This window comes from Ruegeria sp. AL11, assembly GCF_056540865.1.
The window spans coordinates 1-55,602 of record NZ_JBQFXO010000002.1 but is presented as its reverse complement, the minus strand read 5'-3'; the positions used below and the strand labels follow the sequence as shown (position 1 = coordinate 55,602).

Here is a 55,602-nt window from a genome sequence, read left to right as displayed (position 1 = left end):
GGTTGGGCTCGGCTCGGCGGAAACATCATTTGCAAAGGTTTCGGCGGTGGGAGGAAGTCGCGCAAGACAGAAACAAGTCCGCCAGATCGAACATCGTCGCCGACATCCAGCTCAGACTTCAAGACGACCCCATGGCCTGCGATCGCCCAATCGCGGATGAGTGAACCATCATTGACTATTCGATTTCCCTTTACTGATACGCGCTGGGCATTTGGTCCTGACCCAAACTCCCAAACGTTGTCGATCATGTCGCCAAACCTCATGATCAAGCAGTTGTGGTTCAATAGATCTTCTGGTTTTTCAGGCGTTCCGAATGAGGCCAGATAACTTGGGGACGCACACACGAAACGTCGGTAGCTTCCTAGATTTCGCAACCTGAGCGAGCTGTCTGTGATGTTGCCGAAGCGAACGGCGAGGTCGAAACCCTGGCCGACGAGGTCAACATAGCCGTCCGAGAGGGATAGTTCGATTGAGACGGCAGGGTTCTCTTCGGTGAATTCGGCGACAACCTCGGAAACAATGCTCCGTCCTAAGTCAATCGGCGCGCTTATGCGAATTGGACCAGACAGAGTTTCGGCGCCGTGCCGAACAAGCGTATCCAGGTCCGCAACCTCACTGAGTAAGCTTCTTGCTCCGTCAGCGAGTGTCCGGCCTTCTTCGGTCAGGCTAATGGAACGGGTGGTGCGGTTGAACAAAACAACACCGTAGTGCGCCTCCAGAGCCGCGAGCCGCTCGGACACTGTCGTGCTCGACATCCCTGTCTCGCGCGCCGCGGCCACCAGACTGCCTTTCTCGGCTATGGTGAGAAACAAGCGAAGATTGTCTAATAGCATTAAACGGAAATTCCGGATTATATGTTCGAACCTGACATGTTTATCCCGAAAGTTCTGCGGCGTAAATCTAGCGCATCACTCAAGAACACAAGGAATCTATTCCAATGGCCAAGCTGACAATCGTCGCCAACATCAAAGCCAACCCCGACAAGATCGACCTCGTAAAGGTTGAGCTGATCAAGCTCATCGACATAACCCGTGCTGAAGAGGGTTGCATTAACTACGACCTACACCAGGACAACGACAACCCAGCTCATTTCGTGTTCTACGAAAACTGGGAAAGCCGAGAGCTTTGGCAAACCCACATGGGTGCTCAGCACCTTGCGGCTTATCTGGAAGCAACAGAGGGCGCCGTTGCAGAATTCACGTTGAATGAAATGACAGTCATCGGTTGATACAGAACCGGACAAAGGAGCACGCTATGAAAGCCGTGGGATACCGTGAGACAGGGTCGATTGGTCGGACGGACGCCTTAGTCGACTTCGAGGCCGACAAACCGACGCCGAAGGGGCGCGACTTGTTGGTGAAGGTGCAGGCCGTGTCAGTGAACCCGGTTGATACGAAGATTCGGCAAAAACGTGCTCCTGCGGGTCCAGCACCTGATATTCTGGGTTGGGACGCAGTAGGCGTCGTCGAAGCCGTTGGTGAAGCGGTTGAGACTTTCAGTCCGGGCGATACAGTTTGGTATGCCGGCGCGATCAACCGACCGGGAACCAATGCCGAGTTTCATCTGGTGGATGAACGTATTGTCGGAGCCGCGCCAAAATCCATACCGGCGAAAGCGGCTGCGGCGATGCCGCTCACGACGCTTACTGCCTTTGAGATGCTGTTCGACCGCTTGCGAGTCCAAGATGCCGTTTCCGGCGGGACCAATACGTTGCTGGTGATTGGTGGTGCAGGTGGTGTCGGTTCGATTACCATTCAATTGGCGCGGGCTCTCACTGACTTGAAGGTGATTGCCACTGCGTCCCGACCCGAGACACAAGATTGGGTTCGAGAGCTTGGCGCACACTATGTCATCAACCATGCGGAACCTTTTGGCTCACAACTCGAGGCTCTCGGTATCGACAGCGTGGATTTCATCTATTCGACAAACCATTCCCAGCTTTATGCCTCTCAAGGCGGAGAGGTGATGACCCCACAAGGTCGCTTTGGGTTGATCGACGATCCTGAGACCTTCGACATCGCGCCGTTCAAACCCAAATCGATCTCATTGCATTGGGAGTTCATGTACACTCGGTCGCTTTTCGGGACTGGAGATATGAGTCGTCAAAGCGAAATCCTGAATCAGGTCGCCGGGTTGATAGATGATGGAAAGATCAGATCCACAGCGACTGATACACTCGGTAGGATCAATGCTACAAACTTAATGAAAGCCCATGCTATCCTCGAAAGCGGCAAGGCCAAAGGGAAGCTTGTGCTTGAGGGTTTTTAGATGAGAATTGAGCGGCTGGATCATGTGAATATCGTGACGAACAGGTTGCCTGAGATGGTTACTTGGTATGAAGAGGTCCTGGGTTTGAAACTCGGGGCCCGCCCTGATTTTCCGTTTGCCGGAGCTTGGTTGTATGCGGGTGATCACGCGGTGGTTCACCTTGTGGGGCACGAAGGAACGCCAAGTGTCGGCTCCGAAGTGAAGCTCAAGCTCGAGCATTTTGCACTCTCAGCCACGGGGTTGAGCGCGTTCGAAGAAAAATTGAATTCGAGTCAGATCAAGTACCGCAAAACTGACGTCCCCGGCGCCCGAATGGTCCAAATCCACGTGGCCGATCCTGATGGAAATCATATTCATATTGATTTCGAAGAAACCGAGTAAGTGAAAACCCTCGGAATAGTCGGGCCGCAAAATCAAGCTCGTAACTCTTTGCCGATCAATGATCGAGATCCTTGCCGGGTTGCTTCCAAGAATTACGTGGGTCAACATTTTTGGGCGGTAATAACGTCGATTTGGAGATCAGCATGCGGGACCTAGAAACAAACAAGAAAAACGTCATCGCCTTTTATGAAATGATGTTCAACGCGTGTCGACCTGCCGAGGCCATAGCGACCTTTGTTGGGGAAACCTATACGCAGCACAACCCGCATGTTGGCGACGGCAAGCAAGCCTTTGTCGAGTACTTCGAGCGCATGGCCGCCGAATACCCGGGAAAGCGTGTGGACATCAAACGTGCGTTTGCTGAAGGCGATCACGTTGTTCTGCATTGCCATCAAATCTGGCCCGATGACCTCGAGTACGCCGGGATCGATATTTTTCGCCTGGATGCTGATGGCAAGGTTGTCGAACACTGGGACGTTCTTCAGGAAGTTCCAGCAAAAAGCGAGAATGACAATGGCATGTTCTGACTTCGCCGTTCTGGTTACGGAGCATTGAACTTCGAAAGCTCCTATCAGCTAAACCACGATAGTCGAAGGGTATAAGTCTGATCCAGGAAACCCGCCGAGGCGTATCTATCAAGAACCGTTTAGTTAGGAGATAAATATGTTCTCGAAGAGTATTCTTGCGGCGACCCTTGGATTAATTTCAGCTACTTCGCTTCAAGCTGGTGTACAAATTCGCTTTATAGAAAGCGCACCCAAGGACCGTTTTGTTCTGACAAATGTCGGAGCTTGCGAAGTAGAAGCCTCGACCCTCAAAATTGACTTGTCGCAATCTGCCGGACGTCTGATTTTCGACGTTACCGAAAAGGGTGCTGGAGTGGAGGTATTCCAACCTCTCGAATTCGTTGAGGGTTCGGATGCTCTGCGGCAAATTCCAGCGGTCGTGGACGGGCAAGATACAATAGAACTTGAGATCGCCTCCCTCGCAGCCGGTGACACACTAGCCTTTACCATCGATGTCGATGACACAATCGGGCAACGCGAAATCACCGTAACGGGGTCGGAGATCGAAGGCGCCACGGTTTCGTATACTGATGCGGATAAGACCAGTACGGCGACCTTCTCTTCCGAGGCATTTGTCAATGTGACCACCAAGGACTGCTGAAAGCTATCCCAAAATGTCGAATTGGTTGATCCGCATAGTATTCCTTGCGCTCATGGTGGGAGGCGGCATCCTTATTGGGACACTGACTGCACCCGGCGATTGGTATGCGCAGCTTTCTAAACCGGCTTTCAATCCACCTAATTGGATTTTTGGGCCAGTTTGGACAGTGCTATATGTTTTGATCGCTATGGTTGGTTGGCGTCAGTTCGAAGCGGACCGAAGCTCGACCGCCATGAAGCTGTGGTGGGCGCAGATGGGTCTGAACTTTTTGTGGTCCCCAGCCTTTTTCGTACTGCAACTGCCGTGGATTGCCCTTGTGGTCATTGTCGCGTTGTTGGCTGTCATCGTCATGTTCATCGTTCAGGTCAGGAATTCGGATCGGGTTTCTACGCTGGCCTTCCTGCCGTACTTTGCATGGGTCGCATTTGCCACGGCGCTGAACCTTTCCATTGCGATACTGAACTGAGAAGGAACGAAATGCTTGCCAACTTCATTGGGCTTGTTTCAGGTCTTGTTATCATTGGATGCACAATGGCTCAGGCTGATGAAAAACTGACTGAAGACTTTTCCAAGTCTCCGGACACGCGTTGGGACTACGTTGCCGACACCGTCATGGGAGGAGTTTCCTCAGGACAAGTGCAGTTTCGTTCGGAAGGTGATGTTGCATTCGCGCGGCTGACCGGAACGGTCAGTACGGAAAACAACGGCGGCTTCATCCAGTTCCGGCGCAAGTTGTCTGATCGGCCAGATGAGGGTGTATCAGGCGTCAGATTATTGGTACGGGGGAACGGTGAGCAATATTTCGTTCACCTCAGAACACGCGGCACGGTGCTTCCGTGGCAATACTATCAGGCCGCGTTCGCAACTTCTAAAGACTGGGCCGAAGTCTATTTGCCTCTGTCAGGTTTCAAGGCTTCTGGCACCATATTACGCGCTATTCCCGTTGCTGATGAAATCACTTCAATTGGAGTTGTAGCCTTCGGGCGCGATCACGAGGCCCGCGTAGATGTCAGTGAGATTGGTTTCTACTGAAGGCCTCTCAAGAAAGGGCTGTGATATTCAGATAGGCCTACTTGACACCGGTTGAGATCGAGTTGTGCCGATGCCTGAACGCGGATGCGCTGTTTCTTCATTTTAGATGCTGAACCTGTCTTTTCTGAGCGAACATTCAGAGCGTGCTGCGTTCCGAAGAGACGACTCCACAGACAGTCTTCAGTTAAAAAAACTTAATCAAAGCAAAATACATTCAGCAAAAGACAACTCCCAAATGAAGCTCATCTAAAGGAGTGAGTATCATGAAGAGGATTGCAGCTTTGGGCCTTGTTGCCCTGACCCTATCATTTGTTGGCACCGGTGCGTTTGCGGACTGCTATTTTGGGAACGATGCGGTAACCGGGATGGAGACGATCATCTGCGAGACAGACGGTGGCTTTTCCAGTTGGGGCACATTGATCGCCGAAGCTTAAGCGTTTCGGGGTTCGACACCAAATTGTCTGTGAATTTGGTTAAATCAGATCGAATTCTGAAATTGGTAGCACCAAAGCCAAGTAGCACTTGGCACCGAGAGTGGTGACGCGACAGACTCGTCTATAGTTATTGCGTGGTAGGGGACCTCCGCTCCCGCTGCGATGCAAGAAACTACTCCAGTTCTTCGACTTGGTTTGCGTCGATGGATATTTCAAACTCACGCAACCTTGCGCCGATTCTTGGTGTTCTGCATCTTTTTGACCAGGCAATGTGGTGGACACTGTTGGAAGGAGACCAATCGTTCTTTGTATTGACCCGTCACGACACCGCCCCACCTTTCTAACTCAGTTAGGAGCATCCTGAGTGTTTGTGAGGACCACCGCCTTGTTGTTTTTTGCTGTGTCGACCCCGGCCACGGCATTGCAGCTTCGCGAAACAGGGCGGTATGAGCTCAATCAACCCGCAAGTCTTGACTACGATCCGACGTTTTGTGGGTTGTGGATTGCGAACGAGGGGCCCGAGGCCATTCTCGTTACATTGCAAGGTGATGAGTTGCGCCGCATATCCAGCGATCTCTTCCGTATCAAAGCAATTGCTATCGAAGGGGATCACTTGTTGTTGGGCGATGGTCTCGGCAGTCTTCAACGTGTCACCAAAGATGGAGAGCCACTCGGAGCGCCTTTCACTCTGGAAGGCGGATTCGCAGACACCGAGGGGATCGCGATCAACGCCAAGGGGCAGATCGTGACCGTAGAAGATGACCCGGAAAGGTTGTCCTGGTTCACTTCAGAGGGTGCGTTGGCGGCGAGGTTGGATACAATGAAGCTCTCTCCCCCCTTAAGCGAGGCGCAGGGCATCGCGATTGATCCACGCACCGGTCACATGTTGATTGTTGATGACTGGGAAGGGTCAAACAGCCTGTATGAGTTCACGGCAGATGGCCAATTGCTCGCCCAGCAAAGCCTTTTGGAATTCGGAACTGACCCGGAAGGCATCGCCATTAGGCCGGGATCTAACCAACTGTTTGTAGCATTCGACGGCGGCGCGACGATTGTGACATTTGACTACACGCCCACCTTGCTTGAAGGATCACCGCCGCTTCCCCCGGGCGGAGATTGTATGATGTTCTGAGAATTTGGCTTTGTATTCTGGCTAAAACCGGTTTTTGCCTAGTCCCGTTCGCTGTCCAAAGCTTCGCGTATGAGCGTTAGATTCGGCAGCGAATTTTGAAACGGACCTGACCCGAGTTCGGACAAAACTGGAGCCAGGGATTCCGACATCCGCTTCGTACAAGCTTTCAGAAACTCCGCACCTTGCGGCGTGGACCGGGCTATTTTCGAACGCTTGTCATTGGGGTTGGTTTCAAGGGTAATCAGAGTGTGATTTTCAAGACTGGAGAGCATGTGTGTCATCGACGTCTTGGGTACTTGAAACGCGTTCGATAGCTGTAGTGGCGTTTCCCCTTCGGGGCGCCGGACCAGGTGGCCCAATATGCCAAATTGGGTAGCGGTCATTCTGCCAGGTAAGAACGCTTCAAGCTTGGTCGAGATCAGCTGGTTGATGATCCCGACCTCGGTGAAGAACCGGTAGACTTCGTTGGTCTCATCTTCAGGCTTCATTCAGAATTCGTGTCTCCAGAGGCCAGCGGGGTGTGGCAATTGGCTCGGGTCCATACCCCAAACGCAGCAACATTTGCACCGTGTGGCCCGGTGACGCAAGAAGCTCATGCGCAAGAGCGTATTCATCAGCCATCTCAGGATATTCCTGAAGGGCTTGACTGATTGGATGAACGCCTAAGCCCATTTCAGTTGTTTTCAGGTAGAAACGCATCAATTGACGTCCGGCTTCGAGTTGATCGCTTCGCGTATTTGTAGCTGTCGTGAGGACTGCGTATTGCGGCGTCGCGTCTAGCATAGCGAAGTAGCCTCGCATGTGAGACTGAGTGCCTGGGTGGTCAACATTCATAAGGGTCTCATTGTCTAAAAGGCCGGTAAGTCGCAGCGTTTCCAGCATGGGATCGCGCAATTCAATCCCGTCCGGATTGGCGTTGATTTCTGCTTTCCCGATCCGCATGAGGTCTACGGATTCTTTCAGGGTCTGCGGTGTTCGCATTTCGATTTCGAAAGCGCGTTTCGTGAGGTCTCGAACACTCGCCACCAGATCTTCATCGGTAATCAAGGTTGCATAGTTGCCAAGCGTAGACACTTGGTCGGCTGAGAGGCGCTGTTCAGTGTACGGTTCTTTGTTGGAATGTCGGTTGAGGATTTGATCTGAGAGTGGATCGGGCGCTCCGCCGGGAACAAACACTGCTTCTGCGATAGGTCCGTCATCTCCATTTGGCAGTAGTTTGACCTTGGTGTCAAATCCCTGTGCTCCTGCCGCCAGGATCATAGTCTCAACAAATGCGCCGAGGCCAATAAAGAGCTGGCGGTGGTAAGGATCGGTTTCCGGAAGCTCGCGATCAGGATCACGGTGGATGCGCACCGTGTCTTGCCCAACCAACTCGACCAGCCAAGGTTGCAAGTTGTGCGGATTGGGGGCGAGAATTGCGTAGGACAACGCGGCTTTGCGTGGGTCGTCATAAGGTATTGGCGTCCACGGAGCCAACGCGTCATGCGGCGTGCGTGTCGCGAGGAACCCAACCGCGCCCGTTGCCGCCAGAATTGTGCCTCCGCCCAGAACCTTAAGAAAACGTCTTCGATTTGGCATCTTGAGTCTCCAATAGTACGATATCGAACCAAATAATACGAAATCGTACTAACTCAACCCCAAGCGATGCAGTGATTGGTTAAGTGATTTGAAAAAAGGAAAGCAGAACAGTCGGACGCAACCACGGACTGCCGCTATCGACAAGTACTCGGAGCGCCTTTTATGTCGCCAAAAAAGCAGTTATTTTAGTTGATTAACGACCGGATACGAGAAGTTCAGAGGCTGTTGAGTCGATGCTTTTCGAGTATCCCGCAAAGCATAGCCTGTGCTTGCAGCCTGTGTTCTCGATGACGTTCACGGGCAACATCCGGTCGACCTTCACTAATCGCTTGAAAAACAACCCGGTGATCTTCGTTGGATTTGACGGGCAGGGGCCTGATGAACAACGTCGTTGCTCGTGCGCGGCGCACCTGGTCGCTCATCATGGCGACAATCGCTTCGACCCGTTTGTTGCCGCCCAACCGAACGAGCTCCTGATGAAACAACTCGTCAGCCTCGGCCCAGGCTTCAAGGTCTTCGGTTTCGATGGCTTGATCCATCTTTGCAATTGATCCAGCAAGGACCGACAGTTCATCTTCTGAATGACCCGCTTCGGCAGCGCGCTGTGCCGCGAGACTCTCGAGTTCTGTCAGTATGTCGTAAATTTCACGCATATCATCTGATGAAACAGGCAGTATACGCACGCCCTTTCGGGGCCGCATTTCTAGCAACCCCTTACTTTCCAACATCAGCGCAGCTTCCCGTATCGGGGTGCGGGACATGCCAAGGGTCTCGGCGAGTTCTGATTCCAGATGGTCAGTTCCGGCTGCAAGTTCGCCGGACAGGATCATCTGTCGCAAATCCCTAACTGCGCGTTGGGTGTTGGAAAGAGTTTTTGCGTCCTGATCCTTCACGGCGTCTCCAGGTTGATTTTTCGTCCCTCCGCAGTCGAGAGATAGATGCTCTCTTCGATGCGGATCACGTCCAAATAGTCTCGGGCCGTGTTTTCCAGCGGCGTGCCCTTTACAAGGCCTGAAACGACGTGACTTTGCAAGGCGTGTACGCAGTCTCCTCCAAACCCATCATGATCGCTCGGAGGTAAAATCTGCTGTCGCTCCTGTTTTCCAAAAGCGCGGAGGTCAACTGAACCGTCGCCGTTGAGAACCAGTGATCCTTCGGTTCCTTCGATGAGAGCCTCACCCATGGTTTGACGCAGGTTTTCTGCACTGTGGTCAAGGCACCTGTTGCCATCGAACAGGGCTTTCAAACCGTTGGGGTGATCAAACAGGATGAAACCTGCATCCTCGCCTGCGATAACTGGGTTAACTTGGCGCAAGTCCGCATAAACTGCGCTGGGCGCATCGAACAAAAATCGGAATGTGTCTACCCAGTGAACCGCTGTTTCATGAACGAGGAAACGCGGCATGTCCTGAAAATACGGTTGCCGGTCAAGGTAGGCTCGTGGTCCCTGTCCGTCGCCGGGCCGAAGCCGGAAAGTCGCTTGAAGAGGTGTGCCAATTCGACCCTCGGTCATCGCCACCTTGATCGCACGATACCAGGGCTGAAATCGAAAATTCTCGTGCACGACGATAGTTGCGCCTACCGCTTCAGCCTCGGAGACGATCTTCTCCGCTTCATCCAGAGACATGCAGAATGGCTTTTGACAGATCAGCCACTTGATACCAGAGTTCAGTACCGTTCGGATGGCTTCGGCCTGCGCTACAGGTGGAAGGATGATGTCCACGAGATCTGGTTTTTCCGCCTCCAGCATTTGTGACAGATCATCGTAAGCGGCAAGTCCTGTTTCTTTAGCCTTGTTGATATCACGGTTGCAGGACGCAATCGGAACCGCTCCGGGCATTCGGGACCAGCTTTCGTAGTGGAACCTGCTGAAATATCCCGCGCCCACACAAGCGACCCTGATGGTTTGTCGAGTATTCATGCCCGTATTGCTTCTAATACCGATGCGGCTGCATCCTGCGTTCCGGCGGTGCCACCTAGGTCACGCGTCAGGTTCTGTCCGTTCGCAGTCACTTTTTCCACGGCTTCACGCAATCGTTCGCCGTCGTTGGACAGGCCTGGGTGATCATGGGTCAGCCCCAACCATTCAAGCATCATTGCTGCGGACAGGATCATTGCAAAAGGGTTGGCGACACCCTGTCCCGCAATGTCCGGAGCGGAACCATGACAGGGTTGGAATACAGCGTGATTCAATCCGATATCTGCTGAGGGAGCCAACCCAAGACCACCCATGAGACCGGCACCAAGGTCGGAGAGGATGTCTCCGAACATGTTCTCAGTGACCAAAACATCAAATTCCCAAGGTTTTTGAACCATCCACAGAGCGGTGGCATCAACATAAGCATGGTCTGCCTGTAATTCGGGATGGAGGGCGGCTTCTGCATCAAAAATTGATCTAAAGAACGCAAAGGCGCGAAATACATTGGCCTTGTCGACACATGTAACTCGCCCTCGGCCGCGCCCGGTTCTTTTGCGGTTCTGGGCCAGATCAAACGCGAAACGGAACAGTTTTTCGGACACCTCACGAGTGATCAGCAGAGTTTCACGCGCTTCGTCTTCGGAAACTTCGCCAGCGCCTTGGGTGAAGAACAGCCCTTCTGTGCTTTCGCGTATCAACACAAAGTCGATCTCTTTTCCCGGAGGCAGCGCCAAGGGAGTCCTTTGTCCGCTGCTTACCTTCACTGGCCGTACGCCAGCGAAAAGTCCCAGTTGCTTTCGCAAATCAATCTGCGGTGAAATCTCGGTTCCGTCCGGGTATCGAACATCCGGCAAACCCATTGCCGACAGCAGAATCGCGTCAGCATTTCGTGCAGTCTCGAGTGATCCTGCCGGAAACGATTCTCTCGTTTTGGCGTAGTGGCCTGCGCCAGCCGGAGCGTCTGTAAACACCAGTTCATAGGTGGGATTGCTGAGCGAGAGCTGGCGCAGGATTTCAAGCGTGGGGCCCATAATTTCTGGGCCAATCCCGTCCCCGTGGAACACTGCAATATCGTAAGTCTTTTTCATTTTGCCCCGCTTCCTTCCTGTTTCGCATTCATAGCGCGATCGCAGCTTTCACTACAGTCCGTTGACAACGCATTCTTTAATGTATACGCAAATAAATGCAATAATAAACGCGAAGTTGTTTGGGAGGACTTGGAAATGAAACTAATGCTAGGGCGGTTGGCGGCCGCAGCTGTGATGGCGACCAGTATTGCAGGCGCAGCTGCTGCGCAGGATTACCCCTATCGTGATATCACCACAGCTGTGGTCTGGGGGGCCGGTGGCGGTACGGACACGATCAACCGTATGATCATGGCCGAGATGGAAAAACACCTTCCGGTCTCGATCAATGTGATCAATCAAACAGGTGGTGTCGCAGGCTCCAACGGTATGGTCTACGTTATGAACCAACCAGATGATGGCTACACACTGGTTGGTCTGTCTGAATCGAATGTCACCGCTGCTGTGCAGGGTGGTTGGGATAAGAAATTTGACTTTTGGTATCCATTCATTGTTGGCGGATCACCTGATCTGATCTCGGTTCCGGCGGACAGCCCTTACAATACTCTGGAAGAACTGGTCGACGCCGCGAAAGCTGCTCCGGGCACTATTCCAGCCGCGGCTTCGGGCGCAGGTTCGATCCACCACTTGAACCTTCTGGCCATCGAAAAAGGGTCCGGTGCAGAATTCAAGTTTGTTCCATACAAAGGCTCCGCGCCCGGGCAGGAGGCAGCGATAGCGGGTGAAGTTGCGTTGGTTGTGACCTCACTGGCTGAACAGGCTCCGTTGATCGAAGGCGGTCAACTTAAACCGCTTGCTATGTTGACGCCTGAGGACGCGCAGATCGCAGGGTCAACCGTGCCGTCTGCCTTTGGCATCTATGACGGTCTCGACCAGTATTTGCCGCTCAAACAGGCGATCGGGTTTGCGGTTCACAGCTCGGCCGGGGATGACGTTAAGGCTGCCTTAGGCGATGCGTTCGAGCAGGCTATTGCGTCTGACACTGTCGCCGAATGGGCTGCGGCAAACAACTACGACGTCGGTGGTCAGCACGGTGAAGAGGCTCAAGAGCTGTTTGCGAACCTCGAAGCTACTTTTGCCTATACCTTGCAGGACCTTGGTGCTGCCACGGTCGATCCGGCCTCGCTGGGTATCGAGAAGCCCTAATCCGATCAATTTTGAAAGGGCGCGCTTGATCGCGCCCTTTCCCTCAGGAGGCAGGCAATGGACAAACCTGACGAAACACTGGTCATGCGGACGCGCGACTTTTGGGCAGCAATTGTTCTTATAACAGTGTCCGTCTTTTTTCTTTGGAAGACGTCGGACATCCCCCTTTGGGGCGAAAACCGCGCAGGCGTAAGTGGGTCGGATTGGTACAACTCGGCTGCAATTGTACCGCTGTTCATCTTCGGAGGGTTGCTTTCGTTGTCCTTCGTTTTACTGGCTATTTCGATCCGCTCTGGTGGGGCCGAAAACGCGCTCAGTGCGTTGGGGATCGGGTGGGACAAGTCGGAAGCCTATCGAGCTTCAACAATAGGCTTGATCCTTCTTGCATATGTCGTCGGGCTCGTTCCCAGAGTGGACTTCATTCTGTGTTCTGGGTTGCTGATTACAGCTTTGACTTACGGCTACTACGGCGGCCATGCTAGGCGTGCTTTGGTTGCCTGTATCGCGGTTGTCTTTGCAGGATTATTTGCGTTTGCTGTTTTTCCCGCGCAGGCGGACTGGAACGCACACGGTGATGATTGGTTTACGCTGGCCCTATGGGTCTCGCTAACATTTGTAGTGTTGACCAAAGCGGCTTCCGAACGTGTTTTGCGGTACGTTCCTTTGGTGGCAATACTTGCCCCGCTCATCCTTGTTTGCGCGATGGCCTTTGTTTTCCGGCAGAACGTGCCCGCGCGTGGCGGGCTGATCTTCAAGCAAATCGAATACCACTACTACGTGACGCTTCGTCCGCTTTGGAAAGATTGACCGGATGGACTTTATCCTTTCGCAACTGGCTGGATTTGGGGCCGCCTTCGTGGGCCTGGCAGTGGACCCGCTGACCTATCTGTATTTGATCGCATCCGTATTCCTGGGCATCACGTTCGGTGCATTGCCCGGCCTAACGGCAACCCTGGCGGTGACGATCCTGACAGGTTTCTTCGGCAACAAAATCCCGCTCGACTATTCGCTCATCGCTTTGCTCGGGGCCTATGTTGGTGCGATTTACGGCGGCTCTTACCCGTCTATTTTGCTGAACATTCCGGGCACAGCAGCCAGCGCGGCGACAGCCATGGATGGCTACCCTCTGGCCAAAGCAGGTCGAGGGGGCGAAGCACTCGGGCTGACTACGACAGCCAGTTTTATTGGCACAGTTATCGGGACCATCACGCTTTTGATTTTTGTCTGGGCGCTGCTTTTGGTTTCAAAGAACATCGCAAGCCCGGAGAAAGCACTACTGGCCCTGTTCGGCATTCTGCTTTCTGGCACTTTGATGAGCGAAGACCTGGTGATTAAGGGATGGATCGCCGGTCTGATCGGGCTTGCGATGTCCATGGTGGGGCTCGACCCTCTGTTGTCTGAACCTCGCTATACCTTCGGCTGGTCTTACCTGATGAGCGGGTTTCAGGTCGTGCCAGTTTTGATGGGGGCTTTTGCCATTCCCCAAATCATCGACGGTTTGAGGCATGTTGAGGCCGGGAAGGTTCTGGCCCTGAAAGGTCGCATCCTTCCGAACCTTCGGTCTATACGACGCTACCTGCCCACCATTGGCCGGTCAGGAGTTATCGGGACAGGGGTCGGAGCACTTCCCGGAGTAGGCGAAGATGTAGCCGGTTGGGTCAGCTATGGTGTCGGCAAGACCGTATCCGCCGAGGGCGAAAAGTATGGAAAAGGGTCTTTGGAAGGTCTGCTGTGTTCAGAAACTGCAAACAACGCCTGTATTGGCGGCGCGCTGATCCCGCTTTTGGTGTTGGGTATCCCCGGTTCACCACCCGCCGCCGCTTTGATGGGGGCCTTCAAGATTAACAATGTGATCCCCGGGCCGACGATTGATCCCGAGATCATTCTGCGCGTGGTTGCGATATTGGTGCTCGCGTCGCTGACTATGTTTCTTATGGGGCTTTTCACGGCTCGCGTCTTTATCAAGATACTCGCCATCCCGCAGACCATCTTCTTGCCAGTCGTGATGGTTCTGACAACGATTGGGTCTTTCAGCGTCGGCGGTGGCATCAATGATCTCTACCTGATGCTTGGTGTCGGTGCCGTTGCCTACTTCATGAACCTTATGAAGTACCCAATAGCGCCGTTGGTTATCGGCGTTATTCTGGGCAGTCTGTTTGACGAAACCTTCCGCCGGTCGCTGTTCTTGTCGGACGGGGATCTTTCGGTCTTCTTTTCACGTCCCGGTGCGGCCATTCTGCTGGTGCTCAACACTGGTCTGATCCTCAGCCAACTGCCCGTCACAAAGCGCGCTTTCTCACGTCTGAAAGGACTTTCTGTCTGATGTTTGCGGTTACTGTCACCTTCACTCTCAAGCCCGGTACGAGAGACACCTTTTTGCCGTTGATGGTCGAAAACGCTTCAACCTCTTTGCGTGAAGAACCCGGATGCCATCAGTTTGACGTTTGCCTCGGCGACGATCCCGAGACAATTTTTCTCTATGAACTTTATGATGACAGCGTGGCGTTCTCTGCCCACCTAGAAAGCGTGCATTTTCAGTCCTTCGATACGGCAGTGGCTGATATGATCGCCACCAAAGTAGTTCACCAGTATCCCGAGGTCATCCGATGAACGATTGGGAAATCCACGCCTTGAAATACGCGGATCGAAATGCCCGGACGCGCGCTGATAGTTTCATCATCGATGATAATCACGACGCGCCTCATGCGATGGATTATTTCGTTTGGGTGCTCAAACGCGGCGACAAAGTCATTCTGGTCGATACTGGCTACGATTCCGATGAGGCTGCCGCGCGTGGTCGTCCCATCGCGATGGACCCTCGTGAGGCTCTGCGGCCCCTAGACATTATGCCGGAAGCGGTGACCGAGGTCATCGTGACCCATCTGCACTACGACCACGCGGGGGGTCTGCATATGTTCCCTAACGCGAAATTGCACTTGCAGTCGGCGGAAATGGCCTTCGCCACAGGTCCCTGCATGTGCCATGACCACCTGCGTGCGCCTTTCACGGCTGGCCATGTCTGCGAGGTGGTAAAGCGTCTCTATTCAGGCAAGGTCGTGTTCTACGATGGAGAAGCTGAGATTGCAGATGGGGTCACGGTGCACTGCATCGGTGGACACTCGCGCGGATTGCAATGCGTTCGCGTAAGAACGGGAGCTGGGTGGATGGTACTCGCCTCTGATGCCTCGCATTACTACGAGAATTTCATGGCACGCAAAGCCTTTCCCATCGTCGTCGACCTGCAAGACATGATGGATGGTTTTGGGACGCTAGAGAGATTGGCCTCGCATCCTCGACTTATCGTGCCCGGCCATGATCCACTTGTGCGTAAGATTTTCCCCGTCGGAGCAGCACCGCATATCCACAGGCTGGATCCCGGGCCAACCAGGGACATCAAATTATGAAGATCGGCGTCATAGCTGACGATTTTACAGGTGCGAGCGACATTGCGAACACTTTGGCGAAGGGCGTTGAGCCGGAAGGTGGATTGCGAACGGCGCAGTTCCCAGGCGTTCCAACGACCCCGGTCGACGAAGAGATTGAAGCGGGAGTGATCTCGCTCAAAAGCCGTACCGCACCTGTCGAGCAAGCTGTTGCGGATAGCCTGCGGGCCCTGCGATGGCTCGCGGACCAAGGATGCCAGCAGTTCATCTTCAAGTATTGCTCGACCTTTGATTCCACGATGGAGGGAAACATCGGTCCCGTTGCGGAAGCGCTGGCCAACGAACTGGGCGCGCAAAAAGTGATTTTCTGCCCGGCCTTTCCGACCACGGGTCGCACTGTCTATCACGGCCATCTTTTTGTGTTCGACAAGCCGTTGAACGAGTCCGGGATGGAAAACCACCCACTTACTCCGATGACGGATGCAAACATCAGGCGATGGTTGCAGCATCAGGCCGAAGAGGCGGTTGGTTTGGTGTCAATTGGCACTGTGAAGCAAGGGTCAGAGGCGATTGCTGCTGCTTTGTGGAACGTCGACGAACGCTTTGTAATCGGCGATGCGATTTCGGACGAGGATTTGTTGGTCTGGGGCGAGGCTCTAAAGGATGCGGAGCTTATTACTGGGGGATCCGGCCTAGCATTGGGGTTACCAAGAAACTTCTTGAGAGAGACTTCGCCTAAAAGTGCTGGCAGTGTGTTCACTGGTATCGCTGGACCTGCAGCGATCCTTGCCGGGTCGTGCTCGGGTGCAACCCGTGGGCAGATTGATGTTCACTCGAAATTCCATCCGTCCTTCGCCATCGATGTGCCAAGTGTCATGTCCGGGGATGTGACCACGCAAACGCTTCTGGATTTCTTCGAAGCGAATCCCGATCAGGCGCCACTCGCATACTCATCGGGAAGCCCGGAGGATGTACGAGCGATCCAAAATCAATTTGGTCAGGAAGCAGTTGCGGACAGGTTGGACAATCTCTTTGCAGATACAGCCCGACAACTTGCCGAAACGGGGTACAAGCGCTTTGTCGTGGCCGGAGGTGAGACGTCGGGAGCTGTTGCTAAGGTCATCTCTGAGGCAGTGGGGTCTCCAGCCATGTCAATTGGGCCAGAGATTGATCCGGGCGTGCCAGTCTTGAGCGTTGGAAAATCTGACCCCATTGCACTGGCTTTGAAGTCTGGAAACTTTGGCGCTCCAGATTTCTTCTCGAAAGCGCTGAAAATGATGGAGGCAGGCAAATGAGTTCTGAAGAACAGGCACTGCGACAGCAGATATCGGAACTGTGCGCCTCGCTTTTTGCGCGTGGATTTTCCGTCGGCACTGCGGGCAATGTCTCCGCGCGTTTACATGACGGCATCCTCATGACGCCAACGAATTCGACCTTGGGCGATATCGACCCCGAGCGCATCGCCAAGATTAGTTTGGATGGCAGCCACGTCTCGGGCGATAAGCCGACAAAGGAAGTCTTTCTGCACCAAGCCTTCTACGAGACGCGGCCAGAAGCGGGCGCCGTGGTGCATCTGCATTCAACTTGGGCCACTGCACTGTCGTGTTTGGAAGACACCGATCCCAATGACTGTATTCCACCGCTAACACCATACGTGGTGATGCGCGTTGGCACGGTCAAACTGGTTCCATACGTTAAGCCGGGTGACCCGAAAACCGGTGATTTGATCCGCGAACTGGGCGGCGAATGTAGTGCTGTTCTGCTGGCTAATCATGGCCCGGTCGTGTCGGGAAAGGACCTCTTCTCTGCTGTCTGTGCAGCAGAAGAGCTGGAAGAAACGGCCAAGCTGCTCGTGGCTTTGCGAGGCCTGCCAACCCGCCTATTGGATGCTGAACAAGTCACAGAACTCAAAGAGACTTTCGGAAGGATGTAATCGGACGCCGATAGGAGGAGTGTGCAAACAATTGGGAAAATCGTGAAAAGTTATTCGCAAGCAAGCTTGAGTTTAATGAATGCAATCAATTGCAGGAACGCACCGTTATGAGCGCGCTTACATGATGCTTAGGTTTGCGCATAACACTACGCGCACCCCATAAGTTTGGGTAGTTTGCACATAGTTCTGCGCTGCCCGATTGTCTGCCTTAGCGATGAATTCAATTGGTTTTTGGCGTAGTCGTAGCGGTTATGGCCTTTGCTGCACTTAATCTCGCAAAGGGCCTCTCTAAGGAACCTTAGGTGCCATGCGGCCTTTTTGCTCGGATTCTCGCGAAGGTCTGCGGTGCGCGGCAAGCTGACTATGCAAATTCTGGTGGGCGGATGAACCAAACGACCAGCTGGAAAAGAGAAACGGACGTTTTGAACCCAATCCAGCCGTTTTTGCAGGCCGGAGTTCTCTGGTAGCGTCGGGTATTTGCCAAAAACCTACAGCTGAGACCCAATTGGTAAAATACTTAAAAATCCGGCAACTATGTGATCCCAGGCCGATCCTGTCGGCTCGGATTGGTACTCAAGAACGTTGCCATCATCGCCTCTTGTCGTCCATTTAAGCTGACCAGCTTTCTCGAGCGTCACGTTATATGTGTATGCGGGTAGCGCGTCGTCCAAGGCACCCATGGTCTGTGTCGCCAATACTGGTGAGTCAATCAGAATTCCCATCTCGGTGTTGATGTTGACAGATCGCGGATCCCAGTTGAACGATCCTACGAACAAGTATCGGTCATCGACTGCAAATGCCTTGGAATGTAGGCCTGACCTAGATTGAGCCCAGTTAATACCGCGGCGTTGGACCTGATAGGCGTCCGGTCGCAGCTCATAGAGCTCTACTCCACCGCGTAGAAGTGCACGGCGTTTCTTGGCATAGTGCGCGTAGACGGGTGCGACGTCGTTAGAGGCAAGTGAATTGGTTACAACCTTTACGTCGACGCCGCGGCTTTCCAATTCGGTCAGCCATTTCACACCGTTGTTACGCGGCACGAAATAGGCGGAGACGATGTTCACCTCACTGCTGGCATTCTCAAAGTATGGAAGCAACTGAGATGCCAGAACGGGACCTGAGTTCTCGAGACCGGCGGCTTTTGATGGCGGATCAGCGTAAAGCTTTGCAGGCAGCCAATCCAGTGATAGGGCTCCATCTGCGAAGTTCTCTTGCGCTGACTTTCTGAGGGCCGCGCCATACTGAGTCTGCTTCGCTTCCTCGACCAGTTCGTTCAACCTGACTCGCGCATCAACAAGGTCAAATTCCTGGGGTTCTCCAACGACTACCCGAGCCGGAACGGCGAATTCGCTGTTCCAGTATGAGTCAAAGCTTTGCGACACCTCGCGTACAACGGGGCCTGCGGCCAGGACATCCAAATCAGCGTAGTTCATTTCTTCTCGCGCGAGAAAGTACTCGGCGCCGATGTTCCTCCCACCCACAATCGTGAACACATTGTCTGCCGTCATGGACTTGTTATGCATTCTGCGATTGATGCGTTTGAAATCGGTCAAACCTGCGATCAGAAGGCTTTGTTCCCGCCAGAATGGATTGAACAGCCGAATTTCAATATTTTTGTGATTGTCCAACGCGGCGGTCATCGCATCATAGCTGGACGTATCCATGTCATCCAGCAACAATCGGACACGAACACCCCGATCGGCTGCCTGCAAAAGACTGGCGGCGAATAGGTGGCCCGTTGGGTCGTCGTGTAGAAGGTAGTATTGCGCATATATCGTTTGCTCGGCCGCCGCAGCGAGCAACAGCCGCGAGACAAGAGCTTCTTCGCCGTCACTGATCAGCTTTACGCCCGACCGACCGTCTTTGGGATCGCCAAGCCGATTGGCCGCCCGACTGAGAGCTGTGCGCGAGTCTGCCGGCAGCGAAGCCGATACCGTCTTTTCATATGTGCGAGTTTTGGGGGCGCAAGCAACAAGGGTCAGCGTGCACAAGATACAGACCACCAACTTCCATTGTGTCATCAGTTTCCTCCATCCCCTAAAATTAGGTGACTACGCCGAGACGGGTGATTGCAAGTCTGTTCTGTGAAGCATGAGACTGTTTCGCCGGGCGTTGTTGTTTTGGTGAAACCCTTAGCTTTCGCATGCTGGCATGTGATTTTGACGCAATCTCAAATCAAACGTACTCTACCAGCGACCAAGTGCGAACGAGGACCATGCCTGATCCCGAACACAGAAATAACTCCGCTGCGGAGCCTTCGCGGCGTGCTGTGGCCGACGGTATCGGCGTGGCAACGGAGGAGTTCAAAATCTCGATGCCAATCGGGATCGGAGCTGTCTTGGCTGCTTTGGCTTCTTTGGCCACGTGCTATTCCGGGATTTTACTGACCTATTTGGTTGGCTACGAAGCGCTTTCTATAAACCCACATGCGCAAGCGGTGCTCATGTGGGTGTTTGCATTGTTGGCGGTTAGTTTCTTGTGGAGAGACCGGAAACGGCATGCCAAGGAGCTTCCACTCGTCCTCGGTGGGATTGCTGCCGTCATCCTGATTGTCACACTGTACTTCGGCTATGATGAACGCGTAGAAGCGCTTGCCTATGTGCTTTTGGTGATCGCTGCTTTGCTAAACCAGAACTTTATACTCGATGCTTTGAACCACACGGTTCGCAACCAGACACATGAAATAGAAGCATTGAACGAAAGACTGACTGAGAAGGTAAAGCGCCAGGAAGGCGAGATTGACAGGCTGGGGCGTCTCAAACAATTCCTTGCGCCTCAAGTTGCGGAGCTTGTCGTCGAAGAAAACGCTGACGAGCTTTTGAATACTCATCGTCAATACATCGCTTGCCTATTCTGCGACATCCGGAATTTCACCGCCATTTCCGAGGCGATTGAGCCGGAAGATGTCATTACGCTTCTCCAGCATTTCCATGATGAGGTTGGCCATTTAGTTGCCCGACACAAGGGAACAATCGGATACCGAGCCGGAGACGGATTGATGGTCTTCTTCAATGACCCGGTTCCGTGCGATCAGCCCGTTCTGCAAGCCGTGCGGCTGGCCAAGGCAATAAGCGAAGCTTTCGAAGGAATCCGAGCACCCTGGCAGAAACTCGGACATGCGATGGGTTTAGGTATTGGGATCAGTAGTGGTTACGCGACGCTTGGGCTTATCGGGTTTCATGGTCGCGCCGACTACACGGCAATAGGTGGGGTTGTGAACACCGCATCTAGGCTTTGCGACTTTGCCAGCGACGGGCAGATCCTTTTGAACCAACGGGCGCTTCTAGACATAGAAGAACATGTGGAGACAGAAGAAATGGGAGAACGGGAACTGAAGGGCATCGGCAACCCTGTGCAGATTTTTCGTGTTATCAGCCTATCCCACCAAGCCAAATGATGCTCTATCTTTTTGGGAATCCAATGGATTTTCGTATTTTCTAGGTCTGCCTTACGCTGCTAGCGGCCTTTACGTACTTTTCGGAGAACGGCAGCACCGAACACGCGGCGGCAATCCTACGGATCGCTAAACGCTACACTCAACGGGTGTAGCCGATGGATTGGAAGCTTTTTCCAAGCATCTTGGAGAAGTGACAAGTGGCGGAAGAACCGCGCAATAAGTCTAAGTTCACCGACCACTCGGCGACGGAAATTTCGTGGTCGCTTTTAGCCATGTAAAACAAAACGAGCGCGACTGGGCCGTTTTTTACTTGTCCCGGATCAAGAGTGGAAAGATCGTCGAACATTGGGATGTTCAGGAACAGATCGGCCCGAAAGAGACTTGGAACAACTCTGGCAAATTCTAGGGGAGTTGAGCGACATTTTTTTCTGGCGGCGGCTGAAGATGAATTCTTTTTCAGGGCAACGGCGCATTAGCGATGGTTCAACATTCCGGAAATCGAATGGTTGTATTTGATTGACCCCGCGCGATAATCTGATTGCATCAAAGGATTGGCCGAACATGTGTGGAGCTTTTAATGAAAAGGTTGGCGCTGACAGCAATGGCATTGATCTCCACTGGCGCGGTGTGGGCTGCTGGTATGGAGCGGTGGGGTGAATCCGGGGACTGGACAATCCTGATTGATTCCGAAAAGGGCAACGGCTGTCTTGCTTGGAAGCCTTTTGAAGACGAAATGACCGTTGAAATTGGCGCGGCGCCCAATCAGGCCGGCGGTTTTTTTGCCACCTACAATCCGGCCTGGGTGCAGATAGAGGACGGCGCGACCGGCATCGTAAAGTTCGACTTTGGTGATGCAAAATTCGAAGGCGAAGCGGTTGGTGTCTACAAGAATGGAGTTCCCGGTGGCTATGCCTTTTTCGACAACCCAGCGTTTGTGACCGAGTTTGGAAAACGCCAAAGCGTTACGATTATTGGCGAAAGTGGCGCCGAGGTTGAACTCGACCTCAGCGGGTCTGCAAAAGCCATTGAGGCCGTTCTGACGTGTCAGGCCGAACAGCCGGAACCACTGAAGAACTAGGTCACGCCCGACTACTGCAATTGATTGATGTCCGGCACACAGGGTTGCCTGTCGACAGGCATAGCGTCAGCGCCCTCTGGAGCCTTGCTTCTCGACCCACCCACATCCAGCTTGAACTTTGGCGACGAAAGCTGACCCGTTACATCAAATGGCCAAGCACTCCGGGATAGGGGTTTGCCGACGCGACGAGGCTCTGCTCTTAATGCGATGCTATCGTTCAGCCAGTCCACTTGCCCCCTAGCCACCAGTTGAACCGATCCTGTTTCGATGACGATGGAGTTTGAACTGACGCGCCCGGCTTGGATATCAACCGGGGCGACCACGCAAGTGATGTCGGTATAGCCTTGTCGGAACTCTTCTGAAAAGAGCCAGGGGAAAATACCTAGCCCGGCCAACTCTAGTAGACTGGTACTAATGTAACCTTGCGACATCGACAAAGACGCTTTGCCGCGCATGGAGTTGATGAAGGCCTTGCCCGAGGCGGTACTGCCAGAAACGTTGAACTCACCGCTCAAACGTCCATAGGCCTCAATACCAATGCCCAACTCATCAAGGATTTCACCGAATTCCCATCCTGAGGTCGATCCTGACAATGAAAGCCAATCAGGTGAGTCAATCAGGTCCATGACCGCCCGCAGGCTGAAGTTTCCGCCACCATAAGGCATCTGAAGAGGCCCGAAATCCACGGTTCCGTCTTTGGCAGACAATTGGCTTGAAACAGACGTTACGCCTTGCTGGCCTACAATCTCTTTGAATTCGATCTGCACCTCGACGTCAGCTTCTCGCAGCACGCGTTGTACATCCAGAAGATCGGCAGGTTTACTTTTTTCCTTTGGCAATACCAAGGGCTGGACGTCTGTCTCCTTCGGTAAAACCAAAGGTTGAACTTCGGCTTCAGGTTCCTTTGCGGTTTCGCCTACCAAGCTTTTCAGTTGGTCCAGCACGGCAGTTAGGTTCTTCAGGTCGTTGAGGTCGAGCCTTTCGCTCGTGATGTTGCCCCGAACAACAGAAGCACCCTCGGGAAATTTTGCGTCTAAAGCCGCAAGAAGATGCGAGGACCCTGCTTCGAACTGGATTGCGGCATCAAAGTCCTCGCCCTGTTTGGAGGTTTCAGCATTGATAGCTAGTGATCCGATTTCGACAGGTTGCAGATTCACTGCGGTCAGAAAATCCGCGCTGTCGTCGACGTCCAATTCCACGTCGAAATCGAGACCGGCAAGGCCTCTTATCTCGTTGACAGATAGTGCGAGATCGAGTGCCCAGAGATCGGTGCCGTAGGTGGTCGCGTTAAACCTGTTGAGTGAAACCGGCCCACCCGCGTTGGATATGTTGAAATCGGCTTTGATGCCGCCGAACTGGTCAACGTAGTCTTCATCGAGGTTGGGCAAAATCAACTTGGCGGGCCCGTTTAGCTCCCCATCGAAAGTCACGTCCTGAAGCTGAAGCAGATCGAGGATTTCACCTTCGGCTTTCAGGACAGGCTCTTCAATTGGACCCGCTTGTAGTGCAATGCCCAGCATGGCAAGCCGTCCGTCTGGCATGCGGCGAATACTTTCGATTGAGGCTGGGCCGATTACGTCCAGCCCTTGGTCGAATGCATTGGTTTGGAACAGCAACTTCTCAAATTCGAAGGAAGCCAGGGATCCGACCATATGCATTTCAAAGCCAGTGAATTTAAGTTCCTGGATACTTTTTGCTGCTGGCGGCGGCTGTCCTTCAGGATGAAGCCGCGCGTTGAAAAGCAGATCAACGCCCTGAGCGGTGTAGAGGTCATCTATTGAACCCTCAGCTTCGAGTTTTTGCCCATCCTCCAGGCTTACAGTTGTTGTAAACGCCTCGATCTTCAGAGCGTCCTGAGACACGAGCTCTGCTTGCAGCTGACCATTGCCTTCCAGAACGCGTTCCAGCCCGATGACGTCCAGAAAATCACCGAACTCACCTGTGTCCATTTCTAAAACTGCGCGATAACCGCCCCCTTCGTCTGCCGAGAAGGGCTCGCCATCGTAGCTTACGGTCATTTCGCCAAAACTGGCGCGTGTCGTAAACGGTGCGGCGTGTGGGTAGTCGCCTTCGATCTCGAAAACCTGACCGTTGACGGAGCCGGAACCAGAGACCTTTGTTCTTTGTCCATTGTCTACTTGTTCGAGCGCGAGTGACTGAAGGTCAAATACAAATGAGAAGCCCGAGACCTTGTCGTCAATGTTTAACCCGATTGATGTGAAACTTACGTTCTTGTCGCTCAGAAAGTTCAGGATTCCACCGCCTTCCGTACCGCTCTCATTGGTACTATCAGCGCTCGCTACGTCTTCTTGATCTTCCGTTGATACCGTTTCCTCAGATTCGGGCCTGCGTGTTGGCCTGTCTGTTCGCCAGCTTGTTGTGCCGTCTTCGGCGGTCAGAAGATCTGCTTGGAGGCCTTCCACGACGAGATTGTCAAAGTGCAGGCGCCTGTTGGCCAAAGCGGCAATATCCAGCTCCAGTTCCAGCAGGTTCAATTCAACAAGAGCTGCCTCCGGCATTGTCAGGCTCGGGATGACCACACCACCGACGTAAATGTAACTCGTGCGGCCAAGCGCGACGCTTACATCATCATTGACAAGAAGTGGCCGACCAATTTGTTCCGAAAGAACTCTTTCCACAAGGTCGCGCCGCATGTCCGAGAACATCGGAGCAGCAAACAACAACCAAACAAACGCGACTGCTGCGAAAGCGAGAAGTGCGACAAGCCCAATTATCCTAAAAAGCCAAACCCTCATGCGCTCCCCTATCGCCGCCTTCGCCGTTCAGTCTCTCACAAGCAGATATTCGGCCCACTAAACTGAATGCCCTTTCTGAACCTTATTCGGGTCAGTTGGGCCGTGTCACTATTCGTCTTTGATAGCCCCGCCAGTCGCTTTTTTTCTTCCCATCAGTACACTTGCCCTATTGGTCGTAGCCTCTTCGGAAGTATTGGTTGGTCCAAAAATCTGAACGTCATCGACCTCTAAAGTAAACGCAGCCTTCATGAGGACGGGACCATCAACAACCAGCATTTCTTTCTGCGTCGGGTCGATCCTGATTTGACCGGTTACAACGATGGGCTCGTAAACCGTCGAGGGCCTCCAGGAATCACTAAGGCGCAAACGCACCATCTGGTTCGGAGGCGGAGGCGGTACGTGGCTGCACATTCCACGTTCCGGCACGATATACGCCATTTGGGAGCCATCTTCGTCGCGGGGTGCCGGGATCACAAATCCGCCCAATGAAACGGTCACGCCATCGATGTCGACATTGGCGGCCGTGCCCGCCTTCTCGCGTCTTTCCATCACAACCCAGCGTTGGGAAATCAGCCAGTTCGCATCAATTCCTCCCTCAGCAAGAGTTGCTTCGGTCGCCTCGATATCCACTTGAATCTGGTCCAGCTGTTCTGGCGTGGCTCCGCCTTTTTCTTGCCGTGCGCGCAACCGGAACAATTTACGAAGCGCGTTAAGCTGTTTGTCAGTCAATTCAACGAAAGGATCTTCGTAGTCTTGAGCGGATTCATCAATCAGGTCTGACCACTCGACACGCGTGACCTCTGAATGAACCGGCAAAGCCAAAAAGCACGCGGCTATTACTACAAAGGAAAGACGCATTGTCTTTTGCTCCTAAATTTCCGGCAAAGCAGCGCCCAATGCTACTTGCTTCGGCAGGTCATCATTAAGTTCCAACGGATTCCTGCGCGAGCACGACGCGTTCTGGCGAAAGGGTAGCAAGCGCAAAAAGTACAAGAACGGTTTTTCCATCGCTAGGCCTGGTGTCCGGGTTTTGACCTTGGGCCGGGGTTCACAGAAAGGTCGCCCCGGCCAGCGTCAGGGCAAACGAGGTAATTCTTGCCCTGAAACATCGTACTTTCGTCTAGTTGAGAAGATCACCGACGATGCCGACGGCATCAACAACGGTAGACAGGTCATTCGTAACTTCGAGGACTTCACCATCGACCTGAATGTAGCGGTTTCCGTTGCCCGGCTCCTTCAGCTTCCATTTGGAAAGGTCCCCGATTTCCTCGAACTCCAGATCAGATGGGAGCTTGGCACCGCGCGTGTAGCGCTTGATCTGACCAGGTGGCACAGCCTTTGGACCTTTGCCGGGTTTGTCTTCGATCTGAATGCTGACATCACGGTCCTTGCCTCCCTTGTTCGGCTTCTTACCCTTGTTGTCTTTGGCATAAGCATCGCTGCCTCCAAGGATGAAAAACACAACTGATAAGGCTGCGAGAATTCCGTATACGATCTTCATAGACTGTTCCTTTGCTTCCTAACTTCATTCGACCGGAGTTGAAAATTCCGGCACGCGCTTCAGGGCTTCAACCATGTCCGCGCTCGTCATCAGTTCGATGAACCTGTAGTCTTTCAGAACCCCTTGGCTCAGACGCGAAACATACATGGCCTGCACCATGCCCGGATCGTCTGGGAAACGGACGGTGATGTAGTTCTTGCCATCGGCCAGTCCCCAGAAATAGCTGATCATCTCACCGCCCATTGCGGCGAGTGCAGCGCCCATGTCCTTTTCCCGGTCGGTCGGGTTGTCGATCATGATTTGCCAGGTATCGGGGTTTGGTTCCCCGATCCCCAGATAGTATCGGCTTTGGGTTTGTTCCGCTGCTGCTTCAGTAACGCCGATCCCAAATACGCAAAGAGCTACTGCGATTACTTTGTTCATTGATCGCTCCCCTGTTCAGGATCGACGATGCAAGGCGCAGGTGTCAAATTCCCGCATACTCTGCTCATTCGAGTGTATTCTTGTAGAAGACGCCATCTTTCATGATCACGCGAATGGTCTCGAACCCCCGATCCCGCGGTGCTGCATCAAACCACTTTGGATTTGCTCCAAGAACCGACAGGTCCTCCAGCGGATTTCCATCGACAATCAGGATGTCTGCATAGGCCCCTTCTTCGATCACGCCCAGTTTGTTGGGATAAGGGTTCCGACGCCCTGTCAGTTGAGCGAGTTCACCACCAGTCGAGGTCGCTGCAACCAGGAAAGCATGGTTTCCCAGCAATTCAGCGAAATAGTACTTTTCAAAGTCCCGGTGTGCGCGGCCAAATCCAATGGTGGATAGCACGGTGTCGACGTTATGCACGATCTTGGGCTTGTACTTCTTGATGTACTCAATGACGTTTTCTGACCCGACCAAATATTCTTCCAGTTTCGGCTTAACTGTCGGCATGGAGAAATTGGGGTGATCAAGCAGCGCTGGATCCATTCCAGCTACATTCAGGGCCCAGAAGATACCTTCATCCGCAATACGTTTGACGGTCTCTTCGCTCACCATCTGAGCGTGCTCCAGTGACTTGACGCCCGCGTTCAGAGCCATTGTGACCGTTTCGTCGGTATAGGCGTGGACAGTCACATATGTATCAAAGAACGACGCAGCCTCGACCGCTGTCGAAATCTCATCAACGTTGTAAGCAACGGACCAGAGCGGATCGAGCTCGGATGACACACCGCCACCGGCCATCAGTTTCAGGAAACTCGCCCCGTGCGCGAAGTTAAGCCGCGATGCCTTCCGGATTTCCTCGGCACCATCAGCAATATAGGACAGGTTGAACGTATTGGCGACGTCGTCCGATCCCATGTTGAAGGTTCGCTGCTCGGGGTTTCGCCAGTCACCATGCCCGGATGTCGGGCCGATGGCCGCACCTGACGCATAGATGCGCGGGCCGTCTACAATCCCCTTGTCGATCAGTTCACGCAGACCTGATCCCATTCCGCCGGTATCCCGCACCGTGGTGTAACCATCGTAGAGGTAGTCGCGGGCATTTTCAGCCGCGGTGGCCCCGATCTGATCCCATTTGGCGGCCTGAAGGCCCGAGAAGGATTGCACGAGCCCTGTGGTATAAAAGTGCACGTGACTGTCAATCAAGCCCGGCATCAGCGTGCGCCCACCTCCGTCAACAAGCGTCGCGTCAGGCGCATCAATACCGTCGGTCGAGACTGTCTTTATGAGATTGCCTTCAACCAGAATATTCGCGTTTTCGATCCGCTCTTCACTAATTCCGTCAAAGATATGCACGTTGGTGAACAAGGTTTGTGGGAGCGCGTCCTGCGCCAAGGCACCGCTTGCTGCCATGGAAACAAGTCCAGCGATTGCTGTCAGTGAGGCCAGTATTTTCACGTGTCAGTACTCCCATTTTCCAAGTTAAGGGAGCGCGGGATGTCGAGGTAAATTCACCCCGCGCGATACTCAATCGAGTGTATTCTTGTAGATCACGCCATCTTTCATGATCAGGTCGATGTTGTTGGTGTAGTCGACCAGGATCTCGGCATCTTCGACCGGGTTTCCTTCAACAAGCAACAGATCGGCGTATGCGCCCTGTTCGATCACGCCCAGCGGGCCTGCTGTGTAGGGATTGAGTTTTCCTGACAGTGCCAGAAGTTCGGCCGATTTTGACGTCGCCTGTTGCAGGATTTCGTGCGAAGTCCATGCCTCCAGCCGGTATTTGAACTCATCGTTTTGCTTGGTCAGCGCGACGGGATCGCCGATAATGTCAGTTGAGAAAGCCACGTTCTCGATCCCGAAGTCTTTGATCAACTGCATCTGATTTCGTGCACCCGCTTGCACGCTGAGGAACTTTTCGGCGGCCCCTGATCCAAGAGCGGAAATAACGGTTTGTTCGTCCAGTCCTAAAAGAGAATAGAACGGAACGATCCAGGCATTCGCGTCCTTGATCGCTTGCGCACCGACTTCTGTCATCAGTTGTCCATGTTCAATGCTGATCACACCTGCCTCAATCGAGCGCACGATGGATTCGTCCGTATAGGCGTGGACCATGACATAGGTTCCCCAATCGGCAGCGGCCCGGACAGACGCCTCAAGCTCTTCCGGCAGACCCTGAACGGTGTGTAGGGGATCAACCTGAGAGGATACCCCACCGCCAGCCATCACCTTGATCTGGACAGCGCCAAGGCGCAGGGCTTCGCGGGTCGCGCGCAGTGTTTCCGGCACGCCGTCTGCTAGGAACTCCAAGTGCTGGTTAAAGAAGGATGGTTGCGCCCCCATGAAATTAGGATGGGGCTCGGTGTAGACGCGATGCTCTCCATGCCCCGAGGTTTGCGAGATCACAGGCCCAGAGGCGTAGATACGCGGGCCAACGGCCTTGCCCCGATCAATCGCTTTTTGAAGACCAATTGCCGGGCCGCCCGCATCCCGCACGGTTGTGAACCCTCGCAGAAGCATTTTCTCAGCTTCAATCGTCGAAACTGCACCCCAATACATCCAGTCGAAGTTATCGCGCAGGTCAGCCACCGGTTCGGTGACCGTCATATGCACATGTGCGTCGATCAAGCCCGGCATCAGCGTGCGACCACCGCCGTCAATGATCTGGGCATTGGCGACGGCCAGTGGTTCCGCCGATACTTCCGCGATCAAGTTGTCCACGACCAGAACGTTTGCGTTCTCAATTCGCTGTTCATCGACACCGTTAAATACGTGCACATTGGTAAATAGGATCGGAAAGCTCTCTTCCTGCGCCAAGCCTTGACCCGCGATTGCCAGGCTTGCAGAAAAGGCTGTCGTGGCCACCAGGTGTTTGAATTTCGGTGTCATTGAGGCCCTCCAAATACGAATCACAGATGTATGTTTCTGAATATGATTTTAGAGTGATTGCCGGATTTTGCCTGACAGTATGGCAGGCTGCGCCAAATTGATTTGGCATTCTGCATGCTTTTGGCACCTTTTTGTGTGTTTTCTGTCTTTCTGTCGTTACCTTCATGATATTTGAGGGCGGCATGGACGCATTTGACCAAAACACCAAGAAGGCCTTGCCGTTGGTTCGGGCATCGGTTGCTGCACCCGTAGTAGCTGCTTTGCGTGGCGCCGGTGTTGAACCGGCTTTTGTTCTGGACCCTCTGGGCGTGAGCGAAGCTCAGGTGATGGATCGCCAGAATTTCCTGCCACACGAGACGATTTATAAAATCCATCAAGCCGCTGCTGACGCAACATCACCAGACTTCTGCGCGCAAGTTGGTCAATCAATTGACCTTGTTCGGTTTCTGCCTCTTGGTGACATGTTGGCCGAGGCGTTGACGCTGGGCGACTTCTTTACGCGCTACACTCAAGCCGTCTCGAAAGAATCCAATGCGGTCACACAATCGCTGCTAGTGGAAGGCGAGCACGCTTATTTCAGTGCCAAGCGGAACTTCAACATTTCGGTTTCGCCCGGACAGACCGACGCATTTCTGGCGAGCATTTGGATATCCTTGCTGCATCGGGTTCTCGATTTCAGGTGGGACCCGAGCCAGATCATTTTACGGGTAAGCGAACCTGACGTGCTACCTAGGCACTTTCATGGTGTTCAAGCCATCAAGTGCGGCCCACAGGGTTTTTCGATCCGGTTTCCTTCAACCTGGCTGAGCCATCAGTTGCTCTCGGAAACATTGGAAAACCCGTCAGACCTGACAAGCGCTACCCTCGATCAGCATGCGCCTCAAGATTTCTTAGCCGGGCTTCAGGGCCTAATCCGGATTCATCTTGGCGAGCCGGGATTTGGCGTAGACGAACTGGCGCGCCTGTGCGGTTTCCACCGGGAGACTTTGAACAATCGGCTGGCCCCTTATGGACTATCAGCATCTCAGGTCATATCTGGTGTCAAACTGGAAGAAGCAAGGAAGCTGCTGGGTCCGGTTGGGAAGTCCGTTAGTGAGACCGCACTGCGGCTTGGTTACGCAGACTCCACCGCGTTTTCGAGGGCCTTCCGAAAATGGTCTGGGATGTCGCCGTCGACTTATAGGAACGAGGTGAAAGGGCGGGGCTGACCAGCTCGGTTCCAACGCTGATCAAGGTTTCTGTTCTTGTAACAAGACTGTACCAAATACTGGTCTTGATGCTCGGCAAGAAGATCGGTGAACTAGTCCCAAGTCGTTGTCAGTTGCCTTGCATCCTTCTCGAAGGGACTGAACTCTGCTAGTCAAAGTGCAACTTTGATTGAGAAATAACGCCTATAATTGATGGGTTTGCCTGACAACTGCCAGCAATTGATAGGCTCTTTGAACAGAGCAGCGTTTTGGGTAAATCGTGCAAACTATTGCGCAAACGGCGCGCAAGATTATGGGCGTGTACTCAGTAATTTTCTGAATGTAGTCAGTGACGGCGGCGCAGCGTTCCGCGCTCACCTACACAAGATTTAGGTGTGTGAAATGCAATTCGTAAACCTACAATCCAACAAACCTTGTCACCGCCGCTTTCGTTTGACCGATATAATGCAGCCTGAGTGTTTTGGATGCCTTGCAGGTACATCCCGTGCCATTGCGTCCACGTTTCCAAGGTGCCGCAACGCTCCGTTGTTCAGCAACACGCCTCGACCAGCATCATACCGGCGCTGTCCAAATCCGCTGGCAACGCATTCCCAGTTTTCCTTGGCTGCCGCGTTGCGGAATCTCGGTAGATCGTGCGGGTCATGCCGTCCGGGTGTTGCTGCGACGTGATCGTGTTTCTTTGAATTGCTTTGGTGGGTTAAATGGTGGGTCACTTGTGTTGAGCCAGGTTGCTGAACAGTACCGGTTGTCGGCCTCGGCCTTGGGCGCATGATTGTCACGACACCTTGTGGATTCTGATGTCCTGGGACGGCCACATGAGTAGCCGTGGGTCTTGGCGTCGACTGTGGAACCTGGCCAGGAACCGCTATGGGAACCTGATTGGGAGTCGGGGTTGGGACAAGAGGTGGCACAGCAGTTTGGCCGGTAGGCTGAGGAGGGATCTGACCAGGAACGGCGACTGGTATTTGGTTGGGTGTCGCGGTTGGCACAAGGGGCGGCACATTAGGTTGAGGCGGAACCTGGCCAGGGACAGCTATCGGAACTTGATTTGGAGTCGCAGTCGGAACTTGCGGCGGCACAGTAGCCAATGGCGGAACCTGATTGGGAACGGCTGTCGGAACCCGGTTTGGTGTCGGATTTGGCACCAAAGGCGGAGCGAGCGTCGGCGCTACGATCGGCGTTGGAACTTGCCCCGGAACCGCTATTGGCGTTGCGATCGGAACCCGACCGGGAATTGCGTTCGGGACCGCGCCCGGCGCAAGGACAGGCACAGCAACGGACGTGGGAGTTTGCAGCGTTCCCCTTGGTGGCAACTGATTTGCCACCGGCTGCGTTGGACCGGTAATTTGATTGCCTACCCCTTGCCCACCGGCCTGCCCACATCCTTGGCTCGACTGGTGCGGATTCCCTACACCACGGCACCACCCGAAATGATGTCCCTGTGCGACGACCTGCGTAGCGGCCAGTTCTGCAAACAAACAAGCTGCGGTAAGTAAAGCAATGCGGTTCCGTTTCATAACATCCTCACCAACTTGTTGTCAGAGCAAGATACGCGCCAGGATCGCCAGAGTCGGTCAACGGACCGTCTCTCAAAGGGACACCGACATATCCGGACAGGAATAGGTTTTGCTTAAACTCAATGTCCAAACCCAGACCTGTCGAGGCCAGTGTAGCATTATCAACTTCAAAACTCGCAGGGTCATTGTTCGAGATGTAGCCCACGTCGAAAAAGACAAAAGGCGATAAGCGATGAATGCTTTGGGAACTTGGAAAGTAGGAGTGAGACACTTCGAAAATCGCGGAAATCCCGGAATCGCCATCCACTTCGTCAAACCGATATCCACGCAAAGCATAACGATCACCAAGGAAGTACTCCTCGACCGAGGGCAGCCGGTCGGTGGTGTACTGCCCCCAAATCTCAGTGCGCCAAGCTGTGTTGGGCGACAAGCTCGTTAGCGGGCTTTCGTATCCAATGCCGCCCCGCAGATGCCAGAACGAAGAGTCTCCGTCGTCAAAATTCGCGTCTGTCGTGTCGTTGTCATTGTCACCAAAAGACAAGGTTAGCCCCGCCTCCAGAGCTTGTCCTTTTGGATAGTTTTGCCCGTAAAGATATGTAAGGCCAACGACACTCGCGTCACTGGACAATGGAACGCCGCCACTGACTGAGTCCGCTTCGGAAAGGCGATAATCCAGCAGAAGATACCCAAAGCGGGCCACATCGCGGATCACGGGGTAACCCAACGCGACGGTGAAGTTCTCGCCATCAACATCTGTTCTCGCAAAATCCCCCGAGAGGTCACGTTTTGCGTTTATGTTTCCGTAGAAAATCTCACCGTACAGACCATTGCTGTTCAGCGGCGTGCGATAGGTAACAGCGCCCCACAATGAGTGTTCGTCGTCTTTGTCCCAATTGTAGTTGCCGGACCCCTCAAAGCGCAGCAAATCCCCGACGGTCAGCGTCGAATAAAACTCTTGTACGACATAAAAACTGAGAGCCTCTCCAAGCTCACGCGGAGGGTTGTCGAGTGTCGCACTGCCGGCTTGTTTGCGTAGAGGCTCTCCCAATACCCTCAGCCGAGCACCAGCTTGATCCGGGTAATCAAGTTCGGTCGAAACGTCCAAGTCGGGAATGTCCTCGGCCAACATAACGGCCCGCTCAAATCGTTTGAGAGTTATTGGATATGCGGTGGTGAGGGGGCGAAAGATCTTTTCCAAGGTTTGGAACGTGCGCGTATTTACACCTTCAATTTCGATGGTTTGAATACGCCCCTCATCAACAACTATGCTTTGCCCATCGGGACCAGGCCAGGCCTCAGCCAAGAAGTAACCGTCTTCTCGGTAGATCTGCGTAATCGTTGATGCGACATCCGCCGCCGTGATGCGCCCTGAGCGATCAAAGGCCAACTGACCGGCAAATGTTAGCAGCTCGTCCGTATCATACACCGTTACTCCGCTGACAGAGTGCTGGGATGCTATGTCCCAAGTTTGGGCCATGCTGTATTTTGGGACCGATACAATAGCCACAAAAGTGCAGATGATCGCAAATACAACCGAGTTTGGTACGGGCATTTTCCACAACCTTAGCATGATTGAGCATGTTAAAGCCCAATCCTATTACGAGGTGTGCATGTCTGAGCTTTCCGGTATTCAAATTTGATCTCGACTGGTGCTTTCGAGATACACAGCGAACAGATTACAATGCGCCTTCGTCGCCCAGGAACTCGATACCAGCTGTCGCACCATCCGTGTAAGCAATACAATTCCAAGGAGCGCGATCCTCACCAACACCGACAGTGACTTGTGTTCCAGCTTCGCTAAACGCGGACGAGAGAACAACGACTTGCGAATTGTTCGTTGTTTTGGCCACATCTCGCAAACACGCCTGCTGAGCGGGTGTAGGTTCGGCAGACGCGCCCGACGTACTCGTTTCGTCACATGCCGCAAGCAATGCAAACAAAGTTGTGCCTGCAATCATCACTGTCTTCTTGGTCATTTTCTTCTCCATCTGGGTCCGTCGAAATTAATGAAACTGGATGCTCCTTTTTGAAGCGCCCGCTTCTATTCAGCCAATTGAGCACAGCTCGATCCGGTGCTTACCTATCCCAAAGATTTGTCGCCAACGGATTGGTCGGGAGAACGATATTGAGTTGATTTCCGGGGCCGATAACAACGGGGGTCAAATAAATCTTAGTCGAATTCGCATATTTGAATCTTATTTTTTATAAATCAACATTTTTTCCGCGCGTAAATTTCGCTACCTTTTTGAAAGATAGGTTTTTAGCGTTCAAACAAAAATGGAGGGCGGAAAAACCCAGAAGGGCGAAGGCGTGCTTTTGGGTCCGCGAGGCGTTCTGAGGCCGCACAGAAATTAAGAAAGGATTGAAAAATGGGATTTGGTGAAGCCGTTAAAACGTGTTTCTCTAATTACTTCCAGTTCTCCGGTCGGGCTATACGCTCAGAATACTGGTGGTTCTTCTTGTTTGTGGTTCTCGTGAGTGCTGCTTTGGCTGTGCTGGACACCATCTTATTCGGGACCAACCCCGAAACAGGGCAGGGATCACGGGTTCTGTCCTCTGTTTTCCAACTGGCGGTTCTCATACCAATGCTGGCCGCCGGTTGGAGAAGGCTGCATGATACAGGACGACCTGGCTGGTACTTGCTGCTGCCGATGGCGCTCAGCATTACAACGCTTTTTGTTATGTTGGGTGGGGTGGCGTTCTTTTCGGTATTGGAGCAAGGGACCGAAAACCCCGATGCATTGCGAGGACCTGCGGCCGTCCTGGGCGTGACCGGCATTGTTGTTGTCTCAATTCTTCAATTGGTTCTGTCCATCCTGATGATCTGGTGGCTGACGCGACCTTCCCAAGAAGGCGCAAACGAATACGGCGCACCTGTTTCCTAACCTTGTTGCCCGGGTAACGGGCCGGACACTCTGGCTTAATGACAATACGAACCACAACACCATGGAGAGAGAAAATGAGTTTCAAAACGATTTCCATTGGAATGCTACTGATGGCCATGGCGACCACAGCATCAGCGGAGTGGTCGTTCAGTTCCGGGCCTAACCCCAATGCTTTTATTCAGACCGGAAACATGACGCTGGAACTTCAGTGTAACCGTATCCGCTTTGCTCCGGCTGGATATGAGGACAGCCAGGATATTGTGGACAAGCAGGGGCTCTCCATTCGATTTTTGAAGAACGGCACCACCGAAGTTGGCGCATTTCAGGTTGGCGCCGAAAACGCTGCCTTGCAGATCGTCGACAATTATCCTGTCGAGGTCAATTTCAATAGTCAGGAGGATTATGGTTTTGTACTGGACCAACTTGCGGCCAATGCTTCAGTTAATCTGTCGATGATTGATCAAGATGTCAGCTACGGAATCTTTGACTTGAAAGGTTCCAGTGCTGCAATTCGGTCGCTTCGTTCAGTCTGCGATTCAGGTGCGAGCCAGGGGGCCTCCTACGAACCCCCAGAAGGCATCGTCTATTGTGGTGGCGGAGCGGTAGAGCGAGTCATCGAACCCGTAATTTTGGATAACCCGGAGGGAGAATGGGACGCGCGAGTAACGGTCAACGGCGAGTCGATCAGAGCCATGACGGCCTACAGTTACTTCGGAAACTATGAGCCACCCGCCGGATTTGTCGTTGCCCTGCTTGGGGAAGACAGATCCGAGTTTCTGATTTTTAGCGAAGGCTCGGCAAACTGGCTGGAATACGGGGACTACAGGTATGATCAATGTAATTGATCCCACCCTCCAGCGGGCACCTTATTTTGTTTCCGAAGGCAGCTCACCAAAAAACAGTCGGTAGTCTTTCGCAAACTGACCCATATGCCAAAACCCGCGGCGATTGGCAGCATCCGCTATTGAGCCATCGAAGGATCTGTTCAGCAGGTCCTCGCGAACCCGATTCAGCCGGAGCCGCATGTAATACGACTTCGGGCCAAGGCCGAACTGTTCCTTGAAGGTGCGGTCCAATGTGCGCCACGAGGCCGCGCACTCCCTGCAGATTTCCTCGATCGAGATCGGGTCCTCCAGATTGGCAAGCATCAGATCAATTGCGCGGCTCAGGGCGCGCCGCCTGGTTTCGGCTTGGCTTTTGTCAAAATACGCGCTCGTATCGGTCAAGATCTTGAGGGCCTCAAGCATCAGCGCCTCTTCAGTGTCCTGAGACCAGTTGGCAGTTGCGTCGTTCAGCAACCGGACGACAGCCCCCTGCAGTCGCGCCATGCTGGCCAACCCCGCATTGGTGCCCAATTTGCGGGCTTCCGGTTCGTTGCCCTCGATGTAAAACCCGCAGGTTTCGGCCAGCTTTTCCAGCCTTTCGGTTGCAAACGAAACAACGCTTCCTGAAAACCCTGCGGTCGTGATGCCATCAAAGCCATCCCGATCACCGAAGACCAGAAAGGCGCTGTCCGTGACGTCTTTGGCCTGCCATTTTTCGATGGCACCGCGCGTGGGAATGCCAAAAGTCTTCCATCCGTCCGGCGAAACACCACGCTGGTGGACGCGCTGGTTCATCGCGATGTTGAGGGCGGAGACAGCCTGACCTGAACGCACGGTTATCGCCGTGGACAATCGCCCGGGATCGAGCTGCCGAAAGTCGATCTCCCAGGGCGTGAGCTCTCCGATTCTGTTTGGATGATCAAGAGATAGGGCCATCGCCGGTGACGCTCCGCCCCAACCGGACGGCGCAGCGTTTCGCATATTTGGCGAATTCTTGATGTGGTCCACCCCCAGATCCTGACAGTTTACCGGTAATGTAACGAATTCGATAGGTGGAATGTCAAGTGAAGCCGGAGTCTTCAAGCGATACGATAATGGGCCGCCCTCGGCTACCGAAGGGGGATGCCCGATCCGAACGGGTGGTGACGTTCCTGACGCCTTCAGAACATTGCCAGCTTTCAGAGCTGGCAAAACGGTCAAATCAATCCCTTTCCGCGAAATGCCACGAACTGATCGTTCAGGCGTTGGAATCTACGAGTGTCAAAAGGAGGTCCGAGAGTGACTAAAGCCTTAGGTAAGACCAGTGTCGCAGCCTGTTTGTTTGCCATGCTGGGCGTCATGCCTGCAAGCGCGCAGCAAGAGGCGATCGTTCATGATGGTGAGTTCGAATTCCTGCGGGCCCAGTTCGGGGATCAATGGGACGCGCAGGATGCTGAGATTGAGGCCAGGTTGGCCGAGATCCGCGAGGCCAATGACGGCAAGCCTCCGAACTTTCTTTATATTCTTATCGACGACATCAGCTTCGGCCAGTTGGGCGAGCGCAAGATGAACTATGTGATGGGGATCGAGACCCCCAATATCAACGACTTCGCCAGTGAAGGCATGTCGCTGATGCGCATGTATACGGAGCCCTCCTGCACGCCAACACGCACGGCCATGCTGACCGGTCGGCACCCGATCCGGGCCGGAGTGGAAGAGGTTAAGGTTGCCCTGGTCGGCGAGGGACTGCCCGCAAGCGAGGTTACCCTGCCGGAGATCCTGAAACAGGCCGGTTACAACACGTCGCATGTAGGGAAGTGGCATCAGGGCGATATCGAAGAAGCCTATCCGCACAATCAGGGCTTTGACTACGCGGTTTTTCCGCTGCACCAGCAGGTTCAACTCAGCCTGATGACCCGCGAGGCCATGGAGGCCAACAACATGCTGGGATATCACTCCTCGGGGCAGAACAACCAGTTTCTGCTGGATGAACGGTTCAAGCCCTATGGTCTGGTCACCGGTGTCGAGGCACAGGCAGGCGGCGCCGCGCGCGAAGTTGACATGGAAGCGGGCGAAGAATGGACGCAGGCCAAGTACGAACAGATGAACGAACGCTATCAGGCGCAGGCACTGGAGCAGCTTGAACAAGTCGCCGCGCAGGATGAGCCGTTTTTTCTGCAATACTGGCCGCTCTACCCGCTGAACTTCGCCTACCCGGATCAGGCGCTGTCGCGGAACGGCGGCTTCCATGCCGACAAGCTGCAACTGCTCGACGGCTGGATCGGAGAGGTGCTGGCCAAACTGGATGAGACCGGCGAGGCCGACAACACCATCGTCATGATCATGGCGGATAACGGGTTGATGTATCATTACGAGGGGACGTCGGGCCTGAACCAGTTGATCTATCGCGGCGGCAAGACCCAGCATCTTGAGGGCGGCGTCCGCACAGATGCCTTCATTCGCTGGCCCGGAGTGATTGAAGCTGACAGTGCTGCCGGTGACATCTTTCACGTCTCGGATATCTACACGACGATGGCCCGCATCGCAGGTGCAACGGATTTCATCCCGCGCGACCGGGTGATTGACGGTATCGACCAGACCGCCCTGCTTCTTGAGGGTGAGGGCAATGGCCGCCGCGACTACGTGTACGTCTACGAGGGGCCGGTTCTGCGTTCGGTCGTCAAGCAGGAATTCAAGATGCATCTACCCGCGCCCGGCGCCCCCGGGGCCGCAGCGCCGACCTATAACGTCTATCGCGACCCCCGCGAAGAACACCCGCTGGTTGGATACTCTCTTTGGGCCGGTGCCTCGTTCCAGGATATGATCAAGCGCCATCAGAAAATGATCGCCAAGTATCCAAACTCCGAGATCGGCAAAGATATCCCCTATGGCGGCATCGAAAACCTGCGGCCTGAAAGCCAAGAGGCCCGCGAGGTGTTCATGAGCTGGCAAGAATAGCCTTCAACGGCGCGCCCTTCGGGGCGCGTCGATCACGGTCCCGCTCGACACAGCAATGGAGAGAGACATGAGACTATTCAGATCTATCGGTGCTGCGACCCTGCTGTTTGTCGCCGGTACCTTTCATCCAGTTCTCGCGACCGAGGATCGTGCCATCCCGCTAGAGGGTGTCTTGAATACACGCGACCTGGGTGGCCTGGAAACACAGGACGGTCGCACCGTACGCGCAGGGCAGCTCATCAGATCCGGTGAGATCGACCAGATCAGCGCAACCAGCATGCAGCGCCTGGACGATATGGGTGTCAGCGCAATCGTTGATTTGCGAACAACGTCCGAGGCAACGGCGCATCCCGCGCAATGGCCCGAAGGAGAGGGGCCTGCGCGCCATCACTTCCCAGTGATGGAGAATGAAAGCCAGATGATTGATGATATGCGTGCCAGCATCAGGGCGGGCACGGCAACCGAAGCAAAAACAGATGGTTTGTTCTTAGGGGCCTTTGGCTATATCGCAACTAACTACACCGAAGAGTATCGAGATCTGTTCGACGTGTTGCTGGACCAGCCCGAGGGTGAGGCGGTTCTGTATCATTGTTCGGGCGGCAAGGATCGTACCGGTGTCGCGACCGCGCTTGTGCTGACAGCGCTTGGTGTTTCCAAAAACGAGATCCAATCGGATTTCATGATGAGCAATACGCTCAAGGACGCGGACAACAAGGCCCAACAGATCGCGGCCAAAGTCAATGCGGCCGAAGGGACAAATATGACGCCGGAAGCAGTCTGGCCGTCGTTGGGGGTGCGAGAGACCTATCTTGATGAGTTCTACAAGAGCGTTGAGGCAAGCTACGGCTCGGTGGAGGACTACCTTCGCCAGGGGCTAGGGCTGACGGACGCGGATTTTGAAACCCTCCGCAACCGGTATCTGAACTAATCCGGTCGGGAAAATTCACTTGCGAAAACAACCGGTCGAAGGCTGGCGGTTTCGGACACCAAAGCGGTGCGAAGCAAGCGTTCGTACCACTTGCCAGCCAACGGGTTTTCACCGCCAAGGGTCTCAGGTACGATTCTGCAAAAAACAAAACCGAGAGGAGGAAGAAATGCTGCGCTTTATGCCTCTGGCTTTCATCGCGATGGTGGGTTTTTTCCACTTTTCAAACAGCTCAGCTGCCAACGCACAGAACTTTTTGGACAAAGTGACAGAAGGGGTTTCTGATGCGGCCAAAAAGGTTGGGGATGTCGCTGAATCGGCAGGCGAGACCGTACTGCATGCGACGGACGGGGCGACTGCGTCCGAGATCGACGCCAGTGTAGATGCAGCACTGGCGCAACTTCTCGCGAGTTCCCCTGAGGCGGCGGATCTGTCCAACAAGGCAGCCGCTGTCTTGGTTTTCCCCAGGATCACCAAAGGCGGCCTGATGGTTGGGGGTCAGTTTGGAGAAGGCGCGATGCGTGAAAACGGCGTCACGACCGGGTACTACAATATTGCCGGTGCGTCCTATGGTTTTCAGGCTGGTATTCAGCATTTCTCCTACGCGCTGTTTTTCCTCAACTCCGACGCCCTTGCCTATATGCAGAACAATGATGGGTGGGAGGTCGGTAGTGGTCCCACGCTCGTTGGCGGTGATGAAGGCTGGTCGGCATCGATGGGAACTAACGATCTGCAGGGCGACATCGTGCCGATCATCTTTGGGCAAGAAGGGCTTATGGCAGGCGCTGGTCTTCAGGGCACTAAGATCACCAAGATCGAAAAGTGAACTGCGGGGTGACTGCGTCACACAAGCACGGTTCGCTCATTTCTTGATACGAGGCACCCATGGCCTCTGTTCAAATAGTCCCGCTTGATCTGTCGCGAGGGTCGCCTGCTTTCCGTCCGAAAACCTGACGACCTGGACAGATCAACTCAAAGTGCGTCTCCGGTCTATGGCTTTGGCGCTTGGGTGAGGTCCTTGAACATGAAAGTTGTCGGCTCCAGCGCGGGTTCGAACGGGTTGCGGCAGTAGTTCGGAATCTCTCCTGCGGTTTGAAAGCCAAGGCCTTGGTAGAGAATCCGCGATGGGTCGGTGCTGCGCGTATCGAGCACAAGCGTTGTTCTGCCCAGCTCAGATGAGCGAGCGAAGAGCGCGTTCATCAAGCTGCGCCCCAGGCCCTGGCGTCGCGCATCGGGATGGACCAAAAGCTTGGCGACATCGGCGCGGTGCGGCTGATTGGGCATTGAGGCCGGAATCAACTGTACCGTCCCACGGATACGCCCTCCGCTATCCGCAACAAACAGGTCCAAGGCCCCTGCGTGCAGTTCAGGGCGAACGCGAGTCTCCCAATAGCGCTGGGCGTCTGCGTGGTGGAACGGCAAGATGAACCCGATACTCGCGCCTGCATGCACGCAACCATGCAGGATCTCGGTCAGGTCATTGAGCGCCGCGTCGAAGGTGGCATCGGTCAGTCGTGTGATCATATCAGCACCAGCATGTAGCGCGCGCCTCGGGCGGCGCCGGTTTCAAATTGTGTTGGGCCGGACAGATGGTATCGCAGGCAGTCACCTCCACCGAGCGTATGCGCGGTGCCGTCCACGGTGAGCGTTAGGCTTCCATCCAGAACGATCAGGTGGTGTTCCTGCCCCGGTTTCGGAGGCGTTTCGTACCGAACCACCGTATCCGGCGGCAGGTGGCATTCCAGCACCTCACCGCTTAACCCGGTGGAAGGGGGCGAGACGGATCGGCGCGTGAAGCCTGTTTCCGGATCGCTCCATTCGGGTTGCCGTTCAAACGGGACCTTGGGGTCGAAACTGTCCTCGACCATCATCAGCAAACGCGACATGGGCAGACCATACGCGGCGCAAAGTCGGCCGAGTGTTTCTGCCGTCGGGCTGACCCCAGCCTTTTCCATACGCGACAGGGTTGCCCGGCTGACGCCGCTGTTGTCCGCCAGCTGATCCAATGACCAGCCACGGCTTTGGCGCAGCTCCTTTAGGCGGATGGCAAGGCGGCTTGAGAGGGAATCCAGCATTGATCAATTGTGAGAATAGTTTCCGTATGTGAGAATAATAGCTCTGAAATATAATATTGCAAAATAAAAAGGGCGCGAAATTTACCGCGCCCTTTGTACTTCTTGAGTTTGGAGGCGTCTTACTTCCAGCCAACCTCGTTAAAGGTTTTCTGCGCTTCGGGCAGGTTCTTGGCGACGGCCGACAGATCAACATCGTCTGCTTTGAAATCGCCCAGCTCGGCCACGGACTCGGATACCGCGACACCTTCGACCGTTGGATATTCGTCGTTGCCGGCCGAGAAATACTGCTGCGCCTGATCGCTTGCCAGATACTCAAGGAATTTGATGGCGTTGTCCTTGTGCGGCGCATTGGCTGCTACACCGCCACCCGACAGGTTCACATGCGCGCCATTGCCGTCCTGATCCGGGAACACCCAGCCGATCACGTCCCGCTCGGCCGAGACGCCATCGACGTCTTTCCGGATCGCACGGGCAAAGTAGTAGGTGTTGGACACGGCAAGGTCACACTCACCCGAAACGACTCCGCGCAGCTGGTCGGTGTCACCGCCTTGCGGGTCACGCGCCATGTTGGCTACTACGCCCTCAGCCCAGGTTTTGGCGGCATCGGATCCGGCGTTTTCGATGATCGAAGCCAGCAGGGTCTGGTTATAGACATTGGTGCTGGAGCGGATGCACAGCTGACCTTTGTATTTGGGGTCTGCCAGATCAGCGTAGGTTTGCGGCGGCTCAGAGACCGCGTTCTTGTTGTAGAATATGATGCGCGCCCGCTGCGAGAAACCGAACCACTGGTTGTCGCTGTCCTGAAGGTTCGACGGGATACGCTCTTCCAATACGGCGCTGTCAATTGTCTGCAGTACGCCCGCGTTCTTCGCGCGCGCAAGCCGCGAGGTGTCGACGGTCAGCAGAATATCAGCAGGGGAGTTCACACCCTCGGCTTCCATACGCGCGATCAGCTCGTCTGCTTTGCCTTCGATTCGGTTGATGGTGATGCCGGTTGCATCCTCGAAATCCGAATAAAGGCGCTCGTCGGTGTCGTAGTGGCGCGAAGAGTAGATGTTCAGCTCGCCTTCTGCTGCTGCGGACGTGGCGACCATGGCCGCAAGGCCAGCCGCGATACAGGTCGTGGATTTAAACATGATTGCTCCCAACATTGAGTATTCCACCGGGGTAAACCCGAGTTAAACACTCAATTAACGCATTGGATTTCGTTTGCAAGCGAAACCCGACAAAAATCGTGCGACATATGGAGCGCTTTGGGCAGCGACGGTGAACAAAGCCAACAGGCACAAAAAAAACCGCACCCAAAGGCGCGGTTCTTTCGAGGATATAAGTGCAGTTCTTAGCCCTGGCGAGCTTTGAACTTGCGCTGCGTCTTGTTGATCACGTAGACGCGGCCTTTGCGACGCACAATACGGCAATCGCGGTGCCGGTTCTTGAGCGAGCGGAGCGAGTTCTTGACCTTCATGGGTCTGTCTCCAATCTGCGGCGCCTTCATCAAAGACGTGGCCAGCGCCTGGGTTTGTCGGGTGCCCCGGCAAGCCGAAGCAGTGAATAGATGGTGGGCGGTACAAGGATCGAACTTGTGACCCCTTCGATGTCAACGAAGTGCTCTACCGCTGAGCTAACCGCCCACGTCCCTTTGCGTGTCCTGCCCCATAACGAAATGGGGCGCGGATACCCGCGCCGGTAGCGGGGTCTATAAAAGGAGTCGCAAATGGGTTCAAGGGGTTTGGAAGAACTATTTTCCAGTCTATGTTAATCCTGAACACGGAGAGACCATGAAGAACCCTTCCTATTTTCTGGATATGCCCGAAAACCGCAGTTCATGCGTTGTTTTTTCATCGCCGCATAGTGGCCGTGACTATCCAGAAGCGTTTCTGAAGCGCTCGGTTTTGGGGTCTGATGTGATTCGATCCTCGGAAGATGCCTTTGTAGATCAGCTCTTTGCCTCGGCCTCGGATTTCGGGGCGCCGCTGATCAAGGCGGCAATGCCACGGGCTTATTTGGACCTCAACCGCAGCGCGGATGAACTGGACCCAGCCCTGATTCAAGGCGCAAAACGGCAAGGGCACAATCCGCGCGTGGCCTCGGGGCTTGGGGTGATTCCCCGCGTGGTGGCAAATGGGCGTGCGATTTATCGTGGCAAACTGACCATGGATGAGGCGCGCCTGCGCATCGACACCTATTGGCGCCCCTATCACAGCCGCCTCAAGACCTTGCTGGCGGAGTCACATGCGAAATTCGGGCAGGCGATTCTGGTCGATTGCCATTCGATGCCGCATGAGGCGGTGGCCATGGCCAGTACCGCACGCAACACACGCCCCGAGATCGTGCTGGGCGATCGTTTCGGTGCATCGGCATCAACCGAGATCGTGGACCGAATTGAGGCTGCCTTTACCTCGGCGGGATTGGTCGTCGCGCGGAACGCGCCCTTTGCTGGGGCTTATGTGACCCAAACCTACGGTCGCCCTGGTCGTCAGCAACACGCGATTCAGGTTGAAATCGACCGCTCGATCTACATGAACGAAGACACGATCTCGCCCAATGCCAGTTTCATGGCGTTCTCCAAGATACTGCGGCAAGTGATCGCGGAGATTGCCGAGATCGGTTCCGAACCGCAGCGGCTGGCGGCGGAATAGGCGTCACCGCAGCGCGCGGCCTTTAACGATTGCATCGGTTCCAAACCGTTTGCGAATCTCATCCGTGGCGCGTTCGGCCTGAGACCTGCGTGTCGCGTTAGGGTCCAGTAAGTCGCCTGAGATGTCTGCCTGCTCCGCTGGGCACAGATCGGACAGCCCGCATCCCAACAGGCGATAGGGACCCTTATCTCCCACCTGATCGAACAGCCCGCGCGCGGTTCTGTAGATGCGATCCGCGATTTGCGTCGCATCGCGCAGCGAAACGCGGCGCGTGATGATCTTGTGATTGGCCTTTTTCAGCTTCAGCGTCACCACCCGACCCGCCAGATCCTTGGCCTTGGCCCGGTCCGAGACCTTCAGCGCCATGCGCCACAGATGCCCATCCAGAATCTCGAGGTTGGAGGTGTCTTCGAAAAACGTGGTTTCGTTGCTGATCGATTTCATCGGTTCGTGGGCCGAGACCCGGCGCTTGTCCTGGCCGCGTGCCAGATGCCACAGGCGATACCCCATCGATCCGAACCGCGCGGTCAGCGCCTCCTGATCCCAGCGCAGCAGGTCCGAGAAGGTACGGATCCCCGCGCGCTCCAACGATTCCTGCGCTGCCGGGCCGATGCCCCAGATCAGCCATACAGGTTTGTCGTGCAGGAAGTCAGCCGTTTCGGCCTTCCCGATCACGGAAAACCCGCGCGGCTTGTCGAGGTCCGAGGCGACCTTGGCCAGAAACTTGTTGTGGCTTAAACCGATGGAGCCTGTCAGCCCCAATTCATCCTTCATGCGCTTGACCAAACGCGCCAGCATCACCGCAGGCGGCGCGCCATGCAGGCGTTCGGTGCCGGACAGATCGAGGAAAGCCTCGTCCAGCGACAGTGGTTCGACCTTGGGCGTCAGCTCATCCATCATCGCGCGGATCTGACGAGATACCTCGGCGTAGACCGACATGCGCGGTTTGATCACCACAGCGTCCGGACACAGTTGCAGCGCTTTGAACATCGGCATGGCCGAGCGCACGCCCCGGATGCGCGCCACGTAGCAAGCGGTTGAAACGACCCCGCGTCTCCCGCCCCCCACAATCACTGCCTTGTCCGCCAATTCAGGATTGTCGCGCTTTTCAACCGAGGCATAGAACGCGTCACAATCCATGTGCGCAATCGAAAGGTCAAACAGCTCAGGGTGCGATTTCAGCCGCGGGCTACCGCAGGACGGGCAGCGCGGCGCGTCCGGGAAACTGGTCAGGCATTCGCGGCAGATCGTGGGCATGGCTACTTTTCGCGACCCGAAAAGGGTGGCTCTGGGTGTTCGAAGCTATAGTGTCTATCGGCTTTCGTGTGAACGCAACAGAGGCTTGGACAGTCTTCAGAAATCTAGTGGTTTGAGCTGAGAGTCGCACTGTCAAGAAAACCCCCCGCTTGGGGCGGGGGGAAGGTAACGAACCACAGGAAGAGGTAGTTCGTTGGGGAGTAACTCCGCCCCAGAATCGCTCAAAACGCTATATTTAGATAGGTGGCCGCGTTATTCCCTAAAACTTGTGCCGGGTTTGTGTGTTTTCGGGCACAGGGGGAAACCAGGGGAACATTCCCCCTCTTGACCTAAGGTAAAGAAATCACTGCTGTTTCGGAGGTCTGAGGCGTTGAATGCCCGTCTGCGATCAATGGCTTGTCAATGATTTTAACTCGGCCAGAACGGCCTCGGCTGCGGCTTTCGGGTCCTCCGCCTGATAGATCGGACGCCCGACAACAATATGATCCGCCCCATCTCCGATCGCACTGGCCGGCGTTGCGACGCGTTTTTGATCGCCCAGAGCGGCCCCGGCAGGGCGCACGCCCGGTGTCACGATCAAGCGGCCCTCGGCCTGGGGCAGGGCGCGGATCAGCGCGGCCTCTTGCGGGCTGGCGATCACACCGTCGGCTCCGGCCTCCAGCGCTTTGGCCGCGCGCTCAACCACCAGATCCTGCACATCGCCTGCCTTCAACAGGCTGGCATCCAAATCATCACGGTTGAGCGAGGTCAGGATAGTCACTGCAAGGATCTTCAGGTCCTTGCCGGATGCGCCTTCTTTCGCCGCGCGCACCACATGCGGGTCGCCATGAACGGTCAGGAAATCAAGATCGAACTGCGCCAGACCACGCACCGCGTTTTCTACCGTGTTGCCGATGTCGAACAGCTTCATGTCCAGAAAGATGCGCTTGCCATGGTCCTGTTTCAGCTCATTGGCCAAAGCCAGACCGCCGCCCGTCAGCATTCCCAGCCCGATCTTGTAGAACGACACCGCATCACCCAACCGTTCGGCCATCGCCAAACCTTGCAGAGCGTTCGGGACGTCAAGGGCTACGATCAGGCGGTCATCGGACATGTTGGGTCTCCTTGCTGGCAAACGTCTGCCTCCTAGCGGGTTCGGGCGCAACTGTCCATGCGGGTCCGCCCAATCGAAAGAGGATGATCTGTGTTACAGTGGCTCAAATCGATCAATAGGTCACATGAAGGGACAGAAGATGAGAAAGCTTGCCTTGCTCGGAGTGGCGCTGATGATGGGCGCCTGCGACGAACCCGCCTCAGGCACATCGGACACAGGCGCGGCGCCCGCGCCGACCAATGACAACCTGCCTTTGGTTCGCGGCTACCGATCCGAGGATGATTGGTGCCAGCTTACAGGTGAGAGCGCCTTTACCGTCGAATTTCTGGATCACACCGCCGATCTTGTCTCGTGCCCGACCGGCAGCAGCGCCGAACAATCCTTGGTCGAGACATATACGTTAGAGCCGGTGGCGCAAACCGGCGGCTATTCGGTATACTCCATTCCGCGCGGCTGACGGCGTCTGCCCACCCATGCTGCATTCGCCGCAATCAGGGTGATTCCGGACAGTTCCAGAAGCCAGTTTATTCGGATCGACATGATCTCGGCGCCCAGAAAGGCATCGAAGTTGTGAAACCCGGCGGCGCGGATCATCACAAAACAGATCAGAGTGACAAAGCCGATCAGGGCGATGCCGACCTCTCGCAAGTGTTTACGAAGGAACCAGAGGCTGACAAGCGAGATCCAGAAGCCGCTGAACACGACAACAATGATAAAGCCGATCTGGACAGACTTGCGATCCTCGTACCAGCCTTGCATCTGCGACAGACAGCGGGCGCTGGCCGTAAGCGCGGATTGCAGATCCAGTTGTTTGTTGATCATCAAAGCAAACAACAGCAGCGCGAGGATCAGCCAGAACCACCGGACGTGGGAATTGCGCCTTGCGCGCAGGCATAGCAGTGCGGCGAAACCGTATGCGGCAACCGTGAGCCAACCGATCACGCTTGGGTCGCCAATGGTGGGCGACCATTGTTCTGCAATGCAGCTGCGTAGCGCGGTGGCTGAGATCATAGAGGCGCGCTCCCAAGACGGTTTTTTTCGCAATTGACCGAGATCATTCAGGTTCCCAGCATGCATCATGTTATTCTGCCAAGACAATCTTGAATACACGCCGACATTACCCAAATTGAATGTGAGGCCTCAATCGACGCGTGCCGCCAAGCGGGCGCATCAAAACGGGGCGCTTGAGAAAAGGAGAATGCTATGGACTTGAACAAGTTCACCGAGCGGGCACGGGGATTCGTGCAGGCGGCGCAGACGATTGCGCTGCGCGAGGGGCACCAGAGGCTGGAGCCTACACACATACTTAAGGCGTTGATGGACGATGATCAGGGGCTGGCGAGCAACCTGATCACCCGCGCGGGCGGAGCGCCGAACCGCGTGGTTGAGGCGTTGGATGCCGCGATGGGGAAAATCCCGAAGGTCAGCGGTGACGCTAGCCAGATTTACATGGATGGCCAGACCGCTAAGGTTTTGGACGAGGCCGAGAAGATTGCCACCAAAGCGGGCGATAGCTTTGTGCCCGTGGAAAGGGTGCTGATGGCGCTCTGCATGGTCAAATCCAAAGCCAAGGACGCTTTGGAGGCCGGGGCCGTTTCTGCTCAGAAACTGAACGAAGCTATCAATGATATCCGTAAGGGCCGCACTGCGGACACCGCTTCGGCGGAAGAGGGCTATGATGCACTGAAGAAATACGCGCGCGATCTGACCGAGGCCGCGGCCGAGGGTAAGATCGATCCGATCATCGGGCGGGATGAGGAAATTCGCCGCTCGATGCAGGTTCTGTCGCGCCGTACCAAGAACAACCCTGTTCTGATCGGGGAACCCGGCGTTGGTAAAACCGCGATTGCCGAGGGTATGGCCCTGCGCATCATCAACGGCGACGTGCCGGAATCGCTGAAAGATAAGAAGCTGCTGGCGCTTGACATGGGCGCGCTGATTGCTGGTGCGAAGTATCGCGGTGAGTTCGAAGAGCGCCTCAAGGCGGTGCTGACCGAAGTGACCGAGGCCGCTGGTGAGATCATCCTTTTCATCGACGAGATGCACACGCTGGTCGGTGCCGGCAAATCTGACGGCGCGATGGATGCCGCCAACCTGATCAAGCCTGCGCTTGCTCGGGGTGAGCTGCATTGTATCGGCGCGACCACGTTGGATGAGTATCGCAAGTACGTGGAAAAAGACGCGGCCCTTGCGCGCCGGTTCCAGCCCGTGATGGTCACCGAACCGACCGTCGAGGACACGATCAGCATACTGCGTGGCATCAAGGAAAAGTACGAGCTGCACCACGGCGTGCGTATTTCGGATTCCGCATTGGTGTCGGCGGCGACCTTGTCGCATCGTTATATCACCGACCGGTTCCTGCCCGACAAGGCCATTGACCTTGTCGATGAGGCGGCGTCGCGGTTGCGGATGGAGGTGGACTCCAAGCCGGAAGAGCTCGATCAGTTGGATCGCCAGATCCTGCAGATGCAGATCGAGGAAGAGGCGCTGAAACTGGAAGACGACGCGGCCTCGAAGGATCGTCTGGAAACCCTGCAAAAGGATCTGGCCGATCTGCAGGAGCAATCGGCTGAGATGACCGCCCAGTGGCAGGCCGAACGTGACAAGCTCGCGGGTGCGCGTGATCTGAAAGAACAGCTCGACAAGGCGCGCGCTGATCTGGAAATCGCCAAACGCGAAGGCAATCTGGCAAAGGCAGGTGAGCTGTCCTACGGCATCATCCCCGAGCTTGAGAAAAAGCTGACCGAGGCCGAAAACGCCGAAAGCAACGCCATGATGGCCGAGGAAACGGTGCGCCCGGAACAGATCGCATCCGTGGTCGAACGCTGGACTGGTATCCCGACTGCCAAGATGCTGGAAGGGGAGCGCGAGAAACTGCTGCGGATGGAAGACGATCTGCACTCCCGTGTGATCGGCCAGGATGCCGCCGTGACCGCCGTGTCCAACGCCGTGCGCCGCGCGCGCGCGGGCCTGAACGATGAAAACCGCCCGCTGGGCTCGTTCTTGTTCCTCGGGCCCACCGGCGTAGGTAAAACCGAACTGACCAAGGCCGTAGCGAACTTCCTGTTCGACGACGACAATGCGATGGTGCGCATCGACATGTCCGAGTTCATGGAGAAACACGCGGTTGCGCGTCTGATTGGTGCCCCTCCGGGCTATGTCGGTTATGACGAAGGCGGTGTGTTGACCGAAGCCGTGCGGCGCAGACCCTATCAGGTCGTGCTGTTCGATGAGGTTGAAAAGGCGCATCCGGATGTGTTCAACGTGCTGTTGCAGGTTCTCGATGATGGCGTACTGACTGACGGTCAGGGCCGTACAGTAGACTTCAAGCAGACGCTGATCATCCTGACGTCGAACCTCGGGTCTCAGGCGCTCAGCCAACTGCCCGAAGGTGCAGACAGCGCGCAGGCGCGGCGCGACGTGATGGACGCGGTCCGGGCACATTTCCGGCCGGAATTCCTGAACCGACTCGATGAAACGATCATCTTTGACAGGCTCAAGCGGGCCGATATGGATGGTATCGTCGATATCCAGATGGCACGTCTGCAAAAACGTCTGGCCGCTCGAAAGATCGAGCTGGTTCTGGACGAGGGCGCAAAACAGTGGCTGGCCGATGAAGGGTATGACCCGGTCTTCGGTGCGCGCCCACTGAAGCGCGTGATCCAGCGTGCGTTGCAGAACCCCTTGGCCGAGGCACTGCTGGCCGGTGAGATCAAGGATGGCGAGACCGTCCCCGTCACCGCTGGCGCTGAAGGCCTGATCATCGGCGATCGGCTGGGCACCTCCGACCGGCCCCGCCCGGATGATGCCGTAGTGCATTAAATACGTTGAGTGAAAGGCGACCCGCCAAACGCGGCGGGTCGCCACTTTAAGGTGTTGAGTTCCAAACCGTTCAATCTGGACCGTAAAACAAAAGGTTCGCGGATCTACTCATAGTCACGCAGATGAGCAAAAGATTGGCAATCTGCTACTGTTTTCTGACCAGCACCCGATCCGTACCACCTGTTTCAGTGTCAATAAGGCTAGAAACTGATCCAAGTTCTTTGAGGATTCGCCTGCCCTCTCTTGATTGACGCGGTCTCAGGTCAAGAATTATGGCACCGTTCGGTTTGACGGCGGTCTTGAAGAACGTCTCGTAGGTTTTTACCGGATAGTGAAAGCCGCAGGAGATGAAACTCATGGCAAGGTCGATCGTTCCAACCTCGCCCAGATCGTCTGTTCTGGGATTCAAGCAAGTTATGTCGCTACTGTCGACGCCATTTTGTGTCAAAAACGAATGAGCGACAGACAAGCTCGAATAGGCTGCTCCCTTTTCCTGATAACCGAAATGCCTTTCCTCAGAGGTTTCTAGATCAATGAGGTTCAGGCTGCATTGGCGATCTTTCCACAAAAACAGATCAAACATGGCGTAGCCGCACCCGATGTCGGCGACAGATCGTGGATTCAGGTCCTGGATCGTGTCTCGGATCTGCAGGTATTCAAGATAAATGACAGCAGCGGCTCGTTTGGCCAACTCGATACCGTGTTTTTCGACCAGCGATAGAGCGGGGTCAGTGTTTCCGGCGCTCCATGCCTTGGTTATTCTACCAGAGCGAGGTTGGTCGAAAATAATCCTGGATCTTTGCATGATCAGGTTCACAAGATCCTGTTCGGAAAAAGCATCAAAGCAGAGTTCGGCCACGGGGGGCAGGGCCGTTGCATCCATCATTTGTTGACTTGTGATCATTGGTTTTGCGTCTTCTCAAGGAACCGGGTGGATTTTGGACGATGATGCAGATCCACCCGGCTTACAAGAGAAGGTCGAACAAGTCTCTGCGTTTAGATGCCTCTAGATCAACGCGAAAATCCGGGCGGGGCCTCCGGTGCCGCCCTTGTGTTTGGGCGCTCCTATCACCAGGGTGGCCCCGGCGGCTGGGACGCGGTCGAGATTGGCCAGACACTCGATCCCGAACCGGCCGGTGGGCAGCCAGGCGTAGTGGGTGGCGAAATCGGCGGACATGCCGTGATCCAGCGACAGCGTGTCGACCGCCAAGGATCGCGCGCCGGTTTCCTCCATCAGCATCTGGGCGGCCTCGACGTGGAAGCCGGGATAGTGCTGCGCTTCTCCGTCGAAATTGCGAAACTCGTCGGTCGCCGTTTTTCCACCCCAGCCGGAATGCATGGCGACACAGGCGCCGTCGGGGATGTCTCCGTTCGCCGCGATCCACACCTTGAGGTCATCGGGCGTCACGCGAGTATCGGCATCTTCGGCGGCGCGGGCGGCGATATCCACGACGCAGAGCGGCGCAACCAGATCTGTCACTGGAATCTCATCGACTGAGGTTCCGTCGGCCGAGAAATGCAGGGGCGCATCGATATGGGTGCCAGTATGTTCGTTGATCGACAAGTTGAACAGGTTGAACCCGTGATCCGCAAAGTTGAACGCCTGTTCGGCGGAGACGCCGGGTTCTCCTCCCCATGTCGGAAACTCGGGGCTGAGGGTGTGGGTCATGTCCTCGACCCCGCCATGCCCTGCGGCCAAGGCCGCCGGAGCACTCGCGCCTGTTGCGGCGGCTGCCACGCCAGTGGCTGCGGCGGCTTTGAAGAAGCTCCGACGGGACAGCATCTTGTCTTTGACGGCATTCATTACGCAGATATCACACATACGGTATCCTCCCTGATGGGTGGCAGGGTCGGGCGACCGGTGTCGCAGACCGTACCACCTGTCAAGTAGAGTGCCGCGCTGACCCCTTCTGTGTAAAGGGTGCTGTCTGTTGTGGCGTACGGGGCGTCCTAGCGGAACTCACGGCTTTTACGCAGGGCGCGCAGCTCTTCCGAACTCATTTTGGGGCCTGAGCTGGTCGTGGGCTGCGGCGTGGGTTGAATCAATGTCTCGGTGCTTGGGGTCTTGCGCGCGGCACCACCGCTGAGGCGCAGATAAGCCAGAACCCCGCCTGCGCATTGATAGCTGAAGGCCCAGCTGGCAAGGAGGATATAGGCCACGACAGTTGCGATCATCGGCGCAGTGACGGAAAACGGGGCTGTCCCGGCCGTCATCTCGCCGATCAATTGAACGTCGTTGACCAGTGTGCTCGGACCGTAGATTGCGGTAAGTCCAACGATAAACAGAGCAAAGAAAAAGATAGCACCGACAAAGCTGATCGCCACCACGGCGAAAAGCTGCAGAAAGAAAGCACCGAAATGGTTGAATGGGGTATAAGGGCGGCCATTGGGGTCCCGCCCGATCGAGGCCGCGGCAATTGGCACCAGAAACCCGGCCCTTAGCGCGCAGATCGCTGCAAAGAGCAGGATCACAACACCCGAGAACATCAGGATATGCACGGGCGACAGGGTCGCGAAGAACGCGGCCGGGTCCTCGGGAACGCCGCCCCCTACGCTGACGGCACCGATGGAGAGCGCGGCGATTAGCGCGGCGGCCACACTGATCCCAATGGCTTCGACGGCGCCGTAGATAACCGCCGGAAAGACAAACTTGCGGTAACTGTTACTCGGAGAAACCTCGCAGGCTTGCAGGCCCAAACGGCTGCCGACCAACATCGGGATGACGCCTGAGGATGCGCCTACAAAAAACGAAATCAAAACCGACAGTCCCGGAATGAGCAGCCCGATCAGCGCGCTCAGTATCCCGCCTATCAACCCGTAGACGATAAGCGCGACCAGCAGGACGGGAAAGACAATGATATAGCGCCACAAAACGGACAGCGAAAAAGGAAAGGCCTGAAATACGAGCACGGGATCAACTCTGATCAACTATTGGATGATTCCCGCATACCTAATTGAGACTGTTAGAACCAGCCGCCCAAAACGCATTAGTCGCGGGCTGACGCAGTTGCGTTACAGTCTGTTCGCTCAATCGTGACGCCTGTTTCCTTGGCTCTGTGTTATCAGCGGACTACCTCACTCTGAGGCGGATTCATTACGGAGACCCAAATGGCGCATCGCTGGACCAACACTTTGACACATGCCGACGTCACCCCAAGGGCGGCGTTTCTGAACCGGCGGCAGGTTTTGGCCGGGCTGGCAGGTGTCGGGCTGACCGCGATGGCCCGCCCCGCTACGGCGCAAGAGGCGCTGGAGCCGAACACCTGGGAAGAGATCACCAGCTACAACAATTTCTATGAATTCGGCACTGGAAAGGACGACCCAGCCAAATATGCCCATACCCTCGTGACTGAACCCTGGAGCATTGAGATCGAAGGTCTGGTGGATCGCCCCGGCACCTATGACTTCAAGGACATCATGTCCGAGATGACAGTTGAAGAACGCATCTACCGCTTCCGCTGTGTCGAGGCGTGGTCGATGGTGATTCCGTGGAACGGGTTCGAACTGGCCGACCTGTTGAATATGGCGGGTGTGCAGGAGGGCGCTAAATACGTGGCCTTTGAAACCGCCTACCGTCCCGATGAGATGCCCGGCACGCGCTTCCCGATTCTTGAATGGCCCTACCGCGAGGGTCTGCGACTGGATGAGGCGATGCACCCGCTCACCATAATGGCGACAGGCATCTATGACCGCCCGATCCCGAACCAGAATGGTGCTCCGCTGCGTTTGGTGGTGCCGTGGAAATACGGGTTCAAGTCGATCAAGTCGATCGTGAAGATCACTCTGACCGAGGATGAGCCGCCCACCAGTTGGAACATGTCTACGCCCCGTGAGTATGGCTTCTATAGTAACGTGAACCCGAATGTGGACCATCCGCGCTGGTCGCAGGCGTCCGAGCGCCAGATCGGCGGCGGTCTGTTTGCCAAGCGTATCCCGACCCTCATGTTCAATGGCTATGAACAAGAGGTCGCCAGCCTGTATGAAGGTATGAACCTCAAGGAATACTATTGAGCCATGCAGGCGGTGAACCAGGCCATACGCAAGATCCCCATTTGGGCTGTCTATCTGGCTGGGGCCCTTCCGGCCCCTTGGTTCCTGTATCTTGCGCTCACAGGGGGGCTTGGGGTCGAGCCGATCACAGCGCTCGAACATAAGCTGGGGGAGCTGGCCCTGCAGCTGCTCATTCTTGGTCTGGCGGTAACCCCGCTACGCCAGCATCTTGGCTTGAGCCTTGTGAAGTTCCGTCGAGCGATCGGCGTGCTGGCTTTTGCCTATGTTGCGCTGCACCTGCTGGTCTGGCTGGTGCTGGACGTTCAGCTGCTTGGCCAGATTTGGGCTGATATCCTCAAGCGTCCTTATATAACTGTCGGCATGGCCGGGTTCATTCTGCTGCTGCCTTTGGCCGTGACATCGAACAATTGGTCAGTACGCAAACTTGGCCCGCGCTGGCGCAAGCTGCACAAACTGGTCTATCCGGCCGTTCTGCTTGGCGGTATCCACTATGTGATGTTGGCGAAGGGTTTCCAGCTGGAGCCACTTCTCTATCTCGCCGCGATCATAGGGCTGCTGCTCGCGCGTCTGCCGATACCGGGCCTGCTGACCCGGCTGAGGCAGGCCGATTCCGCGTGAGCTTTGACCGAGTCTGTGGGTAACTGTGTGGACAATGATCTGGTGGCAGTGATTCCGGGTAGTTGGAGCGGTGATTGGGTGTGCCTGCGCGGTAATTGCATCCATTAAGTTTTTGTTTTTATGTTGTAAAATGGAGATTTCAAACTTTTCTCCACTTTTTTGCTTTTTCCGCTTGCGGCTTTGTGGGGTAAACCTTAGAACCCCCTTCACCGGCGCTGCTGAGGCGCTGGGGCGCTGCTGAGGCGGCGGGGACGCTCAGGATAGACTGGGGGCATCTGAGGTTGAGTTTTAG

Annotated in this window: 56 protein-coding genes and 1 tRNA gene (1 of these 57 only partly in view); 29 read left to right on the top strand and 28 right to left on the bottom strand. The window is 55.1% G+C overall.

Going from position 1 to position 55,602, the window contains the following annotated elements:
• Positions 1-833, bottom strand: partial view of a LysR family transcriptional regulator gene (locus tag ACR0IP_RS03925; protein ID WP_480523933.1) — the 5' portion only. 55 nt of this gene lie to the left of the window's left edge; the window shows 833 of its 888 coding nt (coding positions 1-833); its start codon is at positions 831-833; its stop codon lies off the left edge, out of view.
• Positions 834-937: 104 nt separating this feature from the next.
• Between ACR0IP_RS03925 and ACR0IP_RS03920 the strand changes: the two genes are divergently transcribed.
• The 9 genes from ACR0IP_RS03920 to ACR0IP_RS03880 all read left to right on the top strand — a co-directional run bounded on the left by ACR0IP_RS03920 (position 938) and on the right by ACR0IP_RS03880 (position 6,414).
• Positions 938-1,228 carry a putative quinol monooxygenase gene (locus ACR0IP_RS03920; protein WP_170380075.1) on the top strand — a complete coding sequence of 97 codons (291 nt, stop codon included), beginning with the start codon at positions 938-940 and terminating at the stop codon, positions 1,226-1,228.
• 26 nt (positions 1,229-1,254) lie between these two features.
• Complete coding sequence (locus ACR0IP_RS03915; RefSeq protein ID WP_170380076.1) at positions 1,255-2,268, top strand: zinc-binding alcohol dehydrogenase family protein; 1,014 nt, start codon at positions 1,255-1,257, stop codon at positions 2,266-2,268.
• Complete coding sequence (locus ACR0IP_RS03910) at positions 2,269-2,649, top strand: VOC family protein (protein ID WP_170380077.1); 381 nt, start codon at positions 2,269-2,271, stop codon at positions 2,647-2,649.
• 143 nt (positions 2,650-2,792) lie between these two features.
• On the top strand, positions 2,793-3,176 hold the full coding sequence (locus ACR0IP_RS03905) for a nuclear transport factor 2 family protein (RefSeq protein ID WP_170380078.1): 384 nt from the start codon (positions 2,793-2,795) through the stop codon (positions 3,174-3,176).
• Between the two features lie 136 nt (positions 3,177-3,312).
• Complete coding sequence (locus ACR0IP_RS03900; protein ID WP_170380079.1) at positions 3,313-3,816, top strand: aggregation factor core; 504 nt, start codon at positions 3,313-3,315, stop codon at positions 3,814-3,816.
• 13 nt (positions 3,817-3,829) lie between these two features.
• Positions 3,830-4,282 carry a TspO/MBR family protein gene (locus ACR0IP_RS03895; protein WP_170689334.1) on the top strand — a complete coding sequence of 151 codons (453 nt, stop codon included), beginning with the start codon at positions 3,830-3,832 and terminating at the stop codon, positions 4,280-4,282.
• Positions 4,283-4,293: 11 nt separating this feature from the next.
• Positions 4,294-4,848: a CIA30 family protein gene (locus tag ACR0IP_RS03890; RefSeq protein ID WP_480523929.1), complete on the top strand. Its 555-nt coding sequence runs from the start codon at positions 4,294-4,296 to the stop codon at positions 4,846-4,848.
• Between the two features lie 263 nt (positions 4,849-5,111).
• On the top strand, positions 5,112-5,282 hold the full coding sequence (locus tag ACR0IP_RS03885; protein ID WP_170380082.1) for a hypothetical protein: 171 nt from the start codon (positions 5,112-5,114) through the stop codon (positions 5,280-5,282).
• A gap of 385 nt (positions 5,283-5,667) precedes the next feature.
• Positions 5,668-6,414: a hypothetical protein gene (locus ACR0IP_RS03880; protein WP_480523927.1), complete on the top strand. Its 747-nt coding sequence runs from the start codon at positions 5,668-5,670 to the stop codon at positions 6,412-6,414.
• A gap of 38 nt (positions 6,415-6,452) precedes the next feature.
• Here the strand turns inward: ACR0IP_RS03880 and ACR0IP_RS03875 are convergent, their stop codons facing one another.
• The 5 genes from ACR0IP_RS03875 to ACR0IP_RS03855 form a co-directional block, all read right to left on the bottom strand.
• Entirely contained in the window at positions 6,453-6,902 is a 450-nt protein-coding gene (locus ACR0IP_RS03875) for a MarR family winged helix-turn-helix transcriptional regulator (RefSeq protein WP_475217466.1), read from the bottom strand.
• Positions 6,892-7,992: an Acg family FMN-binding oxidoreductase gene (locus ACR0IP_RS03870; RefSeq protein ID WP_170722219.1), complete on the bottom strand. Its 1,101-nt coding sequence runs from the start codon at positions 7,990-7,992 to the stop codon at positions 6,892-6,894. The genes ACR0IP_RS03875 and ACR0IP_RS03870 overlap by 11 nt, the downstream gene beginning before the upstream one ends.
• A 215-nt stretch (positions 7,993-8,207) precedes the next feature.
• On the bottom strand, positions 8,208-8,822 hold the full coding sequence (locus ACR0IP_RS03865; protein ID WP_480523924.1) for a GntR family transcriptional regulator: 615 nt from the start codon (positions 8,820-8,822) through the stop codon (positions 8,208-8,210).
• Between the two features lie 59 nt (positions 8,823-8,881).
• Complete coding sequence (locus ACR0IP_RS03860; RefSeq protein WP_480523923.1) at positions 8,882-9,913, bottom strand: Gfo/Idh/MocA family protein; 1,032 nt, start codon at positions 9,911-9,913, stop codon at positions 8,882-8,884.
• Positions 9,910-10,998, bottom strand: coding sequence for an isocitrate/isopropylmalate family dehydrogenase (locus ACR0IP_RS03855; RefSeq protein WP_170641690.1), 1,089 nt, complete (start codon positions 10,996-10,998; stop codon positions 9,910-9,912). Before ACR0IP_RS03855 ends, ACR0IP_RS03860 begins: the two co-directional genes overlap by 4 nt.
• A 135-nt stretch (positions 10,999-11,133) precedes the next feature.
• Here ACR0IP_RS03855 and ACR0IP_RS03850 point away from each other — a divergent pair, with 135 nt between their 5' ends.
• Genes ACR0IP_RS03850 through otnC form a run of 7 tightly spaced genes read left to right on the top strand, consistent with a single transcriptional unit; the run spans position 11,134 to position 17,457 of the window.
• The gene (locus tag ACR0IP_RS03850) at positions 11,134-12,141 is read left to right on the top strand and encodes a tripartite tricarboxylate transporter substrate binding protein (RefSeq protein ID WP_170689329.1); all 1,008 of its coding nucleotides are present in this window, start codon (positions 11,134-11,136) and stop codon (positions 12,139-12,141) included.
• Between the two features lie 57 nt (positions 12,142-12,198).
• On the top strand, positions 12,199-12,948 hold the full coding sequence (locus ACR0IP_RS03845) for a hypothetical protein (RefSeq protein WP_480523921.1): 750 nt from the start codon (positions 12,199-12,201) through the stop codon (positions 12,946-12,948).
• 4 nt (positions 12,949-12,952) lie between these two features.
• Complete coding sequence (locus tag ACR0IP_RS03840; RefSeq protein ID WP_170380089.1) at positions 12,953-14,464, top strand: tripartite tricarboxylate transporter permease; 1,512 nt, start codon at positions 12,953-12,955, stop codon at positions 14,462-14,464.
• Positions 14,464-14,751: a putative quinol monooxygenase gene (locus ACR0IP_RS03835; RefSeq protein WP_480523919.1), complete on the top strand. Its 288-nt coding sequence runs from the start codon at positions 14,464-14,466 to the stop codon at positions 14,749-14,751. Before ACR0IP_RS03840 ends, ACR0IP_RS03835 begins: the two co-directional genes overlap by 1 nt.
• Positions 14,748-15,545 (top strand): N-acyl homoserine lactonase family protein, encoded by a 798-nt coding sequence (locus ACR0IP_RS03830; protein WP_480523917.1) that lies wholly within the window; start codon positions 14,748-14,750, stop codon positions 15,543-15,545. The genes ACR0IP_RS03835 and ACR0IP_RS03830 overlap by 4 nt, the downstream gene beginning before the upstream one ends.
• Positions 15,542-16,819 carry a 3-oxo-tetronate kinase gene (gene otnK / locus ACR0IP_RS03825; RefSeq protein WP_170380092.1) on the top strand — a complete coding sequence of 426 codons (1,278 nt, stop codon included), beginning with the start codon at positions 15,542-15,544 and terminating at the stop codon, positions 16,817-16,819. Before ACR0IP_RS03830 ends, otnK begins: the two co-directional genes overlap by 4 nt.
• Entirely contained in the window at positions 16,816-17,457 is a 642-nt protein-coding gene (otnC, locus tag ACR0IP_RS03820; RefSeq protein WP_480523915.1) for a 3-oxo-tetronate 4-phosphate decarboxylase, read from the top strand. The genes otnK and otnC overlap by 4 nt, the downstream gene beginning before the upstream one ends.
• 488 nt (positions 17,458-17,945) lie before the next feature.
• On the opposite strand, the gene ACR0IP_RS03815 is transcribed toward otnC, so the two are convergent.
• Positions 17,946-19,478, bottom strand: coding sequence for a phospholipase D family protein (locus tag ACR0IP_RS03815; protein ID WP_480523913.1), 1,533 nt, complete (start codon positions 19,476-19,478; stop codon positions 17,946-17,948).
• A gap of 194 nt (positions 19,479-19,672) precedes the next feature.
• On the opposite strand from ACR0IP_RS03815, the gene ACR0IP_RS03810 reads away from it, so the two are divergent.
• Positions 19,673-20,854, top strand: a complete 1,182-nt coding sequence (locus tag ACR0IP_RS03810) for an adenylate/guanylate cyclase domain-containing protein (RefSeq protein ID WP_480523911.1) — start codon at positions 19,673-19,675, stop codon at positions 20,852-20,854.
• A 139-nt stretch (positions 20,855-20,993) separates the two neighbouring features.
• Here ACR0IP_RS03810 and ACR0IP_RS03805 read toward each other — a convergent pair whose 3' ends face one another.
• Entirely contained in the window at positions 20,994-21,200 is a 207-nt protein-coding gene (locus ACR0IP_RS03805) for a hypothetical protein (RefSeq protein ID WP_480523909.1), read from the bottom strand.
• Positions 21,201-21,431: 231 nt separating this feature from the next.
• Between ACR0IP_RS03805 and ACR0IP_RS03800 the strand changes: the two genes are divergently transcribed.
• The gene (locus tag ACR0IP_RS03800; protein WP_480523907.1) at positions 21,432-21,932 is read left to right on the top strand and encodes a hypothetical protein; all 501 of its coding nucleotides are present in this window, start codon (positions 21,432-21,434) and stop codon (positions 21,930-21,932) included.
• Between the two features lie 11 nt (positions 21,933-21,943).
• Here ACR0IP_RS03800 and ACR0IP_RS03795 read toward each other — a convergent pair whose 3' ends face one another.
• The 6 genes from ACR0IP_RS03795 to ACR0IP_RS03770 all read right to left on the bottom strand — a co-directional run bounded on the left by ACR0IP_RS03795 (position 21,944) and on the right by ACR0IP_RS03770 (position 29,499).
• Positions 21,944-24,688 carry an AsmA family protein gene (locus ACR0IP_RS03795; protein WP_480523905.1) on the bottom strand — a complete coding sequence of 915 codons (2,745 nt, stop codon included), beginning with the start codon at positions 24,686-24,688 and terminating at the stop codon, positions 21,944-21,946.
• A gap of 108 nt (positions 24,689-24,796) precedes the next feature.
• Positions 24,797-25,546, bottom strand: coding sequence for a DUF3299 domain-containing protein (locus tag ACR0IP_RS03790; RefSeq protein WP_480523903.1), 750 nt, complete (start codon positions 25,544-25,546; stop codon positions 24,797-24,799).
• Between the two features lie 262 nt (positions 25,547-25,808).
• Positions 25,809-26,189 (bottom strand): hypothetical protein, encoded by a 381-nt coding sequence (locus tag ACR0IP_RS03785; RefSeq protein WP_170463054.1) that lies wholly within the window; start codon positions 26,187-26,189, stop codon positions 25,809-25,811.
• A 24-nt stretch (positions 26,190-26,213) separates the two neighbouring features.
• On the bottom strand, positions 26,214-26,612 hold the full coding sequence (locus tag ACR0IP_RS03780) for a hypothetical protein (RefSeq protein ID WP_425085445.1): 399 nt from the start codon (positions 26,610-26,612) through the stop codon (positions 26,214-26,216).
• Positions 26,613-26,676: 64 nt separating this feature from the next.
• Positions 26,677-28,023 carry a metal-dependent hydrolase family protein gene (locus ACR0IP_RS03775; protein ID WP_480523901.1) on the bottom strand — a complete coding sequence of 449 codons (1,347 nt, stop codon included), beginning with the start codon at positions 28,021-28,023 and terminating at the stop codon, positions 26,677-26,679.
• A gap of 114 nt (positions 28,024-28,137) precedes the next feature.
• Positions 28,138-29,499 carry a metal-dependent hydrolase family protein gene (locus ACR0IP_RS03770; protein ID WP_480523899.1) on the bottom strand — a complete coding sequence of 454 codons (1,362 nt, stop codon included), beginning with the start codon at positions 29,497-29,499 and terminating at the stop codon, positions 28,138-28,140.
• Positions 29,500-29,681: 182 nt separating this feature from the next.
• Between ACR0IP_RS03770 and ACR0IP_RS03765 the strand changes: the two genes are divergently transcribed.
• On the top strand, positions 29,682-30,707 hold the full coding sequence (locus ACR0IP_RS03765) for a helix-turn-helix domain-containing protein (protein WP_480523898.1): 1,026 nt from the start codon (positions 29,682-29,684) through the stop codon (positions 30,705-30,707).
• 1,524 nt (positions 30,708-32,231) lie between these two features.
• Here the strand turns inward: ACR0IP_RS03765 and ACR0IP_RS03760 are convergent.
• A complete protein-coding gene (locus tag ACR0IP_RS03760; protein ID WP_480523896.1) occupies positions 32,232-33,776 on the bottom strand; it encodes a ShlB/FhaC/HecB family hemolysin secretion/activation protein in 1,545 nt (514 codons plus the stop codon).
• Positions 33,777-33,900: 124 nt separating this feature from the next.
• On the bottom strand, positions 33,901-34,200 hold the full coding sequence (locus tag ACR0IP_RS03755; protein WP_170550033.1) for a hypothetical protein: 300 nt from the start codon (positions 34,198-34,200) through the stop codon (positions 33,901-33,903).
• A 393-nt stretch (positions 34,201-34,593) separates the two neighbouring features.
• Between ACR0IP_RS03755 and ACR0IP_RS03750 the strand changes: the two genes are divergently transcribed.
• On the top strand, positions 34,594-35,109 hold the full coding sequence (locus tag ACR0IP_RS03750; protein ID WP_170380108.1) for a DUF805 domain-containing protein: 516 nt from the start codon (positions 34,594-34,596) through the stop codon (positions 35,107-35,109).
• Between the two features lie 74 nt (positions 35,110-35,183).
• Complete coding sequence (locus tag ACR0IP_RS03745) at positions 35,184-35,954, top strand: hypothetical protein (protein WP_425085450.1); 771 nt, start codon at positions 35,184-35,186, stop codon at positions 35,952-35,954.
• 21 nt (positions 35,955-35,975) lie between these two features.
• Here ACR0IP_RS03745 and ACR0IP_RS03740 read toward each other — a convergent pair whose 3' ends face one another.
• A complete protein-coding gene (locus ACR0IP_RS03740; RefSeq protein WP_425085451.1) occupies positions 35,976-36,869 on the bottom strand; it encodes a helix-turn-helix domain-containing protein in 894 nt (297 codons plus the stop codon).
• Between the two features lie 342 nt (positions 36,870-37,211).
• Here ACR0IP_RS03740 and ACR0IP_RS03735 point away from each other — a divergent pair, with 342 nt between their 5' ends.
• From ACR0IP_RS03735 to ACR0IP_RS03725, 3 genes are all read left to right on the top strand, one after another.
• Positions 37,212-38,870: a sulfatase-like hydrolase/transferase gene (locus ACR0IP_RS03735; protein ID WP_480523893.1), complete on the top strand. Its 1,659-nt coding sequence runs from the start codon at positions 37,212-37,214 to the stop codon at positions 38,868-38,870.
• 67 nt (positions 38,871-38,937) lie between these two features.
• Positions 38,938-39,798, top strand: coding sequence for a tyrosine-protein phosphatase (locus ACR0IP_RS03730; RefSeq protein WP_480523891.1), 861 nt, complete (start codon positions 38,938-38,940; stop codon positions 39,796-39,798).
• A 166-nt stretch (positions 39,799-39,964) separates the two neighbouring features.
• Positions 39,965-40,621 (top strand): lipid-binding SYLF domain-containing protein, encoded by a 657-nt coding sequence (locus ACR0IP_RS03725; RefSeq protein WP_480523889.1) that lies wholly within the window; start codon positions 39,965-39,967, stop codon positions 40,619-40,621.
• Positions 40,622-40,785: 164 nt separating this feature from the next.
• Here ACR0IP_RS03725 and ACR0IP_RS03720 read toward each other — a convergent pair whose 3' ends face one another.
• The 5 genes from ACR0IP_RS03720 to ACR0IP_RS03700 all read right to left on the bottom strand — a co-directional run bounded on the left by ACR0IP_RS03720 (position 40,786) and on the right by ACR0IP_RS03700 (position 43,501).
• A complete protein-coding gene (locus tag ACR0IP_RS03720) occupies positions 40,786-41,319 on the bottom strand; it encodes an N-acetyltransferase family protein (protein ID WP_480523887.1) in 534 nt (177 codons plus the stop codon).
• Entirely contained in the window at positions 41,316-41,870 is a 555-nt protein-coding gene (locus ACR0IP_RS03715; protein ID WP_480523885.1) for a helix-turn-helix domain-containing protein, read from the bottom strand. Before ACR0IP_RS03715 ends, ACR0IP_RS03720 begins: the two co-directional genes overlap by 4 nt.
• Positions 41,871-41,989: 119 nt before the next feature.
• Positions 41,990-43,006, bottom strand: coding sequence for a Fe(3+) ABC transporter substrate-binding protein (locus tag ACR0IP_RS03710; protein ID WP_480523883.1), 1,017 nt, complete (start codon positions 43,004-43,006; stop codon positions 41,990-41,992).
• Between the two features lie 203 nt (positions 43,007-43,209).
• The gene (ykgO, locus tag ACR0IP_RS03705) at positions 43,210-43,335 is read right to left on the bottom strand and encodes a type B 50S ribosomal protein L36 (protein ID WP_008755722.1); all 126 of its coding nucleotides are present in this window, start codon (positions 43,333-43,335) and stop codon (positions 43,210-43,212) included.
• 91 nt (positions 43,336-43,426) lie between these two features.
• Positions 43,427-43,501, bottom strand: a tRNA-Val gene (locus tag ACR0IP_RS03700).
• 147 nt (positions 43,502-43,648) lie between these two features.
• Here ACR0IP_RS03700 and ACR0IP_RS03695 point away from each other — a divergent pair.
• Positions 43,649-44,509 carry an N-formylglutamate amidohydrolase gene (locus tag ACR0IP_RS03695; RefSeq protein WP_480523881.1) on the top strand — a complete coding sequence of 287 codons (861 nt, stop codon included), beginning with the start codon at positions 43,649-43,651 and terminating at the stop codon, positions 44,507-44,509.
• 3 nt (positions 44,510-44,512) lie between these two features.
• Here the strand turns inward: ACR0IP_RS03695 and ACR0IP_RS03690 are convergent, their stop codons facing one another.
• Positions 44,513-45,766 (bottom strand): DNA polymerase IV, encoded by a 1,254-nt coding sequence (locus ACR0IP_RS03690; RefSeq protein ID WP_170689308.1) that lies wholly within the window; start codon positions 45,764-45,766, stop codon positions 44,513-44,515.
• A gap of 388 nt (positions 45,767-46,154) precedes the next feature.
• Positions 46,155-46,859, bottom strand: a complete 705-nt coding sequence (gene pyrF, locus ACR0IP_RS03685; RefSeq protein WP_170380117.1) for an orotidine-5'-phosphate decarboxylase — start codon at positions 46,857-46,859, stop codon at positions 46,155-46,157.
• Positions 46,860-46,998: 139 nt separating this feature from the next.
• Between pyrF and ACR0IP_RS03680 the strand changes: the two genes are divergently transcribed.
• Positions 46,999-47,316, top strand: coding sequence for a hypothetical protein (locus ACR0IP_RS03680; protein WP_170689306.1), 318 nt, complete (start codon positions 46,999-47,001; stop codon positions 47,314-47,316).
• Here ACR0IP_RS03680 and ACR0IP_RS03675 read toward each other — a convergent pair.
• Positions 47,286-47,870 carry an isopropylmalate isomerase gene (locus tag ACR0IP_RS03675; protein ID WP_480523879.1) on the bottom strand — a complete coding sequence of 195 codons (585 nt, stop codon included), beginning with the start codon at positions 47,868-47,870 and terminating at the stop codon, positions 47,286-47,288. The two genes, ACR0IP_RS03680 and ACR0IP_RS03675, sit on opposite strands and share 31 nt — an antisense overlap.
• A gap of 192 nt (positions 47,871-48,062) precedes the next feature.
• Here ACR0IP_RS03675 and clpB point away from each other — a divergent pair, with 192 nt between their 5' ends.
• Positions 48,063-50,681 carry an ATP-dependent chaperone ClpB gene (clpB, locus tag ACR0IP_RS03670; protein ID WP_480523878.1) on the top strand — a complete coding sequence of 873 codons (2,619 nt, stop codon included), beginning with the start codon at positions 48,063-48,065 and terminating at the stop codon, positions 50,679-50,681.
• A gap of 145 nt (positions 50,682-50,826) precedes the next feature.
• Here the strand turns inward: clpB and ACR0IP_RS03665 are convergent, their stop codons facing one another.
• The 3 genes from ACR0IP_RS03665 to ACR0IP_RS03655 form a co-directional block, all read right to left on the bottom strand.
• Positions 50,827-51,585 carry a class I SAM-dependent methyltransferase gene (locus ACR0IP_RS03665; protein WP_170689303.1) on the bottom strand — a complete coding sequence of 253 codons (759 nt, stop codon included), beginning with the start codon at positions 51,583-51,585 and terminating at the stop codon, positions 50,827-50,829.
• A gap of 102 nt (positions 51,586-51,687) precedes the next feature.
• On the bottom strand, positions 51,688-52,503 hold the full coding sequence (locus tag ACR0IP_RS03660) for a cyclase family protein (protein ID WP_480523876.1): 816 nt from the start codon (positions 52,501-52,503) through the stop codon (positions 51,688-51,690).
• Between the two features lie 128 nt (positions 52,504-52,631).
• Positions 52,632-53,591, bottom strand: coding sequence for a hypothetical protein (locus ACR0IP_RS03655; protein WP_170689301.1), 960 nt, complete (start codon positions 53,589-53,591; stop codon positions 52,632-52,634).
• Between the two features lie 198 nt (positions 53,592-53,789).
• Here ACR0IP_RS03655 and msrP point away from each other — a divergent pair, with 198 nt between their 5' ends.
• Together msrP and msrQ are read left to right on the top strand one after the other, a co-directional pair.
• The gene (gene msrP, locus ACR0IP_RS03650) at positions 53,790-54,692 is read left to right on the top strand and encodes a protein-methionine-sulfoxide reductase catalytic subunit MsrP (protein ID WP_480523874.1); all 903 of its coding nucleotides are present in this window, start codon (positions 53,790-53,792) and stop codon (positions 54,690-54,692) included.
• Between the two features lie 3 nt (positions 54,693-54,695).
• Positions 54,696-55,310: a protein-methionine-sulfoxide reductase heme-binding subunit MsrQ gene (gene msrQ, locus ACR0IP_RS03645; RefSeq protein ID WP_170380125.1), complete on the top strand. Its 615-nt coding sequence runs from the start codon at positions 54,696-54,698 to the stop codon at positions 55,308-55,310.
• The last annotated feature ends 292 nt before the right edge of the window (positions 55,311-55,602 follow it).

Excerpts from the sequence above, each read along its gene's own strand:
- ACR0IP_RS03675 (WP_480523879.1), bottom strand. The coding sequence starts at position 47,870 with ATGATCTCAGCCACCGCGCTACGCAGCTGCATTGCAGAACAATGGTCG.
- ACR0IP_RS03810 (WP_480523911.1), top strand. The coding sequence starts at position 19,673 with ATGCCTGATCCCGAACACAGAAATAACTCCGCTGCGGAGCCTTCGCGG.
- ACR0IP_RS03870 (WP_170722219.1), bottom strand. The coding sequence starts at position 7,992 with ATGCCAAATCGAAGACGTTTTCTTAAGGTTCTGGGCGGAGGCACAATT.
- ACR0IP_RS03855 (WP_170641690.1), bottom strand. The coding sequence starts at position 10,998 with ATGAAAAAGACTTACGATATTGCAGTGTTCCACGGGGACGGGATTGGC.
- ACR0IP_RS03915 (WP_170380076.1), top strand. The coding sequence starts at position 1,255 with ATGAAAGCCGTGGGATACCGTGAGACAGGGTCGATTGGTCGGACGGAC.
- ACR0IP_RS03845 (WP_480523921.1), top strand. The coding sequence starts at position 12,199 with ATGGACAAACCTGACGAAACACTGGTCATGCGGACGCGCGACTTTTGG.
- msrQ (WP_170380125.1), top strand. The coding sequence starts at position 54,696 with ATGCAGGCGGTGAACCAGGCCATACGCAAGATCCCCATTTGGGCTGTC.
- ACR0IP_RS03785 (WP_170463054.1), bottom strand. The coding sequence starts at position 26,189 with ATGAAGATCGTATACGGAATTCTCGCAGCCTTATCAGTTGTGTTTTTC.
- ACR0IP_RS03720 (WP_480523887.1), bottom strand. The coding sequence starts at position 41,319 with ATGATCACACGACTGACCGATGCCACCTTCGACGCGGCGCTCAATGAC.
- otnK (WP_170380092.1), top strand. The coding sequence starts at position 15,542 with ATGAAGATCGGCGTCATAGCTGACGATTTTACAGGTGCGAGCGACATT.
- ACR0IP_RS03755 (WP_170550033.1), bottom strand. The coding sequence starts at position 34,200 with ATGACCAAGAAGACAGTGATGATTGCAGGCACAACTTTGTTTGCATTG.
- ACR0IP_RS03765 (WP_480523898.1), top strand. The coding sequence starts at position 29,682 with ATGGACGCATTTGACCAAAACACCAAGAAGGCCTTGCCGTTGGTTCGG.
- ACR0IP_RS03730 (WP_480523891.1), top strand. The coding sequence starts at position 38,938 with ATGAGACTATTCAGATCTATCGGTGCTGCGACCCTGCTGTTTGTCGCC.
- ACR0IP_RS03865 (WP_480523924.1), bottom strand. The coding sequence starts at position 8,822 with ATGATCCTGTCCGGCGAACTTGCAGCCGGAACTGACCATCTGGAATCA.
- ACR0IP_RS03770 (WP_480523899.1), bottom strand. The coding sequence starts at position 29,499 with ATGACACCGAAATTCAAACACCTGGTGGCCACGACAGCCTTTTCTGCA.
- ACR0IP_RS03740 (WP_425085451.1), bottom strand. The coding sequence starts at position 36,869 with ATGGCCCTATCTCTTGATCATCCAAACAGAATCGGAGAGCTCACGCCC.
- ACR0IP_RS03875 (WP_475217466.1), bottom strand. The coding sequence starts at position 6,902 with ATGAAGCCTGAAGATGAGACCAACGAAGTCTACCGGTTCTTCACCGAG.
- ACR0IP_RS03885 (WP_170380082.1), top strand. The coding sequence starts at position 5,112 with ATGAAGAGGATTGCAGCTTTGGGCCTTGTTGCCCTGACCCTATCATTT.
- otnC (WP_480523915.1), top strand. The coding sequence starts at position 16,816 with ATGAGTTCTGAAGAACAGGCACTGCGACAGCAGATATCGGAACTGTGC.
- ACR0IP_RS03775 (WP_480523901.1), bottom strand. The coding sequence starts at position 28,023 with ATGGCAGCAAGCGGTGCCTTGGCGCAGGACGCGCTCCCACAAACCTTG.
- ACR0IP_RS03750 (WP_170380108.1), top strand. The coding sequence starts at position 34,594 with ATGGGATTTGGTGAAGCCGTTAAAACGTGTTTCTCTAATTACTTCCAG.
- ykgO (WP_008755722.1), bottom strand. The coding sequence starts at position 43,335 with ATGAAGGTCAAGAACTCGCTCCGCTCGCTCAAGAACCGGCACCGCGAT.
- ACR0IP_RS03890 (WP_480523929.1), top strand. The coding sequence starts at position 4,294 with ATGCTTGCCAACTTCATTGGGCTTGTTTCAGGTCTTGTTATCATTGGA.
- ACR0IP_RS03795 (WP_480523905.1), bottom strand. The coding sequence starts at position 24,688 with ATGAGGGTTTGGCTTTTTAGGATAATTGGGCTTGTCGCACTTCTCGCT.
- ACR0IP_RS03715 (WP_480523885.1), bottom strand. The coding sequence starts at position 41,870 with ATGCTGGATTCCCTCTCAAGCCGCCTTGCCATCCGCCTAAAGGAGCTG.
- ACR0IP_RS03695 (WP_480523881.1), top strand. The coding sequence starts at position 43,649 with ATGAAGAACCCTTCCTATTTTCTGGATATGCCCGAAAACCGCAGTTCA.
- ACR0IP_RS03900 (WP_170380079.1), top strand. The coding sequence starts at position 3,313 with ATGTTCTCGAAGAGTATTCTTGCGGCGACCCTTGGATTAATTTCAGCT.
- ACR0IP_RS03840 (WP_170380089.1), top strand. The coding sequence starts at position 12,953 with ATGGACTTTATCCTTTCGCAACTGGCTGGATTTGGGGCCGCCTTCGTG.
- ACR0IP_RS03780 (WP_425085445.1), bottom strand. The coding sequence starts at position 26,612 with ATGAACAAAGTAATCGCAGTAGCTCTTTGCGTATTTGGGATCGGCGTT.
- ACR0IP_RS03805 (WP_480523909.1), bottom strand. The coding sequence starts at position 21,200 with ATGTTCGACGATCTTTCCACTCTTGATCCGGGACAAGTAAAAAACGGC.
- ACR0IP_RS03895 (WP_170689334.1), top strand. The coding sequence starts at position 3,830 with ATGTCGAATTGGTTGATCCGCATAGTATTCCTTGCGCTCATGGTGGGA.
- ACR0IP_RS03660 (WP_480523876.1), bottom strand. The coding sequence starts at position 52,503 with ATGTGTGATATCTGCGTAATGAATGCCGTCAAAGACAAGATGCTGTCC.
- ACR0IP_RS03725 (WP_480523889.1), top strand. The coding sequence starts at position 39,965 with ATGCTGCGCTTTATGCCTCTGGCTTTCATCGCGATGGTGGGTTTTTTC.
- ACR0IP_RS03760 (WP_480523896.1), bottom strand. The coding sequence starts at position 33,776 with ATGCCCGTACCAAACTCGGTTGTATTTGCGATCATCTGCACTTTTGTG.
- ACR0IP_RS03745 (WP_425085450.1), top strand. The coding sequence starts at position 35,184 with ATGAGTTTCAAAACGATTTCCATTGGAATGCTACTGATGGCCATGGCG.
- pyrF (WP_170380117.1), bottom strand. The coding sequence starts at position 46,859 with ATGTCCGATGACCGCCTGATCGTAGCCCTTGACGTCCCGAACGCTCTG.
- ACR0IP_RS03860 (WP_480523923.1), bottom strand. The coding sequence starts at position 9,913 with ATGAATACTCGACAAACCATCAGGGTCGCTTGTGTGGGCGCGGGATAT.
- clpB (WP_480523878.1), top strand. The coding sequence starts at position 48,063 with ATGGACTTGAACAAGTTCACCGAGCGGGCACGGGGATTCGTGCAGGCG.
- ACR0IP_RS03835 (WP_480523919.1), top strand. The coding sequence starts at position 14,464 with ATGTTTGCGGTTACTGTCACCTTCACTCTCAAGCCCGGTACGAGAGAC.
- ACR0IP_RS03790 (WP_480523903.1), bottom strand. The coding sequence starts at position 25,546 with ATGCGTCTTTCCTTTGTAGTAATAGCCGCGTGCTTTTTGGCTTTGCCG.
- ACR0IP_RS03830 (WP_480523917.1), top strand. The coding sequence starts at position 14,748 with ATGAACGATTGGGAAATCCACGCCTTGAAATACGCGGATCGAAATGCC.
- ACR0IP_RS03910 (WP_170380077.1), top strand. The coding sequence starts at position 2,269 with ATGAGAATTGAGCGGCTGGATCATGTGAATATCGTGACGAACAGGTTG.
- ACR0IP_RS03850 (WP_170689329.1), top strand. The coding sequence starts at position 11,134 with ATGAAACTAATGCTAGGGCGGTTGGCGGCCGCAGCTGTGATGGCGACC.
- ACR0IP_RS03905 (WP_170380078.1), top strand. The coding sequence starts at position 2,793 with ATGCGGGACCTAGAAACAAACAAGAAAAACGTCATCGCCTTTTATGAA.
- msrP (WP_480523874.1), top strand. The coding sequence starts at position 53,790 with ATGGCGCATCGCTGGACCAACACTTTGACACATGCCGACGTCACCCCA.
- ACR0IP_RS03690 (WP_170689308.1), bottom strand. The coding sequence starts at position 45,766 with ATGCCCACGATCTGCCGCGAATGCCTGACCAGTTTCCCGGACGCGCCG.
- ACR0IP_RS03920 (WP_170380075.1), top strand. The coding sequence starts at position 938 with ATGGCCAAGCTGACAATCGTCGCCAACATCAAAGCCAACCCCGACAAG.
- ACR0IP_RS03815 (WP_480523913.1), bottom strand. The coding sequence starts at position 19,478 with ATGACACAATGGAAGTTGGTGGTCTGTATCTTGTGCACGCTGACCCTT.
- ACR0IP_RS03710 (WP_480523883.1), bottom strand. The coding sequence starts at position 43,006 with ATGTTTAAATCCACGACCTGTATCGCGGCTGGCCTTGCGGCCATGGTC.
- ACR0IP_RS03800 (WP_480523907.1), top strand. The coding sequence starts at position 21,432 with ATGAAAAGGTTGGCGCTGACAGCAATGGCATTGATCTCCACTGGCGCG.
- ACR0IP_RS03680 (WP_170689306.1), top strand. The coding sequence starts at position 46,999 with ATGAGAAAGCTTGCCTTGCTCGGAGTGGCGCTGATGATGGGCGCCTGC.
- ACR0IP_RS03665 (WP_170689303.1), bottom strand. The coding sequence starts at position 51,585 with ATGATCACAAGTCAACAAATGATGGATGCAACGGCCCTGCCCCCCGTG.